53 protein-coding genes and 1 riboswitch (2 of these 54 only partly in view) are annotated in these 57,671 nt (G+C 52.1%); of the genes, 27 read left to right on the top strand and 26 right to left on the bottom strand.

Annotated features, from left to right (window positions below; translation table 11 throughout):
- Nucleotides 1–1,320, top strand: the 3' portion of a protein-coding gene (locus ICT70_RS05105) for a UbiD family decarboxylase (RefSeq protein WP_191154315.1). Its footprint begins 522 nt before the window's first position; only the last 1,320 of its 1,842 coding nucleotides appear in the window; its start codon lies beyond the left edge, outside the window; its stop codon occupies nt 1,318–1,320.
- Nucleotides 1,307–1,678: a DUF3024 domain-containing protein gene (locus tag ICT70_RS05100; RefSeq protein WP_191154314.1), complete on the top strand. Its 372-nt coding sequence runs from the start codon at nt 1,307–1,309 to the stop codon at nt 1,676–1,678. The genes ICT70_RS05105 and ICT70_RS05100 overlap by 14 nt, the downstream gene beginning before the upstream one ends.
- A 31-nt stretch (nt 1,679–1,709) precedes the next feature.
- On the opposite strand, the gene ICT70_RS05095 is transcribed toward ICT70_RS05100, so the two are convergent.
- The 6 genes from ICT70_RS05095 to ICT70_RS05070 all read right to left on the bottom strand — a co-directional run bounded on the left by ICT70_RS05095 (nt 1,710) and on the right by ICT70_RS05070 (nt 5,847).
- Nucleotides 1,710–2,147, bottom strand: a complete 438-nt coding sequence (locus ICT70_RS05095; RefSeq protein WP_191154313.1) for a DMT family transporter — start codon at nt 2,145–2,147, stop codon at nt 1,710–1,712.
- On the bottom strand, nt 2,148–2,501 hold the full coding sequence (locus ICT70_RS05090) for a TraR/DksA family transcriptional regulator (protein WP_191154312.1): 354 nt from the start codon (nt 2,499–2,501) through the stop codon (nt 2,148–2,150). It lies immediately after the preceding gene.
- Nucleotides 2,501–3,079: an isochorismatase family protein gene (locus ICT70_RS05085; RefSeq protein WP_191154311.1), complete on the bottom strand. Its 579-nt coding sequence runs from the start codon at nt 3,077–3,079 to the stop codon at nt 2,501–2,503. The genes ICT70_RS05090 and ICT70_RS05085 overlap by 1 nt, the downstream gene beginning before the upstream one ends.
- A gap of 211 nt (nt 3,080–3,290) precedes the next feature.
- The gene (nrfD, locus tag ICT70_RS05080; RefSeq protein ID WP_224746824.1) at nt 3,291–4,598 is read right to left on the bottom strand and encodes an NrfD/PsrC family molybdoenzyme membrane anchor subunit; all 1,308 of its coding nucleotides are present in this window, start codon (nt 4,596–4,598) and stop codon (nt 3,291–3,293) included.
- A 2-nt stretch (nt 4,599–4,600) separates the two neighbouring features.
- Complete coding sequence (locus ICT70_RS05075; protein WP_191154370.1) at nt 4,601–5,374, bottom strand: 4Fe-4S dicluster domain-containing protein; 774 nt, start codon at nt 5,372–5,374, stop codon at nt 4,601–4,603.
- 2 nt (nt 5,375–5,376) lie between these two features.
- A complete protein-coding gene (locus ICT70_RS05070; protein WP_191154310.1) occupies nt 5,377–5,847 on the bottom strand; it encodes a cytochrome c3 family protein in 471 nt (156 codons plus the stop codon).
- Between the two features lie 512 nt (nt 5,848–6,359).
- Here ICT70_RS05070 and ICT70_RS05065 point away from each other — a divergent pair.
- Nucleotides 6,360–8,144, top strand: a complete 1,785-nt coding sequence (locus ICT70_RS05065; protein ID WP_191154309.1) for a hypothetical protein — start codon at nt 6,360–6,362, stop codon at nt 8,142–8,144.
- Between the two features lie 117 nt (nt 8,145–8,261).
- Here the strand turns inward: ICT70_RS05065 and ICT70_RS05060 are convergent, their stop codons facing one another.
- The 8 genes from ICT70_RS05060 to hemL all read right to left on the bottom strand — a co-directional run bounded on the left by ICT70_RS05060 (nt 8,262) and on the right by hemL (nt 15,645).
- On the bottom strand, nt 8,262–9,746 hold the full coding sequence (locus ICT70_RS05060) for a NapC/NirT family cytochrome c (protein ID WP_191154308.1): 1,485 nt from the start codon (nt 9,744–9,746) through the stop codon (nt 8,262–8,264).
- Between the two features lie 264 nt (nt 9,747–10,010).
- Nucleotides 10,011–10,244 (bottom strand): hypothetical protein, encoded by a 234-nt coding sequence (locus ICT70_RS05055; protein WP_224746823.1) that lies wholly within the window; start codon nt 10,242–10,244, stop codon nt 10,011–10,013.
- 74 nt (nt 10,245–10,318) lie between these two features.
- Nucleotides 10,319–12,181 carry a cytochrome c3 family protein gene (locus tag ICT70_RS05050; RefSeq protein WP_191154306.1) on the bottom strand — a complete coding sequence of 621 codons (1,863 nt, stop codon included), beginning with the start codon at nt 12,179–12,181 and terminating at the stop codon, nt 10,319–10,321.
- A gap of 349 nt (nt 12,182–12,530) precedes the next feature.
- Nucleotides 12,531–12,809: an ATP synthase F0 subunit C gene (gene atpE, locus ICT70_RS05045; protein ID WP_191154305.1), complete on the bottom strand. Its 279-nt coding sequence runs from the start codon at nt 12,807–12,809 to the stop codon at nt 12,531–12,533.
- Nucleotides 12,810–12,906: 97 nt separating this feature from the next.
- Nucleotides 12,907–13,581, bottom strand: coding sequence for a F0F1 ATP synthase subunit A (gene atpB, locus ICT70_RS05040; protein ID WP_191154304.1), 675 nt, complete (start codon nt 13,579–13,581; stop codon nt 12,907–12,909).
- Between the two features lie 46 nt (nt 13,582–13,627).
- Nucleotides 13,628–13,999, bottom strand: coding sequence for an ATP synthase subunit I (locus ICT70_RS05035; protein WP_191154303.1), 372 nt, complete (start codon nt 13,997–13,999; stop codon nt 13,628–13,630).
- Complete coding sequence (locus tag ICT70_RS05030) at nt 13,996–14,256, bottom strand: AtpZ/AtpI family protein (RefSeq protein WP_191154302.1); 261 nt, start codon at nt 14,254–14,256, stop codon at nt 13,996–13,998. The genes ICT70_RS05035 and ICT70_RS05030 overlap by 4 nt, the downstream gene beginning before the upstream one ends.
- Before the next feature lie 99 nt (nt 14,257–14,355).
- A complete protein-coding gene (gene hemL, locus ICT70_RS05025; protein ID WP_191154301.1) occupies nt 14,356–15,645 on the bottom strand; it encodes a glutamate-1-semialdehyde 2,1-aminomutase in 1,290 nt (429 codons plus the stop codon).
- 745 nt (nt 15,646–16,390) lie between these two features.
- On the opposite strand from hemL, the gene ICT70_RS05020 reads away from it, so the two are divergent.
- The 14 genes from ICT70_RS05020 (at nt 16,391) to ICT70_RS04955 (ending at nt 35,598) form a co-directional block, all read left to right on the top strand.
- Entirely contained in the window at nt 16,391–18,346 is a 1,956-nt protein-coding gene (locus ICT70_RS05020) for a DUF1302 domain-containing protein (protein WP_191154300.1), read from the top strand.
- A gap of 158 nt (nt 18,347–18,504) precedes the next feature.
- Nucleotides 18,505–19,866 carry a DUF1329 domain-containing protein gene (locus ICT70_RS05015; RefSeq protein ID WP_191154299.1) on the top strand — a complete coding sequence of 454 codons (1,362 nt, stop codon included), beginning with the start codon at nt 18,505–18,507 and terminating at the stop codon, nt 19,864–19,866.
- Between the two features lie 133 nt (nt 19,867–19,999).
- Nucleotides 20,000–20,959 carry a YCF48-related protein gene (locus ICT70_RS05010; RefSeq protein ID WP_191154298.1) on the top strand — a complete coding sequence of 320 codons (960 nt, stop codon included), beginning with the start codon at nt 20,000–20,002 and terminating at the stop codon, nt 20,957–20,959.
- 24 nt (nt 20,960–20,983) lie between these two features.
- Nucleotides 20,984–23,320, top strand: a complete 2,337-nt coding sequence (locus tag ICT70_RS05005; RefSeq protein WP_191154297.1) for an efflux RND transporter permease subunit — start codon at nt 20,984–20,986, stop codon at nt 23,318–23,320.
- Nucleotides 23,321–23,469: 149 nt separating this feature from the next.
- Complete coding sequence (locus ICT70_RS05000) at nt 23,470–25,305, top strand: AMP-dependent synthetase/ligase (protein ID WP_191154296.1); 1,836 nt, start codon at nt 23,470–23,472, stop codon at nt 25,303–25,305.
- On the top strand, nt 25,302–27,689 hold the full coding sequence (locus ICT70_RS04995) for a 3-hydroxyacyl-CoA dehydrogenase/enoyl-CoA hydratase family protein (RefSeq protein ID WP_191154295.1): 2,388 nt from the start codon (nt 25,302–25,304) through the stop codon (nt 27,687–27,689). Before ICT70_RS05000 ends, ICT70_RS04995 begins: the two co-directional genes overlap by 4 nt.
- 65 nt (nt 27,690–27,754) lie before the next feature.
- Nucleotides 27,755–28,927, top strand: a complete 1,173-nt coding sequence (locus ICT70_RS04990; RefSeq protein ID WP_191154294.1) for an acetyl-CoA C-acyltransferase — start codon at nt 27,755–27,757, stop codon at nt 28,925–28,927.
- A gap of 88 nt (nt 28,928–29,015) precedes the next feature.
- The gene (locus ICT70_RS04985; RefSeq protein WP_337906678.1) at nt 29,016–30,797 is read left to right on the top strand and encodes an acyl-CoA dehydrogenase family protein; all 1,782 of its coding nucleotides are present in this window, start codon (nt 29,016–29,018) and stop codon (nt 30,795–30,797) included.
- Nucleotides 30,798–30,805: 8 nt separating this feature from the next.
- Nucleotides 30,806–31,750, top strand: a complete 945-nt coding sequence (locus ICT70_RS04980; RefSeq protein WP_191154293.1) for an MBL fold metallo-hydrolase — start codon at nt 30,806–30,808, stop codon at nt 31,748–31,750.
- Between the two features lie 106 nt (nt 31,751–31,856).
- A complete protein-coding gene (locus ICT70_RS04975; RefSeq protein WP_191154292.1) occupies nt 31,857–32,636 on the top strand; it encodes an enoyl-CoA hydratase in 780 nt (259 codons plus the stop codon).
- 31 nt (nt 32,637–32,667) lie between these two features.
- Complete coding sequence (locus ICT70_RS04970; protein WP_191154291.1) at nt 32,668–33,813, top strand: acyl-CoA dehydrogenase; 1,146 nt, start codon at nt 32,668–32,670, stop codon at nt 33,811–33,813.
- A 73-nt stretch (nt 33,814–33,886) separates the two neighbouring features.
- Nucleotides 33,887–34,126 carry a 4Fe-4S binding protein gene (locus ICT70_RS15235; protein ID WP_420488573.1) on the top strand — a complete coding sequence of 80 codons (240 nt, stop codon included), beginning with the start codon at nt 33,887–33,889 and terminating at the stop codon, nt 34,124–34,126.
- 30 nt (nt 34,127–34,156) lie between these two features.
- Nucleotides 34,157–35,152 carry an amidoligase family protein gene (locus ICT70_RS04960; RefSeq protein ID WP_191154289.1) on the top strand — a complete coding sequence of 332 codons (996 nt, stop codon included), beginning with the start codon at nt 34,157–34,159 and terminating at the stop codon, nt 35,150–35,152.
- Nucleotides 35,137–35,598, top strand: coding sequence for a gamma-glutamylcyclotransferase family protein (locus ICT70_RS04955; RefSeq protein ID WP_191154288.1), 462 nt, complete (start codon nt 35,137–35,139; stop codon nt 35,596–35,598). The genes ICT70_RS04960 and ICT70_RS04955 overlap by 16 nt, the downstream gene beginning before the upstream one ends.
- 69 nt (nt 35,599–35,667) lie before the next feature.
- Here ICT70_RS04955 and ICT70_RS04950 read toward each other — a convergent pair whose 3' ends face one another.
- Genes ICT70_RS04950 through ICT70_RS04940 form a run of 3 tightly spaced genes read right to left on the bottom strand, consistent with a single transcriptional unit; the run spans nt 35,668 to nt 37,747 of the window.
- A complete protein-coding gene (locus tag ICT70_RS04950) occupies nt 35,668–36,159 on the bottom strand; it encodes a peptide-methionine (S)-S-oxide reductase (protein ID WP_191154287.1) in 492 nt (163 codons plus the stop codon).
- A gap of 5 nt (nt 36,160–36,164) precedes the next feature.
- The gene (locus tag ICT70_RS04945; protein WP_224746822.1) at nt 36,165–37,196 is read right to left on the bottom strand and encodes an FAD:protein FMN transferase; all 1,032 of its coding nucleotides are present in this window, start codon (nt 37,194–37,196) and stop codon (nt 36,165–36,167) included.
- The gene (locus ICT70_RS04940; RefSeq protein ID WP_191154285.1) at nt 37,196–37,747 is read right to left on the bottom strand and encodes an NADPH-dependent FMN reductase; all 552 of its coding nucleotides are present in this window, start codon (nt 37,745–37,747) and stop codon (nt 37,196–37,198) included. The genes ICT70_RS04945 and ICT70_RS04940 overlap by 1 nt, the downstream gene beginning before the upstream one ends.
- A 320-nt stretch (nt 37,748–38,067) precedes the next feature.
- Between ICT70_RS04940 and ICT70_RS04935 the strand changes: the two genes are divergently transcribed.
- Nucleotides 38,068–39,858, top strand: a complete 1,791-nt coding sequence (locus ICT70_RS04935; protein WP_191154284.1) for a methyl-accepting chemotaxis protein — start codon at nt 38,068–38,070, stop codon at nt 39,856–39,858.
- Nucleotides 39,859–40,001: 143 nt separating this feature from the next.
- Here the strand turns inward: ICT70_RS04935 and ICT70_RS04930 are convergent, their stop codons facing one another.
- From ICT70_RS04930 to ICT70_RS04905, 6 genes are all read right to left on the bottom strand, one after another.
- Nucleotides 40,002–40,343 (bottom strand): type II toxin-antitoxin system RelE/ParE family toxin, encoded by a 342-nt coding sequence (locus tag ICT70_RS04930; protein ID WP_191154283.1) that lies wholly within the window; start codon nt 40,341–40,343, stop codon nt 40,002–40,004.
- Nucleotides 40,340–40,621: an antitoxin of toxin-antitoxin stability system gene (locus tag ICT70_RS04925; protein WP_191154282.1), complete on the bottom strand. Its 282-nt coding sequence runs from the start codon at nt 40,619–40,621 to the stop codon at nt 40,340–40,342. The genes ICT70_RS04930 and ICT70_RS04925 overlap by 4 nt, the downstream gene beginning before the upstream one ends.
- An 89-nt stretch (nt 40,622–40,710) precedes the next feature.
- Nucleotides 40,711–41,052, bottom strand: coding sequence for a hypothetical protein (locus tag ICT70_RS04920; protein WP_191154281.1), 342 nt, complete (start codon nt 41,050–41,052; stop codon nt 40,711–40,713).
- A gap of 49 nt (nt 41,053–41,101) precedes the next feature.
- Nucleotides 41,102–42,412 (bottom strand): universal stress protein, encoded by a 1,311-nt coding sequence (locus tag ICT70_RS15165; RefSeq protein ID WP_337906695.1) that lies wholly within the window; start codon nt 42,410–42,412, stop codon nt 41,102–41,104.
- A complete protein-coding gene (locus ICT70_RS04910) occupies nt 42,413–42,802 on the bottom strand; it encodes a type II toxin-antitoxin system death-on-curing family toxin (RefSeq protein ID WP_191154279.1) in 390 nt (129 codons plus the stop codon).
- A 4-nt stretch (nt 42,803–42,806) separates the two neighbouring features.
- Nucleotides 42,807–43,034 (bottom strand): AbrB/MazE/SpoVT family DNA-binding domain-containing protein, encoded by a 228-nt coding sequence (locus ICT70_RS04905; protein ID WP_191154278.1) that lies wholly within the window; start codon nt 43,032–43,034, stop codon nt 42,807–42,809.
- A gap of 339 nt (nt 43,035–43,373) precedes the next feature.
- A riboswitch (cyclic di-GMP riboswitch) is annotated at nt 43,374–43,448 on the top strand.
- Between the two features lie 229 nt (nt 43,449–43,677).
- Between ICT70_RS04905 and ICT70_RS04900 the strand changes: the two genes are divergently transcribed.
- The 8 genes from ICT70_RS04900 to ICT70_RS04865 all read left to right on the top strand — a co-directional run bounded on the left by ICT70_RS04900 (nt 43,678) and on the right by ICT70_RS04865 (nt 55,182).
- Entirely contained in the window at nt 43,678–44,172 is a 495-nt protein-coding gene (locus ICT70_RS04900; RefSeq protein WP_191154277.1) for a hypothetical protein, read from the top strand.
- A 60-nt stretch (nt 44,173–44,232) separates the two neighbouring features.
- A complete protein-coding gene (locus ICT70_RS04895; RefSeq protein ID WP_191154276.1) occupies nt 44,233–46,965 on the top strand; it encodes a PD-(D/E)XK nuclease family protein in 2,733 nt (910 codons plus the stop codon).
- A 1-nt stretch (nt 46,966) separates the two neighbouring features.
- Complete coding sequence (locus ICT70_RS04890; protein WP_191154275.1) at nt 46,967–50,131, top strand: UvrD-helicase domain-containing protein; 3,165 nt, start codon at nt 46,967–46,969, stop codon at nt 50,129–50,131.
- A gap of 107 nt (nt 50,132–50,238) precedes the next feature.
- Nucleotides 50,239–50,601, top strand: coding sequence for a glycine zipper family protein (locus ICT70_RS04885; RefSeq protein ID WP_191154274.1), 363 nt, complete (start codon nt 50,239–50,241; stop codon nt 50,599–50,601).
- A gap of 58 nt (nt 50,602–50,659) precedes the next feature.
- Complete coding sequence (locus ICT70_RS04880) at nt 50,660–51,043, top strand: hypothetical protein (RefSeq protein ID WP_191154273.1); 384 nt, start codon at nt 50,660–50,662, stop codon at nt 51,041–51,043.
- Nucleotides 51,044–51,089: 46 nt separating this feature from the next.
- Nucleotides 51,090–53,093, top strand: a complete 2,004-nt coding sequence (locus ICT70_RS04875) for an AAA family ATPase (protein WP_191154272.1) — start codon at nt 51,090–51,092, stop codon at nt 53,091–53,093.
- The gene (locus ICT70_RS04870; RefSeq protein ID WP_191154271.1) at nt 53,086–54,465 is read left to right on the top strand and encodes a hypothetical protein; all 1,380 of its coding nucleotides are present in this window, start codon (nt 53,086–53,088) and stop codon (nt 54,463–54,465) included. The genes ICT70_RS04875 and ICT70_RS04870 overlap by 8 nt, the downstream gene beginning before the upstream one ends.
- A 309-nt stretch (nt 54,466–54,774) precedes the next feature.
- Nucleotides 54,775–55,182 carry a virulence RhuM family protein gene (locus ICT70_RS04865; RefSeq protein ID WP_191154270.1) on the top strand — a complete coding sequence of 136 codons (408 nt, stop codon included), beginning with the start codon at nt 54,775–54,777 and terminating at the stop codon, nt 55,180–55,182.
- Here ICT70_RS04865 and ICT70_RS04860 read toward each other — a convergent pair.
- The 3 genes from ICT70_RS04860 to ICT70_RS04850 form a co-directional block, all read right to left on the bottom strand.
- The gene (locus ICT70_RS04860) at nt 55,168–55,467 is read right to left on the bottom strand and encodes a type II toxin-antitoxin system RelE/ParE family toxin (protein WP_191154269.1); all 300 of its coding nucleotides are present in this window, start codon (nt 55,465–55,467) and stop codon (nt 55,168–55,170) included. The genes ICT70_RS04865 and ICT70_RS04860 overlap by 15 nt on opposite strands.
- Nucleotides 55,460–55,705 carry a type II toxin-antitoxin system ParD family antitoxin gene (locus tag ICT70_RS04855; protein ID WP_191154268.1) on the bottom strand — a complete coding sequence of 82 codons (246 nt, stop codon included), beginning with the start codon at nt 55,703–55,705 and terminating at the stop codon, nt 55,460–55,462. Before ICT70_RS04855 ends, ICT70_RS04860 begins: the two co-directional genes overlap by 8 nt.
- A 108-nt stretch (nt 55,706–55,813) precedes the next feature.
- Nucleotides 55,814–56,287, bottom strand: coding sequence for a hypothetical protein (locus ICT70_RS04850; protein ID WP_191154267.1), 474 nt, complete (start codon nt 56,285–56,287; stop codon nt 55,814–55,816).
- 230 nt (nt 56,288–56,517) lie between these two features.
- Here ICT70_RS04850 and ICT70_RS04845 point away from each other — a divergent pair, with 230 nt between their 5' ends.
- A protein-coding gene (locus tag ICT70_RS04845; protein ID WP_191154266.1) for an ATP-binding protein crosses the window boundary here: on the top strand, nt 56,518–57,671 show its 5' portion. 904 nt of this gene lie beyond the right edge of the window; 1,154 of the gene's 2,058 nt are visible here — the first part of the coding sequence; the start codon lies at nt 56,518–56,520; its stop codon lies off the right edge, out of view.

The raw sequence follows: 57,671 nt of genomic DNA, 5'->3' as shown, positions 1-57,671 counted from the left end.
AATGACTATGAGGCGGATGGCGAAGCCGGTCTTCACTATCAGCTTCATCGCGGTATTGGTGTTCATCAGCGTGAAGCGATAGACAAAGGGGTCCCCTTCAAGGTAAATGTCTTTGTCGGTGGCCCGCCGAGTCTGACGGTCGCTGCGGTTATGCCATTACCCGAAGGGATGCCGGAGCTTTCCTTCGCCGGACTGCTCGGTGGTCATCGCCTCACCATGGTCCAACCGCAAGGGTTTCTGCCCATGCCGGCGGAAGCTGACTTCGTCATCTGCGGCATAGTAGATCCCGCTCAACTCAAACCGGAAGGACCTTTTGGTGACCACCTGGGTTACTACAGCCTTGCCCACGATTTTCCGGTCTTGAAGGTAGAGCGGGTCTATCATCGTCCTGATGCGATCTGGCCATTCACCACCGTCGGCCGACCACCGCAGGAAGATACCAGTTTTGGTGCCTTTATCCATGAACTGACCGGTGCGCTGATTCCTGATGTGCTTCCCGGCATTAAAGCAGTCCATGCGGTTGACGCTGCCGGGGTTCATCCGTTGCTGCTGGCCATTGGCAGCGAGCGTTACACCCCCTTCGACCAGACCGATCGCCCCCAGGAACTGCTGACCCAGGCCTGCGCCATCCTCGGACAGGGGCAACTGTCTCTGGCCAAGTATTTATTGATAACCGCCGAAAATGACAATCCCAACCTCGATATTCACGACATTCCAGCCTTCCTCCAGCATATGCTCGAGCGCATCGACTGGCGCCGCGACCTGCACTTCCATACCGCAACAACCATCGACACCCTCGACTACAGCGGCCACGGCCTGAATCAGGGGTCAAAAGTGGTGATGGCCGCGACGGGGGAAAAACGCCGTGATCTACCCACGCGGATTCCCGAAAATATTGATCTGCCGGTCGGTTTTAGCGCGCCGCGCCTGGCCGGTGCCGGCATTCTGCTGATCAAAGGGCCCGCCTGCAATACGCCATGCAGTGAAGGAGACCCTGATCTACTGCGTCTGTGCAGCTATTACAGCAGCGATCATCCGATCAACAGGTTTCCTTTGATTGTCGTTGTCAACGACAGTGATTTCTGCGCTGCAACCCTGAACAACTGGCTGTGGGTGACCTTTACCCGCTCCAATCCGGCTACCGATCTGTACGGTATTGCGGCCTGGAATCGCAACAAGCACTGGGGCTGTGATGGCTCTGTGGTAATCGATGCGCGCATCAAACCCCACCATGCGCCGCCCTTGATTGATGATCCTGATATCGAAAAGCAGGTCGACGAACTTGGAGCTGCGGGGGGACCACTTCATGGCATTATTTGACAAAGGGTCTACTATGAGCGAACTGCCGGAATTTTTACATAAAAGTGCGCTGCGCAAACTTGATGATTTTTGCCGAAGTGCAGGCCAACGCCCGATAAATCCGCGCCGACTGGATTATCGTATTGCCGGTTTACAGGTTCATCTATTTGAAGTCAGAATGGGAACAGGCAAGACGACAACAACCCACGAACGGCCTATGGCCCAACTGCGTTTCAACCCGGAGCTGAACCAGTGGAGCCTGCACCACCAGAACGGTTCACACTGGCAGCTCTATCTGGGCGTCGGTCCGACCCTGGAGCTGGACAAATTGCTGACCGCCATCAACCAGGATCCATTACGCTTCTTCCGGCACGACTAAATTGCCTATTTCCCCACTTCCCACTTCCCATCTACCTCTTGCACACCAGGAAGACCCCAATCAACAGCAGCGCAATCCCTAGTATGCGTTTGCCGTCAATCGGGATACCGCGCATGCCAAAAACCCCATAGTGATCCATCACCATACCAGCCATTAGTTGCGAGGCTATGGTCAGAGCCAGCACCGCCGTGGTGCCGATGCGCGGCACCCCGATAATCGTCATGGTCACAAAAAAAGCGCCAAATAAACCGCCGCTTAACTGCCACCAGGGGACCTCAATAATCCGCCGGAAACTGCCCTGACCGGACAATAGTGAAATCAGCAGCAACGCCAGGGTGCCGACGGCAAACGAGATAGTGGCCGCTTCGAGAAAGCCGGTTTTTTGGGCCAGCCTGGCATTAATCGAAGGCTGAATCGCAACAGCAATGCCGCCACAGGCAATCAATATCATCAATACCAGGTTCGACATTCAGTTACCTTCGCGCTCAGTCTGGCATTCAATACAGAAAGGGGTCTCCGGGCGGGCCTCGAGCCGCTTCAGGCTGATCGGCTCATCACAGCTGCGGCACAGTCCGTAACGCCCACTTTTCAGGGTTCGCAGAGCCGCATCAATCAGCACCAGACGGCGCTGGTGAGCTTCGCGGTTGGCCTTCGCCATGGCCTGCTGCTGCAGCGCATCGACCCGAGACAGTCGTCCAATCGATAGTCCGAGGTCAACCGGGCGGCTACTCTCGACGGAATCACCTAGCAGCTGCTCGATTTCCGCCTTCAACAGCAGCAGTTTTTTGCCAAGCTGCTGCTGTTCTGCGTCGCTAAGCTCCATTACTGTGTCCGCTGCCGAACCAGCTTGGAAATGGCCTTGAAATCATCATTACCAGCCACCTTAACCAGCTGAAAAAGCGCTGTTTCTGTTGTTGTTATAACCGCCCCGGCGGCGGCCGCAAGCGCTATCGCATTGGCATAATCGCCGGCAAAACGGGAACTGACAGCATCGCGTACCAGGTGGACACCATACCCCTGATCAAGCAGGTCGATCACTGTCTGCAACACACAGACATGGGTTTCCATCCCGACCACGACAATCTGACGAGCTTGGGTTTTCTTCAGGGCGTCAGCAAAACCATCATCACCACAACAGCTAAAGGTCAGTTTTTCAATACAGCATTGCTCGGTGGCACTTTGCAACTCAGCAATCGTGTGCCCGAGTCCTTTTGAATACTGCTCGGTAGCGATCATCGGCAAGCCAAGGGCCTTAAAGCCCGCTATCAGCAATGGTACATTCTGTAGCAACTGCTGATAAAGTTGCTGATCCATGGCCCCTACCAATTTGTCCTGAACATCAACAACCAATAGTGCCGCCTGAGAAGCTTCCAACCAATACTTCTTCTTAATCTCCGACATGTGCTCCTCCTTTGCAAAAGTTCACTGACAAACAAATTTTCACAATACCCTGAAACCTCGGTTAAGCACTACTTTTTTGCGGCATTCAACATAACATCGCCCGGAGAAATGTATTCCCCGGGCGATGTTGAATTGCTAGCAAGGATAAAAGTTATGCCTTTTACCCTGAGCCTCTTGGCGCTAAAAAATCAACCGCAAACATATTCCCTTTTTAGTGGGTTGCAGATTTATCCTCCATAAACGCCGGAAAAACCATGTTAAGAAAATAAAAAATGACAAAGGGAGAAATAACCACCAAAAGTGCCCCCATGAGCCCTTCCTTGAAGGTTTCAATACTGTTGGGAATAATCGGCAGACTATAATGCATGAACCCATTAAAGGTGAGTGAAAACGCCTGACCACCGATCACGACATTCCACCGCATCATGAACACCCCTAACAAGACCAACAAAGATGCGCTAACGGCACGACGAACGGTAATGCGCGGCAAGAGCAGCAGGATGAAAGGAATAACATTTCCAAGCAGCCCCTGCATAATAAAAATCTGTGTAAAATCATGGACGTAAATGACCTGACGCAAAGCATCCCAGGATTTTACCGCGGTGTATCCGCGGAAGATCATATCAAGCACTTCAAGAGTCAGTGCCAGCGTCATAAAAATAAGCAGGTATTTAGAAGTCATTTTAACTTCATGATCCTGCATGCTGTTCAGTTCCTCATAGCTAAATTCAGCGCGGTCATGACCAATGGTTTCAGGCAAAAAGAAGTTCCATCCGCCTTTGGCCGCCCGTTTCCGTATTTCCATAAAAACGTAATAGCTCACGATACAAAGAGCTATCCCCGAAACCACGGCGGAGAAGATGAAAATCACCGGCATCAGCGGCGTCATCCAGAGAGCGTTGGCCTTGACCGAACCGAAGATAAAACCGGCATAACCGTGCAGAAAGCACGCGACCGGGATTCCCAGTCCGGCAAGAAACTTGACTGCCTTGTGATCGGATTCAACCGCTTCCTTGGAGACATCCATCGCACCGAGTGAAATAACTCGATAGATTTGCAATAAAAGACGTTGATACACCGTTCGATTGTCTTTTGCTGAAAGGCGAACAACCGAAGCTACGATGAACGTGCGATAGACAAACCAGATCTCGGCGGCGACAATACAGGCATAGGTCATGAAAACAATGCCGAAGGCAGAAATGGCCGAGGTAAAATGTGGCGTCATCAGTACATGGATACCCCGTAACGGCTGGGTCAGATGCAACAACAACGGCAGCATGGCAACCGGTAACAATGCGAAAGAAAAAACCAGCGCAAAACGGGCAATCTGCTTCAGTTTCTCTACCCCGAAAACATGATACAGCGAAGACAGAACAAAGGCGCCGGCAACCAGACCGGTCATGTAGGGATACATGACAATTTGGATCGACCAGTAAACATACTCATTGGGCAGAACAAAAAGATCTTTTACGGTCCAGGCTTCGCCATGGACAACCATCGCCGCTATCTGCTCAACCATGACTAGTGTACCTCCTTGCTCAGCCCGAGGTAAAACACCTGTGGCTTGGTTCCATATTCATCGCGCAGCACCCCAACCCGATCACGTAACACAGTCTTTGCTACCGGATCGTTGGGATCACGCAGATTGCCTATTTTGCGCGCACCGAAGGGGCATGCCTGAGCGCAGGCAGTGTTACCACCCTGGGAGATTCGGTGATAACAGAAGTTGCATTTGTCCGCAACATGCTCCACAGGATGAAAAAAGCGAACGCCGTAAGGACATCCCATGACACAGTAGCCACAACCGATACACCATTTTCGATCAATTAAAACAATCCCGTCAGCAGTCTGATAGGTTGCTCCGACCGGGCAAACCTGAACACAGGCTGGGGTTTCGCACTGATTGCAGAGTTTAGGAACAAAAAACGCCTGAGCGATTTCATCTGCGTCAACCTCTTTTAAACCTGAAGCATTCTGATCGATCAGTTCACTGGTAAACCCGTTCAGCGCCGCTTTTGGGGAATCGGCCAGTACCTCGCCATTTTTTTTGAGCACATAACGTTCGACCCAGGTTCGGGTCACATTGGCTTCAATTGGAATATCGTTTTCTATTTTGCAGGCTTTGACACAGAACCCGCAGCCGACACATTTGTGCGTATCAACGAGAAAACCCCAGCGCAATTCCGGGCGTTGAGCCAGCAGCTCTTTTGGATCGAGCATCACTAGCGCCGATGACGACAGGGCTGCTCCGGTGACGAACACTGCGGTCTGTTTGATAAAGTCACGCCTCTTCATCATCACATCTCCTCGAGGCTGGGATTGTGGGGGTTATGACAGGCACTGCATTCAATTCCGACATTGTGCTCTGACGGGTTGATACCAGGAATATTGCTACGTCCGCTTGAAGGCGTATAGAGTTGGCTGTGACAACGCAGACACAGTTCGCGGGAACGATCTATAGGCAGTTTCTCAGGATTTTCAGGGTGATCAAAGGCGGCGCCATGACAACTCTCGCACTGAATCATCGCATGCTGAGACACCGTAAAAACCTCGGTCACATCATAATGGCAATCCTGGCAGTAACTGCTATCGCGGTATTTGGCCGGAAATTCCTTCCATTCCTGCTCATTGCCCAATCGATGAAAACCGAAAGTGTACCCACGCTCCTGAATCCCAAAATCTTCCGGCACGTAAAATATCCGAAACACGAGAATCAGAACAACAATGGCCGCCACAACGTAAAGTGGCCTCCAGATATGGTTTTTCACAACAATCCTCCTGATCTACGACAAGATAAAACAGCATTTTGCAATATTAACTCCTTGCTTTTTTTTGTCAAGATTTTCTTTTTTTTAAAAACATTGTCCTCATAAATTCGGTTAAATACTCTTGTTTTGCACTATCAAAACGACACTCGTTTTTTCCTATTTCTTTTTCTTTTTGAGAAGCTTTTTCAATTAAAAATAATTATGGATATCGGCAAAAAATTCATCTATAAATAACAATGTTCTATTTTTACGTATCTGGTCCCATTTCAATATTATCCGGAAGCGCCTACAGCCGTTGGAAAACGTGCGATGAGCAATAAATTTCAATAGGTTGAACAGAAAATCAGCACAGAGCACCACATCTGCAACAACGCGGATTGACGCAAATATTAGCGAAAAAATCGTATCTGTTCAGCACCGGGTCGGGGGTCCTGTGGCAAGGATCGTGCTGAATAGTTACAAAAAGTGCCTCCGTTCGGTAAGTACCTCCATATTGATGCAAGGATTCAGTTATGGCCCACAATCAAGCCAGTCTTAATGAACGTGTAGAAGAACTGATCCGCCAGGTGACTCTTCTTACCGACCGAGTCGACCGGTTGGAACATCAGACCCAGTCATATGAAAAGCCGATCCAACGCCCTACGGACCCTATCACAAAACCAGCCAAACAAGCAGAACGGCCCAAGCTAAATGAAGAAAGATCGCTGCTAGTCAGTGGCAGTTCGCTGCTCAAACATATTTCAGCGGCCTCATTTCTGCTGGTCATTGGTCTTGGCCTGCGGACCCTGGCCGACGGCGGCATGTTTGGTCAATTGGCGGGCACCATCCTGGGCCTGGGTTATGCTGCCGCACTCATTGCCTGCGGCTCTATCTTTTATCACCAAAAAAATACCATGGCGCCCCTGTTCACCGTCATTGGTGCCCTTTTAATGTTCAGCATCCTGCTGGAAACCCACACCCGCTTCTCTACCTTGCCGATAGAGGCTGTTTACCTGATGCTGGCCGTCACCGGCATTGCCCTGGCCATGGTCAGCCGCTACTACAAAGTCGCTCTACCCATCATTATCGGTACCCTTGGGATGTGCCTGACTGCGGTGGCCATTGATTATCCTAACCCGATTTTCCCCTATCTGGGACTGATGCTGTGGCTGTCCAACATCCTTGGTTTTTTTGCTTCCCGCATCAAGCGCTGCTCCTGGTTACGCTGGCTGCTCATGCTTACCACCCATTTCATGCTCCAGATTTGGGGACTCAAAATCAGTGGTGTACTCAGAGGCACAGCAACGCAGCAACATATCAACGAAGGCTGGTTTATTCCCATTGTCACCCTGATTGGTTTCACGTTTGTGCTGATTTCCCTGTTTGGCATTATACGCAGTGGTGACGAGAAAATCTCCACATTCGACTTCAGTCTGCCTGCCATCAATGCCGCCTGGTGTTACGTCGCCGGAATCTATGCTCTGAAGAGTCCAGAGTTGTTTGGAGTGCCCGCTGCCATTGCCGCCGGGTTTCACTTCGCTCTGGTGTTTTGGCTGGCCCAGCGCAAGCGCGTCAATGCGCCCGGCACCAATACCTTTACCGCCGGGGGGGTGATTCTGGCGGGGCTGTCCCTGCCGGCGCTGATGGGAGGGATGTTGTTACCTCTGCCGTTTTTGTCGCTCCTCGCCCTCGCCATCTGCATCTGCTCTAACATCTGGAGCAGTGGTGGCATGCGCATTACGTCCTATGTTTTACAGGGTTATATCCTTGCGATCATCGCCATGGAGGCGGTTGCCAGCCTCACCGCTGCGCCGGTACCCCTTATGATTATTGCGCTGATCAGCTCTTACCTGGCTATCCATCACTACAGCTATTGCCGCCAGAATCCGCCACCGCCTGAATCTATCGCCTTTTCACGCTACGATACCCACGACCGCAGTGCCACTTTGCCGCTGCTTTGCGGCCTGACCACCGCACTGATCGCCGCATCGGCGTTTGGTTTTTTCATTTTGAGTCGTAACTATAGTGGAGAACTCAACGTTGCCTTTACCGGACTGGTCTCTCTACTGATTAATGGAGCCGCGATTCTGCTTATGTCCGTTGCTGCCCACCGTAATAACCGTGAACTTCGCAACCTGTCTTGCTTCATCATGATCATGGGTGGGGTCAAGGTTTTCGTCTATGACATGCTGCAGATCAGTGGCCCCTGGTTGGTTATCGGGCTGCTTGCTTTTGGCATTGCTGCGGCCCTGCAGTCCTTGATTCTTGCCCGCTGGAAAGACCGCAAAGAGCCGGACAATGCGACGGAACCAGTCTAGCTCTGTGGTGTTAGCTGATTCGTCAGCAACTCTAAACAAAAAGCCCCGCAGCGTTGCGGGGCTTTTTGTTTGGAGCGTGACTTCTTATCTATTCAAGGGACTTTTCAAACCGGCTGTTCAGTTGACTCCAAGCAGTTGTTTAAGGATCGCAGGCTTATGCTCCTCTTCGGCCAGCACGGTATGACATGTGTCACAGTCCATGGAGATCAGCTCACCGGTTTCAGCCTCATGTTGATAATTATGGCAACGGAAACAACCATCATGGCTCAACCAGTTCTCATAGGTGCTCCACTGGATCTGCATCTCGGGGAATACGTTTTCGACAAAGGCGGCCTGTGTTCCGGCAATTGCCTGATCAACTAAATATTGTTTCTCGCGGTAAATCTCCGGATAGTTATTCCGGTAAAAGGTACGCAGTTCACTGGCAATGGCAGTTCGTGCGGCATCTTGAGATGGATACTCTTCGGTAACAACTGCCTTGGCTTGACGCTTAACATAGGGAAGCTCCTGGGGAATCTGGCGCGCGATAATCTTTTTGTCAAGAGCTTCATCAACATCAAGATACACATGGCTTGGCCGGTTGTGACAATCGATACAATCCATGACCCGTTCCTGCAGATGAGACGCATTGGCGATCTGTTCTTCAGCATCGCTGTCGCGATAAACAAGCACGCCGCTGTCTGCTGTCCTTTGCATGACTTCCGGTATGATACTGCGTTCCCAATCTGCAGCCACATAAGTAATTTCGTTGCCCGGATCCACATGCCAGTGAATTCCATGGGATTCAGCAGCCTGGTCACCGGCACTGCCAATCTTCATCAGCAACACGGTCTGGACATGGGTATTGTCTTCATCCTCCAAAAACTTGTCCTTGATGCGCAGTCGGTCGCCATGGAACATCTCCGGACGATGACATTGCATACAGGTACCACTGGCCGGACGCAATCCGTGAACCGGAGTTGCGATGGGACGGGCAAAGGTATCGGCAACCACAGCATAGAGCTGGCGCGCGCCGGAGATCTTCGATTTAGCAACCCACTTGGCGCCGCTGCCGATGTGACAATCGACACAGGCAACACGGGAATGAGCTGAATTCTGATAAGCCGTATATTCGGGCGTCATGGGCACATGACAGAACTCACCACAGAAGGCATTGGATTCCATATAGTGATAGCCACTATAAGCAAGGACACCAATGACAAATATATTAATACAGGTCAAAAAGACCCCGATAAAAATCATCTTGCGTAACCGATCGAAGCCTGAATCGTCAGCAAGTTTATCTCTGAAATAAGCCAGGGTAAAAAGACGAACCTCCTCTTTGCCCTTGGAAAAAAACAGACCGACAATAATCAGTACCAAGCCACCAATGAAGCCCGGGCCAAGAACCATATAAACGAGGCCGGCAAAATAAGTATTGGGGATCCCGAAGGCCAGGTCATAAAGAACCGCGCCGACCAGAAACGGAAAGATAACCGTTACCGCCATTGCGCCTAGCAGTGATATTCTACTTTTTGCAATTCCTTTGAAAAAAGTTTTGGGGATATCTGCCAAGCTGGTTGACGTGACATCCGTGTCATTATTCTTCTGATTTTCTTCCATCCTTTTCCTCCTGCGGTTGGGACATTATTGGTCGAACACTTTTGCTGCTCGAACGGCACGTTGAGATAGTGAATTTGCTCTTCTACCAGGATATGATCAAAAAAGTGCCGATTCACTAGCACTTTGCGTGTTATTTGTCAATGCCCACGACGGGCCTGATTCATAAGAAACAACCTGCAACCTGCTGGAAAAATTTAGAAATGAGCCCACAGGAATAAATGTTTCTAATTTTATCGACCAGGGTATCAAGGCGCCTAACACATGCTAGATCTTGAAACGGTTTCTCACAACCCGCATCACCAACACCCCCAGGATTGTCATTACCAAACCGACACAGATCATCAGGTAGCCGATGCCGTAGGCATCACCCCAGCCCCAGAGATCCTTCCCCTTCATCAGAATCACAATCCCGACGCCGGCAAAGGTCGTCAAACCGCCAACGATGTAAACACCGAGAGAGAAAATCGACAGAATTAAGTCTTTCTGCATATTGTTCATTGTTAATGATCTCTACAAACAATTCGGGGCCACCAGCCGGCAGCCCCGAATATTCAGCCAAAAACACCCGCCATTTAATGTGTATGGCCACCCAGGAGGAAGGCATAGATCATCAATACCAGCAACCCAAGACCAATAAACAAGGCGAGAAAACCAAAGGTTTTAATGATGAAATCATAAGTGATACCACTAGGTTTTTCTTTAATGTACTGATCGAGAATACCTGCTTCTTCATAACGCTTCCACTGGTCAGCACGTTCCTCGATGAACTCTTCTTTACTCAACTCGCCGTTAAAGATAACGAAGTCCATGGGGAACTTCTCCGGACGTCCATGAGTGTTGAAGAAGTGGACGGTAAAGATGAAGCCCGTTGCCAGCAACGCCTCATCTGAATGGATGATAGTGGCCACATTGAGCGACCAACCGGGCAGGAAGGCGGCAAAGAACTCCGGGAACCAGAGCATCAAACCGGAACCACCGATGGCAAACATCCCCCAGAAAACCGCAATAAAATCGAATTTCTCCCAGTAGGTCCAGCGCTCAAAGGTCGGCTTGGGACCCAGAAAAAGAAACCAGCGCACCATCGCCGTGACGTCACGAATATCCCGCAGGTTGGGGCACAGGGATTCGGGGCCGAACAGACGCTGGAAAAATTCAGCCGGATATTCCAGTTTGTAGAACAGGAACTTGGCACTCATAAAGAGAGCGGCACCAAAGTAGACAAAGGTAATCACCGCACCGAGACGATGTAAGTCAGCGGCCATCGGCGCACCACCCAGCAGGCCCATCAACACCTTGGCCCATTCCTGGTCGGCAAACTTCAGGGGGATCCCCGTCATGGACAACAGCAGAAAACTGATAATAACCAACAAATGCAAGAAAATATGGGTTTTGGTGAATCGCCGATAAATCTTATGGGCATCCGGGATCACATGATGGTGACCCGCTATCATGGCACGATGTTTCTGGCGGTTATCAACAAATCCACGGAACAACCAGAACAAAGAGTGCACCCAGAACACCGCAAAAGTGGATACCAGCAGGGTGGTCATGCTGACAAAAGTCCACCACAAAATCGGATAGCTTTCGCGATCCGTCATATCGCCGTGAGAATAAAATTTAACGAACTGCGCTGATGAGTTGGAGTGGCATGCGCCGCAGGTACCAATCAGATTCTCAGGATACAGGGTGGAACGCGGATCATTACTGGGAAAGATGGCATGAGAGGTATGGCAGTCGGCACAACCGGCGACCTCATCAGGATAACCAAGACGATAATTCTTGCCGTGATAACTGCTTAAATAGGAGCTTACCGCAACGGTCATGACGTTGTTGCGCTTCATCATCTGGCGATCTGCGTGGCACTTCATGCAGGCTTCGGTGTGAAACTCCCAGTGGCCCGGATCCCCCGGCTGCCCAACTTCGTTGATCGCATGCAGGTTGTGACAATCGAGACAAGCGGCTGAGTCCATGTTTCCGGCCATGACTGCCTGACCGTGGCTCGATTCCTGCCATACCTCATTGGTATCAAAGTGACATTCAGCACACTTGGCCGAAGCGATATTTTTGTCACCCGCCCACGGTTGGTGGGTGTGAATATCCCAATGGCAGCTTGAGCAATCGATTCCTGACAGCATATGGACACTGGCATAGTGCTCCGCTGTCTCGACCTTATGACAGCGCACGCACATGGGCGGTTGTGGCATCAAATCTCCGCTCATGTGCCTTTCAACATCAACCAGATCAACGTGGCAAGCGACACAACCATTGGGGCCATGGACGGATCCTGCAAAACCTTCAGCAGTAACAACATCCTCATGACACATCAGACAGCTTTCAGGTGAAGCCACCAGGTGAGTTTCATGGATTTCCGCCAGCACGTGAGAACTACACAACGTGATCAGCAGCAATACTGGAAAAAATACAAGTTTACGCATCGGTAACCTCCTTGAAAAAATTACCCAAACCAAAGTCAAGACATCAATAATGAATCTAAGGAAAAACAGGGGAAAAGGAACTATCCTTTTGCGACCCCCGGTGGCATTTTTATCCTTAGCAATACACATCTGGGATGTATATTTTTAACATACGGTGCAGAGGCTATCCTGAACCCATAAAAAAGACAACAAAAAACCCACCAAGTCCAGCAGCAAACCTACAAGCACATTGAAAGTATTAGGGAAATTTCTGAATCATGTCGAGCCGACTTGTATACAATATACAAAAAAAAGGCGCTCCCCCTGAAGGGCACGCCTTTTTTGATCCAGTAGTGGATAGTTTCGCTTTTTATGCACCCATGCCGGCACGGATCAGTTCAACCACGGTGTCGGTAAAGGGGTTGGCATACAGAGCAATAATACAGATAACGAAAACGTAAATTGCGAGGGACTCGATCAGGGCCAGACCGACCATCATGTTGGTCAGAATTTTACCGGATGCGCCGGGATTGCGGGCAACGCCTTCACAAGCCTTGCTGATCGCGATACCCATACCAATACCGGTACCGATAGAACCGATACCCATGCCAAATGCTGCTGCGATGATGCTCCAGGTGAAAAAATCCATGGTACTACTCCTTTGTTGTGCGGTTATGAATGTCTGATTGTTCCTAAATGTATAGGACTTGTGCTTTCACCCCTGTGAACGCACGGATAAATTTTATTTAGTGGGCTTCCTCAAGGGAACCGGCAATATAAATCATCGACAGAAGGACAAAAACAAACGCCTGAATCATACTGATCAGCACCCCGAGGAACATAATCGGGATCGGCAGGAACAGCGGCACCAGGGCAAAAAAGATCATCAGCACGATTTCCTTGCCATACATGTTGCCAAACAGACGTAACGACAGGGAGATGGGACGAACCAGGTGGCTGAGGATCTCGATGATAATCATCAGTGGTGCCAGCCAGATGATCGGCCCCATGAAGTGTTGAATGTAATGAAAGCCGTGCTTTTTGATACCGATATAGTGGGTCATGAAAAAGACCGTCAGCGCCAGGGCAGCATTGGTATTGAGGCTGGCGGTGGGCGGAAAGCAGGAAGGCACCAGACCGAGCAGGTTCCCCACCAGGACAAACATGCCGATGGTGGCGATCAACGGAAAATACGGCTTGCCGTCCTTGCCCATGACATTTTCGATCAGGCTGTCAAAGCCGGTCATCACCGCTTCCATAAAGTTCTGCATTTTGCCCGGCACCAGACTGATGGCACGGCTTGCCAACCAGGCTCCGGACAATAAAATGGCCATTGCCAGCCAGGTATAGAGAACGTGCGGGCCGACATGCAGACTGATCAGATCGGCGAACCATTCGAGAAACATAAAAGGATGAACCATAAGCTCTCTCTCCTGTTTTGTTACATATATTACAGCTAATTACTGACTAATAAATGCGCCTGATCGTGCTGTACATCAGGTTGACAACGTACAGCGATAAACCGACAGCCAGGCCAATTGGATGAACCTTGACCTGAACCAGTAGCAGGTAAATCACCAGACCCATCACCACCAGACGCAACAGATAGTTGATCCCGGTGAAGATTTTACGCCGTGGCGCCCGTTGTGGGTCAGCCAGCAGCTTAGTCAGTGAGCGTCCCATCCAGTGATAATTGAGGGCGATAACCAGCCCGCCACCAAGAACGCCAAGGGTTATCGGAGCGGAACGCCACCACAGACTGACAACAACCATCAGCGCCAGGATCACCCAGTTACGCCGTGCCAGGGCTTTCGCCAGACCGGCATCCTGATCAGTCATTGGGGATTCTCGTCCTGATCTTTCTGTTGCCGGCGCAGTTCCCATGAGGTCAGGACATACACGTTACGGAAACCGGCTGCGATACCGAACATCAGCATGATAATGGTAAAAATCGGGCGCGTATCGAGCCATTGATCAAGATAGTAACCAATCGCCAACCCCAGCAGCGTCGCCGCTACCATCGAAATCCCGATGGACGACAAAAACCCGAGACTGCGGTACAACCGGCGCTTCTGTTCGCGTTCCTGTTCGTTCATGTCAGGTTTTTCCAGCCGCAAAGTGGCCTCTAAAGCGACCCTTAACTAGCACAGTGCCCCTTTCAAGTCAACCGCTTTTCTGCCCTCGCTCAGGTCGGCTCAGCCCTTCAGGGAAGCAAAGGACTTATCGGCCGCGGCGATGGTTTTATCCAGATCTTCACGCGAATGAGCGACGCTCATGAAGCCCGCCTCGAACTGCGAGGGGGCCAGGTTGATTCCCTCATCCAGCATGCTGCGGAAAAAACGACCGAAGGCTTCAGTGTCGCTGGTGGCTGCATCGGCAAAGGAGAAAACCTCCCGGTCGGTAAAATAGGTACAGAACATGCCACCGACCCGTTGCCAGCGGGTTGCTACCGGCTGAGTGGCGCACACCTGCTGTAATCCCTTTTCAAGATAAGCACTCTTTTCTTCAATCTGCTGATAAAAACCCTCTGCCTGTAACAGCTTGAGGGTGGCGATGCCGGCACTCATGGCCAGCGGGTTCCCCGACAAGGTGCCAGCCTGGTATACCCCACCCAGCGGCGAAAGAACATCCATAATGTCACGCCGACCGCCGAACGCGCCGACCGGCAGACCGCCACCGATGATCTTGCCAAGACAGACCAGATCACCGCGCACACCGTAACGCTCCTGCGCACCACCAAAAGCGACGCGGAAACCGGTCATGACTTCGTCCATGATCAGCAGAATGCCTTCAGCATCACAGAGCTTGCGCAGCCCTTCAAGGAAGCCGGGACGGGGAGGAACACATCCCATATTGCCGGCAATCGGCTCGAGAATAATGCAAGCGATCTCCTCCTTATTGGCCGCCACCATCTGCTGGACTTCAGCCAGATCGTTATAGGTAGCGGTCAGGGTGTATTTGGCAAAATCTGCCGGAACGCCCGGAGAAGTCGGCACGCCAAAGGTCGCCGCACCGCTACCGGCCTTGACCAGCAGGGAATCGGCATGGCCGTGGTAGCAGCCGTCGAACTTGAGAATCTTGTCGCGCCCGGTAAAACCGCGCGCCAGACGGATAGCGCTCATGGTCGCTTCGGTACCGGAAGAAACCATCCGGACCTTTTCAATATTGGGGTAGGCCTGATTGACCAGCTCGGCCAGTTCCGTCTCCAGCGCTGTCGGCGCGCCGAAGGAAGCTCCTTTGGTTGCAGCCTGCTGAATCGCTTCGACCACCTTAGGATGGCAATGCCCCAGGATCATCGGGCCCCAGGAACCGACATAGTCGATGTATTCGTTGCCGTCAACGTCATAGATTTTGCTGCCGGCTGCCCGCTCGATAAAAATCGGCTGGGTGCCCACCGACTTAAATGCCCGTACCGGGCTGTTGACGCCACCGGGAATGATTTTTTGGGCCTGGGCGAAAAGTTCTTGAGATTTTTGATAGCGCATGAACAACTAGCTCCTTCGATAAAGACAGGGTAAAAAGATTTTTCTTCGTTATCTAACCGGCTCCGATAACGCTAGGCGCAACCTATCACCGGGAACATTCTTTGTCCAAATTTTTGTCGAAATCGCTATCGAAATCGACATCGGGATCGAAAAAAACAGCCCCCGATCACGAGTACCCTGTCCACTGTCGTCCGGCCATCGAATTTGTTGCCTGTGTACAGGGTTTAAAGCGAAGAGAAGATCGATTTCGATCCCGATCCCGATTTCGATTTCGATTTCGATTTCGATTTCGATTTCGATTTCGATAGAACAAGCTGCTTATATCTTTCAACAGGGCATTATAGAGGCTAGTTATCTGAGCGCCAAGGGAAATATCCTCCACCGACAAGCCCTCCGGGAACGACAAGCCCCATAAGCAGAACAGAACGGTGTTATTTTTTGTATTGACCTTAACGTAAAATGAAAGTACAACCTGAGGAACCAGCCTTATCACCACACGTCAGACGTTATTCCTTTATTCACCAGAGGATTGCTTACTCCCGGCAAAAAGAAATCTGATCCATGAATGTAACGGGTTTTTATCCTTGCACCGCTAGATCGTCAAGGCTAAAATTCGGCTTTATTTATATGAGCCCGATCAAAGTGCTCGTCCTGACACCATCTGCTGGATGGGGTCAGAGATGGGAACTTCTCAAGGGTTTTTCATGCGCCCCTGCCACGCACTATCGATTCAAGGAGGAACCGAATGAACAGCCGACCTGCGTCCAAGTCCCCTCTGGCTCACCGCATCAAAGTCCTACTGGTCTGCGCCCTGCTGGCGCTGCCGATCAGCATGGCCACTCCCGCCGCCGCCTTCCAGTTCAGCCTCGGCGATGAAGTCAGCGGCAACCTCGACACCACCCTCTCCTACGGCGCCGCCTGGCGCATGAAGGATCGCGATTCCGACCTGATCGGTGTTGCTAATCGGCAGTATAACTCCGGCAAAGGTAATGCCTATTCGGTCAACTTCGATGACGGCAACCTCAACTACGACAAAGGTGACCTGATCAACCATACCGCCAAAATCACCAGTGAGCTGGCCCTGAACTGGCGTAATTTCGGCCTGTTTGTGCGCGGCACCGCCTTTTACGACTTTGAAAACAACGACGGCAGCCGCCAACGCACGGAATTGAGCAGTGACGCCAAGGATATGGTCGGCAAGGACGCCACCCTGCTGGACGCCTACCTCAACTGGGATTTCGATATCGCCAGCGCTCCGGCCCAGCTGCGCGTCGGTCAGCAGGTGTTAAGTTGGGGGGAGAGCACCTTCATTCAGAACGGCATCAACATCATCAACCCCGTCGACGTCAGTAAACTGCGGGTCGCCGGGGCTGAACTGCGTGAGGGCCTGGTTCCCGTCGGCATGATTTCCGGCTCCATCAGCCCCACACAAAATATCAGCTTCGAGGGTTTCTATCAGTACCAGTGGGAAGAAACCAAGATCGATCCCACCGGCAGCTACTGGAGCACTAATGATTTTGCCGGTGAGGGGGGCAATAAAGTTATGTTGGGGTGGGGGGATATTTCGGATCTTGGAACAACCTTACCCCTTCCACCAGCATTACTGGGTGCAGTGGGCTTAAACTCATTCGAACCCGATTTTTTATCTGTCCCCCGTATGCGTGACAACAAACCAAAAGACGATGGTCAGTATGGGCTTGCCATGCGTCTTTTTGCACCGGAATTGAACGATACAGAGTTTGGTTTTTATTATATAAACTACCATAGTCGGCTACCGGTAATCAGCGCTAAAACCGGCACCACTGCAGGAATTGTTGACGCAGGTAATACGCTGGATACGCTCGTAGGAAATAGTGTGCCCTTTAGCTCAGCACTTCCACTTGCTATTCACCAATACGCCAAAACAGCAAATTACTTTATTGAGTATCCGGAAGACATCAAACTGTACGGTATTAGTTTCAACACCCTAGTAAATTCGACCGGTACAGCCCTTCAGGGTGAATATTCCTATCGCCAGGACGTCCCTCTCCAGATGGATGATATTGAGTTGATATTGGCAGCTCTTTCACCTCTTCAGGCGGTCAACCCTGGACTACCATACGCCAACAATCAAGTTGGAACGTTCGGCACAGACACCATTATCCATGGCTACAAGCGCCTCGACGTCAGCCAAATCCAAATGACCGCAACCCAGTTGTTCGGTCCAACCCTCGGCGCCAGCCAGTTCACGCTGGTGGGTGAGGTGGGCCTCACCCATGTCCACGGCATGCCGAGCAAGAGCACATTGCGTTTCGATGGCCCCGGCACCCCGGTTTCCGGCAACCCCGATCAAGCACTGCCGGGTGGAGCACACGGACCGACAGCAACAAATCCAGAACCGAAAGACGCCGAACCCTCCTCCGCCTTCGCCGACGCCACCTCCTGGGGCTACCGCATGGTGGCCAAGCTCGATTTCAACAACGCCATCGGTGCCGTCACCCTGTCGCCCCGAGTCGCCTGGGCCCATGATGTCAACGGCACCACCCCCGGCCCTGGCGGTAACTTTGTTGAGGGACGTAAAGCCATCACCCTGGGTCTCGGTGCCAACTACCAGAACAAGTGGTCTGCGGATATCAGCTACACCGACTTTTTTGGCGCCGGGCGCTACAATCTGATCAACGACCGTGACTTTCTGGCCGCTGAGATCAAGTACTTTTTCTGATAACGAGCAGGGTAATCGGGGGATCGCAGGTCCCATGACAAGGGTGTTTGTCGTCATGGACGGCGACAGCAAGCGGTCATGGACGACGAAAAGCGTCCCTTGACATGGGATCTGTGATCACCCCAGTCAAAACAACTTAATTTGAAGGAGCAACCATCATGCTGAAAAAAGCATTCGTCTTGATAGCCGCCGTGCTGCTGGTCACAGCGACCGCCGGACTTTCCCTTGCCGCCATCACTGCTGAACAGGCCGCCCGCCTCGGGCAGGATCTGACCCCCTTAGGCGCTGAACGCGCCGGCAACGCCGACGGTACCATTCCCGCCTGGGAAGGGGGAATCACTACGCCACCTGCCGGTTATGTCAAAGGCCAACACCATATTGACCCCTTTGCCAACGACCAGATTCAATTTACCATCACCGCCGCCAATATTGATCAGTATCGCGACAAGCTGACTGTCGGCCATCAGGCGCTGCTGGAAAACTACGATACCTTCAAGATGAATGTGTATCCGACCCGCCGTAGCGCTTCGGTGCCGCAGCGCATCTATGATGCCACCAAACAGGTTGCCCGGACCGCCGAGCTGGTCAACAATGGCGACGGCGTCAAGGGTACCGTCATCGGCATTCCTTTCCCGCTTCCCACCAGCGGCATTGAAGTGTTGTGGAACCACATGCTGCGCTACCGTGGGGACTTTGCCACCCGCAGTATCGCGCAAGCGGCCATGACCCGCGGCGGTGCCTACACCCTGGTCCAGTTTGAGGACATGTTCAGCCTGGTCTATTCCCAGGAAGGGATGACCGAAGAAAAAATGAACAACCGCATCCTCATGTTCCGCCAGGAGGTCACTGCTCCGGCCCGCCTGGCCGGTGAGGTGCTGCTGGTTCATGAAACCCTCGACCAGGTGGCCGAACCACGCAGTGCCTGGGTCTACAACCCCGGTCAGCGTCGCGTCCGCCGCGCCCCCAATGTCGCCTACGACAACCCCGGCACCGCCTCCGACAGCCTGCGCACCACCGACCAGTTCGACATGTTCAACGGCGCCCCCGACCGCTACGACTGGAAACTTGTCGGCAAAAAAGAGCTGTACGTTCCCTACAACAGCTATAAGCTTCACAGCAATCAACTTAAATATGCCGACGTGCTGACCCCGCTGCACCTGAACCCGGAACATCTGCGCTACGAACTGCATCGGGTCTGGGTGATTGAAGCAACCCTGCGTGAAGGGTCGCGTCATCTGTATAAACAACGTACCTTCTATATTGATGAAGATTCCTGGCAGATTGTCGCCGCCGACCTCTACGACAACCGCGACCAACTCTGGCGGGTATCGGAAGGACACGGCATCAACTATTATGATGTCCCCACCTACTGGACCACGGTGGAAGCTCACTATGATCTGCAGTCGGGGCGCTACCTCGCCATCGGCATGGACAATGAGTCGACGACCTATAACTTTGACGTGACCTTGAGCGAGCAGGACTTTTCTCAGGGGGCCTTGCGCCGCGCCGGACGGCGTTGATCATTAGCGTGACAGGGGCGACGCGAGCGTCGCCCCTGTCACGGCAACACCAGGGCGGGGCGACCCCGCCCCTATGGCCCACCTTCGGGCAATTCATGTAATCTCCCATCGTCCTCGACATAGCAGGTATCTTATGTGTCCCCGCAGCAAAACATCACATCACATTGTCGCCCTGACTTGTCTGCTGATCCTTATCATGGTGCCGATCACTGCCGGTGCCGACAATAATTCCGTCGCTGCCCGCCTGGCACCGGAAGCCCTGCTGCTGGGTGCGGCAAGAGCGGGTGAGGATCTGATCGTTGTTGGTGAGCGCGGCCACCTGTTACGCAGTACCGACCTTGGCAAGAGCTGGCAGCAAATAATCGTCCCGACTCAAGCCACCCTGACCGCAATCACCTTCATTGATCCACAGCATGGCTGGGCAGTCGGTCACGACCTGACTATTTTGAAAACCACTGATGGTGGCCAGAACTGGCACCTGGTACATCAGGACATCGATGAACAACCACCACTGCTGTCGGTGTTTTTTCTCGACATCAACAGAGGCTTTGCCCTGGGCGCCTACGGCACTTTTCTTGAGACTGATGATGGTGGGAGGACCTGGGAGCAACGCTGGATCAGCGAGGATGATTTTCATCTTAATGCTATAGCCGCTGTGGGGGACCATCTTTTCATCGCAGCTGAAGCAGGCATCGTCTATCGCTCTGACGATCAGGGTGAAACCTTTATTGAACTGACCCCGGACTATTCAGGTTCATTTTTCGGCATCCTTCCTTTAAAGGATACCAGCCTCCTGCTGTTTGGTCTGCGCGGCCATCTGTTCCGTTCTGACAACCTTGGCGAAAACTGGCGGCAGCTGCCGACCGACACCGAAGCGGGTCTGACCACCGGGCTGCAGCTTAAGGACGGCACCTCACTGATTGCAGGATTAAGCGGAACGCTGCTGGTCAGTAAGGATCATGGGCAAAGCTACAGTGTACGTCAGGATCCGGATCGCAAAGGATTCAGCAAACTGCTGGAAACAGCTGATGGCGGGGTTCTTGCTGTTGGCGACTTTGGTGTGACCCTGCTGCCACAATCCCTGCTCCGCTAACTGTCGCTACGACGAGAGAAAATCATGAAACGCGATCGGATCACCAACCTGCTGGAAGGTTTGATTTTCGGCAATCGCCCTCTGCTCCTGGGCTTCTTCCTCATTATGACCATCCTGATGGGGATATCCTTAAGCCAACTACGCATTGATGCCGGATTTGCCAAACTGCTCCCCCTTGAACATGAGTACATGCAGACCTACATTGAGCATGGTCAGGAATTTGGCGGTGCCAACCGGGTCATGATCGCCCTGATGGCTAAAGAAGGGGATATCTTTACCGCCGACTTTTTTGAAACCCTTGAGCAGGCTACTGATGACGTTTTTTTCATTCCCGGCGTCGACCGTTCCCAGGTCAGCTCCCTGTTTACCCCCAACGTCCGCTATACCGAAGTGGTTGAAGACGGCATTGCCGGTGGCAATGTGGTTCCTGCTGACTTTACCCCGACAGCGGAAGGGTTGGAACGGGTTCGAGAAAACATTCTGAAAGCCGGCATCGTCGGTCGCCTGGTCGCCAATGATTTCAGCGGCGCCATGATCAGCGCTGAACTGCTGGAAATTGATCCCGGCAGCGGCGAACGGCTTGACTTTATCCACGCCTCTGCCCTGCTCGAAGAGAAGATCCGCGAGACATACCAGAGCGACCGGATCGATGTCCACATCATCGGCTTTGCCAAAGTAGTCGGCGATATTGCTGATGGCGCTCAACGGGTCGTCCTGTTTTTTCTGATCGCCTTTATCATCACCACGGTTCTGGTGTTTCTCTATACCCGTTCAGTGATCCTCACCCTGATTCCTCTGGCCTGCTCCCTAACCGCAGTGATCTGGCAACTTGGCATGCTGCCGGTTCTCGGCTACGGTATCGACCCGATGGGGCTGCTGGTCCCATTCCTGATTTTTGCCATCGGGGTCAGCCATGCGGTGCAGATGATTACCGCCAACACCGCCGAAGTTCGGGCCGGAGCCCAGCGGATCGATGCCGCCAAAGCCAGCTTTCGACAACTGCTGCTGCCCGGTTTTGTTGCCCTGGCCAGCGACACCATCGGCTTTATCACTATCCGTCTGATCGAAATCCAGGTGATCCAGGAGATGGCAGTCACCGCCAGCCTGGGCGTTGCTGCCATTATTCTGACCAATCTGGTCCTGCTGCCGATCCTGCTTTCCTATGTCCGAACCGGTAATCGCTATCACCGCCGGGTCAATCAGCAGGTCCAGGTTCTCAAGCCGGTATGGCGATTTTTTGAGCAAGCCGCTGAACCGCGCCCGGCGCGCATCATCATTGGCGTAGCGCTGGTTCTTTTCGCTTTCGGAGCCTGGAAGGGCGCTGATGTCAAGATCGGAGATATGCATCGCGGGGTGCCTGAGCTGCGTACCGATTCGCGCTATAATATGGACAGTGACGTTATCACCACCCATTTTTCCATCGGCGTTGATCTGCTGTCGGTGATTGTCGAAACCGAGGCGGACGGCTGCATCGACTATGACATTATGTCCGCCGTCGACCGTTTTGCCTGGCACATGAACAATGTTCCCGGAGTGCAGTCGGTGGTCGGGCTGCCGGGAATCGCCAAAACCATCTATTCCGGCTGGAACGAAGGCAGCCTGAAATGGCGGGTGCTGCCCCGCAATCAGTCGAGCATGGTGCAGGCGGTGGGTTATGTGCCGACCAGCAGCCGCCTGCTTAACTCTGATTGCAGCGTGATGCCGATCATGATCTTCACTGAAGACCATAAGGCCGAAACCATTGACCGGATCGTCGCAGAGGTTAAAAGCTACCGCAACCAGCACCCTTACGAAAACATCTCATTTCGTCTGGCCACCGGCAATGTCGGCGTCATGGCAGCGACCAATGAAGAGGTCTCAGCTGCCCAGTTTCCCATTCTGCTCTATGTCTTTGGTGCCGTCATCCTCCTTTGCTATATCCAGTTCCGCTCGATCAGAGCGGTTCTCTGTATTGTCCTGCCCCTCGGGCTGGTCTCACTGCTCGCTTACGCCCTGATGAGTCTCCTCGAAATCGGCCTGAAGGTTTCTACCTTGCCGGTGGTGGCCTTAGGGGTCGGCGTCGGCGTGGATTACGGTATCTACATTTTCAGTCGACTGCGCAGCAACTTAAGCAAGGGAATGCCCCTGCAACAGGCGTATCTGCACACCCTGGCAGTGACCGGAAACGGTGTTGTATTTACTGGTGCCACTCTCGCTATCGGCGTCGCCACCTGGATCTTTTCGCCTCTTAAATTTCAGGCTGACATGGGCATTCTTTTGACCTTCATGTTCCTGGTCAATATGCTTGGCGCGATTCTACTGCTGCCGGCACTAGCCTGCTTGCTGCTACCCAAAAACAAACCCGAACAACCGCAACCCTGACGACAGGACCACAACGACTAATAGATAACGATAGAAAATCGTTTTATTTTTAATTTGACGTGAACGTTAAGGTTAGATATAACTGAGTCATACGACACTAACTGATTGGTATCTGCGCAGCGGTACAGCGCCAGGGAGAAGCTCAGATCATGCCCAGCACACCACATCCGAACTGTCCCTATCAATCGTTGCCGCAGATGTTGCGCCGAACCGCTGAGCAACACGCCGACCGACCGGCCCTCAGCTATAAACGTAGCGGCAGCTATATCACGCTGAACTACCAGCAATTCTACCTCAGGGTGCTGATGACAGCTCGCGGACTGCGCAAAGCCGGGATGCAGTTGGGCGACAATGTCGTAATTTTCTCCGAAAATCGCATTGGTTGGGCCATCGCCGATTTCGGTATTCAAACCGCCGGGGGCGCCAGCGTGCCGATCTACGCCACCAATACCGGCGCCCAAGCTGCTTACATCATTAACCACTGCGCCGCAAAAATCGTCTTTGTCTCAGGACGCCAGCAGTACGAAAAGCTGCTGGGTGTCCGCGATCAACTGCCCCAGGTCGAACTGGTTGTTTCTTTCGAACGTTTTCTCGGTGATCTCAAACTGCCGGTCTATACCCTCAATCAACTTTCCGAAGTTTCCCACCCCCTGACCTCTGACGAGAAAGCACAGATCGAAAAAAATATAGAATCGATTGCTCCCGATCATCTGGCCACAGTAATCTACACGTCGGGCACCACCGGCGAACCCAAAGGGGTGATGCTGAGTCAGTATAATTTGCTCATCAATGCCACCATCGGTCATGAGCATCTTGGTGGAATCAACCCGGACGATATCTTTCTCAGTTTCCTCCCCTTAAGTCATGTTCTTGAGCGTACAGCCGGCTACCACAGCGCCTTGCTGCTCGGTAGCCACATCGCCTTTGCCGAGAGCGTCAACACCGTCCTTGAAAATATCATTGAAATCAAACCAACCTTCATCGTCAGCGTGCCGCGCTTATTTGAAAAGATTCATTCACGGATCTACGAAAGCGTCCATCAGAGTTCATCTCTAAAACGACAGTTATTCCACCGCGCCGTTGACATCGGGCGCGAATATGTACGCAGACGCTACCTTGACAATCAGCCGGTGGGGCTGCTGGGGCTGAAGTACCGGATCTATGACAAACTGGTGTTCAGCAAAATCCGCGCAAAATTCGGCGGGAACCTGCGCTCGTTCATCTGCGGCGGCGCACCTCTGGACAAAACCGTTAATGAATTTATGTGGGTTATCGGCCTGCCGGTCTTTGAGGGCTACGGGTTGACCGAAACCAGTCCGGCGGTCACCCTGAATAATCGCCGGCATCTGCGCTTCGGTTCGGTCGGAATCCCGTTGGAAGGGACACAGCTGAAACTGGCTGAGGATGGCGAGCTGCTGATCAAGGGGCCACAGGTGATGCAGGGCTACTATAAAGATGACAAGACGACGGCTGCAGCCATGGATGACGGCTGGTTTAAAAGTGGTGATATTGCCACCATTGATGAACAGGGGTTCGTCACCATCGTCGACCGAAAAAAAGAGATCATCATAACCGCTGCCGGCAAGAACATCCCTCCTCAGCCGCTGGAAAATGCCCTGAAGTTGGATAAATATATTTCCCAGGCTTTTGTTTACGGCGACGCCAAGCCTTATCTGGTGGCACTGCTGACACCGAGCCTGGAGCGGCTGATCGAACTGGCACAGCGGGAGAAACTTGACTATCTGGCCGTTGACGAACTGGTCACCAACCGACGGGTTCTGGAACTGTTCAAGGAGCGGGTTGAGCTGTTCAACCAGTCCCAACCCTCCTATCAAACGATTAAAAAATTTGCCCTGCTACCGCGGGAGTTTTCCATTGAAGGCGGCGAGCTGACCCCGACCATGAAACAGAAACGTAAGGAAATCTACGCCATACACAAAGATCAGATAGACCAACTCTATCTGACCAACGGAGGTGAAAAATGAGACAGATCAAACGCGTCGCCGTGTTAGGCGCCGGAGTCATGGGAGCCACCATTGCTGCGCATCTGGCCAACGCCGGACTCGATGTGCTGCTCCTTGACATCATTCCCAAAGAACCGAATGCTGATGAACAGGCCCAGGGCCTGACTCTGGAAAGTCCACAGGTGCGCAACCGGATCACCCGTGACGGCCTGGCGGGATTAACGAAAATGAAACCGGCCCCCTTCTACCTGTCGACCTACGCCGACCGGATCAGCATTGGTAATCTGGAGGATGATCTGTCACAGCTCAACCATTGCGATTGGGTGATTGAGGTTGTCATCGAGCATCTGCCGATCAAAAAACAGTTGTTCGAAAAACTGATCCCGCATCTGGCACCGGGAGCGATCCTCTCCTCCAACACCAGCGGCTTGTCGATCAACGAGATGGCGCAGGTGTTGCCCCCCGAGGTCCGTAAAAACTTTCTGATTACCCATTTTTTCAACCCGCCCCGTTACATGCGCCTGCTGGAAATTGTCCCCTGCCGGGAAACCGACCCCGCGGTCGTGGCCGGCATGGCAGACTTCATCAGCCGCCGCCTCGGTAAAGGGATCGTCTACGCCAAAGACACACCCAACTTTATTGCCAACCGGATCGGTGTGTACGCCATCTTCAAAGGAATCGAGCACATGTTGGCCATGGGGATGACCGTCGAAGAGGTTGATGCCATTGCCGGACCGGCTACAGCGCGCCCTAAGTCCGCTGCTTTTCGGACCGTTGACCTGGTCGGCATCGACACCCTGGCGCACATCTGTAAAAACTCCTACGAACTGCTCAAAGACGACGAACAGCGGGACACCTTCGTTGTCCCTGAGTTCATGCAGCAGATGATCGACAAGGGCCTGCTCGGCAACAAGAGCAAGGCGGGATTCTACAAAAAACAGCAGGTCGAAGGACAGCGTCAGATCCTCTACTACGACTACACCAGTGGTGAATTCAAGCCGGCGCAGAAACCGAAATTTGCTTCGATTACAGCGGTCAACATGGTCGATGATCCGGCGCAGAAGATCAAGATGGTGGTGACCGGACAGGACAAGGCGGCCGAATACGCCTGGAAGACCCTGCGCGACACCCTGATCTACACGGTCAACCGGATTCCGGAAATTGCTGACGACGTACTCAACATCGATAACGCCATGAAATGGGGCTTCAACTGGGAGATCGGCCCCTTTGAAATGCTTGACGCCATTGGCGTTGCCGCGTTTGTCAAGCGGGCTGAGCAGGAAGGCATGGCGGTGCCCGCAGTGTTGAAGAACGTTGCCTCCTTTTACCGGTTCAACGACGCAGGGCAGAAAGAGTATTTTGATCTGACCAGCGGAGAATATCGCCCCGTCCCCTTAAAACCGGGCGAGATCAACCTGCAGATTCTGAAAAAAAGCAGTGGTGTGGTTGAGAAAAATGCCAATTGCTCGTTGCTCGACCTGGGCGACGGGGTCTTCGGGTTTGAATTTCACTCCAAGATGAACGCCATCAGCGGCGATATCCTGGCGATGACCCACAAAGCGATCAAGCGCGCAGAAACAGAGGGTATCGGGCTGGTCATCGGCAATCAGGGGGCCAACTTTTCTGTCGGCGCCAACCTGATGCTGCTGGCCGTGGCGATGGCGGAAGGCGCCTATGAGGACATCGACATGATGATTCGCGCCTTCCAGAAGGCCACCATGGCGGTCAAATATTCCGAGGTGCCGGTGGTCGCCGCACCTTTCGGTATGACCCTCGGCGGCGGTTGTGAATTCAGCCTCCACGCCGATGCCATCAATGCCTATGCGGAAACCTACATGGGACTAGTGGAGATCGGCGTTGGTCTGATCCCGGCGGGGGGCGGGACCAAGGAAATGTGCCTGCGTGCGGTTGAGCTGGCGCAAGCCTACGAGATTGACCCGACCCCCTTTATCTTCAAGCACTTCAAGCAGATCGGCATGGCCACCGTATCAATGGGCGCGGCTGAAATGTATGGACTGAACTACATGCGCCGGGGTGACAGCATCAGCATGGATATCGACCGCCTGATTACTGATGCCAAACAGAAGGTGCTCGGCCTGGCCGTTAACTACCGGCCACAGAAGTCGCTGGAAAATATTCCGGCACCGGGGCGCAATATCGCGGCCAGCATCAAAACCAGCCTCTGGAATATGGAACAGGGAGGCTATGTCACCCCCTACGAAAAAGAGATCGGCGGCATCATCGCAGATGTCATCTGTGGCGGTGATGTTGCCGCCGGCACCTTGATTTCCGAGGACTACCTGCTGCAACTGGAACGTCAGGCGTTCCTCAAACTCTGCGGCAACAAGAAAACCGCCGAGCGGATACAGCACATGCTGAAAAAAGGGAAGCCGCTGCGTAATTAATCAGAACCCGCTGGCAGGGGCACGATACACCACGCCCTTACGGATCTATATGGAGGAAAATCATCATGAAAACAGCATATATACTCGCTGCCTACCGGACTCCAGGCTGCCGGGCGAAAAAGGGTGGTTTCAAGGATATGCGCCCGGACGATCTGGCCGCCGCCGCCATCAAGGGGCTGATCGAACACACCGGGATCGACCCCATGAGCATTGACGATGTCCTGATCGGTTGCGCCTTCCCGGAAGCGGAACAGGGGATGAACTTTGCCCGCATCGCAGCGTTGAAAGCCGGTCTCCCCTACCAGGTGCCGGCCCAGACCATCAACCGCTTCTGTTCCTCCGGACTGCAGACCATCGCCACTGCGGCCGAACGGATTATCGCCGGTTTTGCTGACTGCATTGTTGCCGGCGGCGCCGAATCGATGACCGTAGTTCCGATGGGGGGCAATAAATACAGTGCCAACCCCGGACTGGCTGCCACCTGGCCGGAAAGCTACGCCTCCATGGGGATCACCGCCGAACTGGTGGCCGACAAATATGCCATCAACCGTGAGCAACAGGATCTTTTTGCCGTCGGCAGCCACCAGAAAGCGGCTGCAGCAATTGCTGCCGACCGATTCAAGGATGAAATCATCCCGGTCGAAGTGGAAGAAACCCTTATTATCAACAACAACCTCCAGAAACATCGAAAACTGATCAGCATTGATGATGGTGTGCGCGCCGACACCAGCCTTGAGGGCCTTGCCAAACTGACCCCCGCCTTCAAACTGAATGGCACGGTCACTGCCGGAAACAGCTCACAGATGACCGATGGCGCGGCGGCGGTGCTGGTTGTGTCGGAAGAATTCCTTCACAGTATCAGCGCCAAGCCACTGGCACGCTTTGTCAGCTTTGCGGTCAAAGGGGTCCCCCCGGAGATCATGGGGATCGGTCCGGTCGAGGCGATCCCGGCCGCACTCAAGATGGCCGGGCTGAAACACAGCGACATTGGTCTGATCGAACTCAACGAGGCCTTCGCCGCCCAGTCCCTGGCCGTCATCCAGGAACTCGATCTGAATCCGGCGCTGATCAACGTCAATGGCGGCGCCATCGCTCTGGGACACCCCTTAGGTTGCACCGGCGCCAAACTGACCGCCACCTTGCTGCATGAGATGCAACGCCGCGACAGCCATTATGGCATGGTCTCCATGTGCATCGGGGGCGGCATGGGGGCGGCAGGAATCTTCGAGAAAATCTAGATTCTGCTGCTAAGTTTGCGTCCGGCCGGAACCTCCGGAAACTTAAGGTTAATCAACATCACTTTATAATTATATTTGCGAGGTACTTATGATGGCTGGAAAGATCAGGAAGGGCGGAGATTTTCTCATTGAGGAGACAATATGCCAGGATGTTTTTACCCCGGAGGATTTTAGTGACGAGCAACGCGCTTTCGCGGAAACGACGGAGAAGTTTGTCACCGAGGAAATTCTGCCTCACCATGAAGAGATTGAAAATCAGGATTTTTCCCATGTTGTCGCGGGCATGCGCAAGTGTGGTGAACTCGGTCTGCTGATGATGGATGCCGCCGAGGAGGATGGCGGCCTGGAACTGGACAAAGCGTCAAGTATGCTGGTCGGTGAAAAGATCTCCACCAGCGGTTCCTTCTCCGTCGCTTTTGCTGCCCACACCGGCATCGGCACTCTGCCGTTAATCTATTACGGTACGGCCCAGCAAAAAGAGAAATACCTGGAAAAGATCATCAGCGGAGAATGGTGTTCTGCCTATTGCCTGACCGAACCCGGGTCCGGCAGCGATGCCTTGAGCGCCCAGACCAGCGCCACCTTAAGCGCAGACGGCAGCCATTACCTGCTCAACGGCACCAAGCAATACATCACCAATGGGGGGTTTGCCGAACTGTTCACCGTCTTTGCAAAAATCGACAAAGAGCATTTTACCGCTTTTCTGGTGGAAAAAAGCTTCCCCGGTCTGATCGTCGGCAATGAAGAGAAAAAAATGGGGATCAAGGGCAGCTCAACCACCCAGATCATTCTCGACAACTGCCGGGTGCCGGTGGAGAACGTCCTGGGTGACATCGGCAAAGGCCATAAAATTGCCTTCAACGTCCTGAATGTCGGCCGCTTCAAGCTCGGCGCCTGTGTGACTGGTGCGGCCAAAATGGCCCTTGGAGAAGGACTCCGCTATGCCAACGAACGCAAGCAGTTCGGCCGGCCGATTTCCGCCTTTGGTGCTATTCAGGAGAAGATTGCCGATCTCAGTGCAGCCATCTATGCCTCCGAGTCACTGGTTTACCGTCTGGCCGGATTGCTTGACGACAAGCTGGCCACCATCGAAAAAGGGATTCCCGATTATTACGAACAGTATCAGAAAGCCATCGAAGAATACGCCGCCGAGTGTGGTATTTCGAAGGTGTTCTGCAGCGATGTTCTGGCTAAAACTGTCGATGAAGTGGTGCAGATCCATGGCGGTTACGGTTTCTGCAGCGAGTATCCAGCCGAGCGCTACTACCGCGATGAGCGGATCAACCGGATTTTTGAAGGCACCAACGAGATCAATCGTCTGCTGATTACCGGGATGATTCTGCGCCGCTCCATGAAAGGGGAATTGCCCCTGCAGAGTGAAGCAATGAAAGCCTTCGAAGCACTGATGACACCCTCCTTCGAAGAGATCGACACCAGCATTCCCTTCGCCACAGAAAAAGTCACCATCCAGAATCTGAAGACTTTATTCCTTATTTTAGCAGGTGCCGCCGTTCAGAAATTTATGGAAAAAATTTCCGATGAACAGGAAATCCTGATCGCGGCCGCGGATATCATCATTCAGATTTTTGCCATCGAAAGTGCCGTTCTGCGTGCCGAAAAGATCAGCGCGGGCTTAAGTCAAGCACGCCGGGAACAGCTGGCTGCAGCGGTTAAAGTTTTCACCTTCAATGCCACTGAGGAGGCGGCCAGCGCCGCCCGTAAAGCGGCCTATTTTGTCGAAGAGGGGGACACCCTGACCATGATCCTGTCCGGCGTGCGGCGTTTTACCAAATACGATGCCGGTGGCCTGCTCAGTGCCAAACGGACTCTTGCAAAGGCCGCTATTGACGCTGAAAAATATCTGTTTTGAGTCAGCAGATGGTGCCGCAACAGCATACCCTGAAAACCCCCTATCTGGTTGGCCCGGTTCATTGTTATACAGCAACCATCGGAGATGATCCGGTGCTGTTTGATACCGGGCCGCCAACACCGGAAGCCCGGAACTATCTGCAGCGGCACCTCGATCTGAAGCACCTGCGCCATGTCATTATCAGCCACTGTCATATTGATCATTACGGGCTGGCCCACTGGCTGGAGCAGAAGACCGATGCAACCATCTATCTGCCGTTTCGTGACAGCCTGAAAATCGAGCGGCACGAACAACGACTGCAATTAATGTACGAGCTGCTGCAGTTTTTTGGCTTCAGCAACGAATTCCTCAGCCGTTTTGCGGCCAGCATGGAAGACGGTTCGGTATTTCCCACTCTGCCGACCCGCTACCGCATCATTGAGGACGACCTGCCCCCCCATCTTGGCATTGAGGTGACCTCCTGTCCGGGGCATTCCCAGAGCGATCTGGTTCTGGCCGGCGCCACCTGGGCCGTCACCGGTGATGTGCTGCTGCGCGGAATATTTCAGTCACCACTGCTCGATGTCGATCTGCTCAGCGGTGAACGTTTCCGCAATTACGACGCCTATTGTGCCACCTTGCTTAAACTGGCCGGACTGCGCGACAAGACCATTCTGCCTGGCCATCGTTATTCCATCGAAAGTGTCGATACCAATATCATTTTTTACGTTACCAAACTGCTGGAGCGCGGCGCGAAGGTCAAGCAGATCGACCCGGCGCGTTCCGTCGCCGAAGTCGCTCAGGAACTCCTTGCCGGCAAACCATGTCCACCATTCGCCGTTTACCTGAAAGCCTCGGAGCTGGTTTTTATCCGTGACTTTCTTGCTCAACCCGATGCGCTGCGCCGGGCACTGGAGACCATCGGTCTGTTTTCGACGGTTTCGGATCTCTACCACGCGGCACTGGCACCCTGACGTTAAAAAACCGCAGCAGGTCCTGGTTGTCGGTGGCGGCCGCAGTATCACGTAGCTGCCTTTCAAATCAGAAGCTTACTTGAATTTTTATCGGAACGGATGACCCATGACAAACGACAGTTCTCTTATCACCACCGAAGTCAGTGATAAAATTCTGCGGATCGGGATTGCGCGCCCGGAGAAACGTAACGCCCTGACTATGGCAATGTATGACGCCATGAGTACTGCGCTGGAGGCCACCGAACAGGATCGACAGGTACGGGTCATTCTGCTGCACGGCACGGCCAGTTGCTTCACCAGCGGCAATGACCTGTCTGATTTTGCTAAACACCCGCCGCAGGGGGAAAACAGTCCGGTGTTTCGTTTCCTGCGGACGATCAGCCAGACAACCAAACCCTTGCTGGCCATGGTCAGTGGTCCAGCGGTCGGCATCGGCACCACCATGCTGCTGCATTGTGATCTGGTTTACGCCGACGAGACGGCGCGCTTTCAATTACCCTTCGTCAACCTGGGCCTGTGCCCGGAGGCGGCTTCCAGCTATCTGCTGCCACGCCGGATCGGCCCGCAGCGGGCGGCAGACATGTTGCTGCTGGGTGAAATGGTCGATGCAGCAACAGCCCTGGAATACGGCTTGATCAATCAGCTCTTCGACTCTGCGACCCTGGAAGATCAGGTTCTCGCCAAAGCAACACGGCTGGCAGCCCAGCCTCCAGAGGCTGTGCGACTGACTAAATCCTTGCTCAAGGAGCAGCAGCAGGAACCGATTGCCAACGTCATGCGCAAAGAAGGAGCGCTGTTTCTGCAGCAGCTCGCCAAACCGGAAGCACAGGAAGCCATCAGCGCCTTTCTCCAGAGGCGTAAGGCGGATTTTTCGCAATTCTCATAAATATCCATGCGAATAACGACAGGAGACGACCATGATCTTTGAGCTGACCGACGAACATAAATTGATGCGCCAGATGGTACGGGACTTCTCCGAAGCGGAACTGGCTCCTTCTGCCGCTGAGCGGGATGAACAGGAGCGCTTTGATCGGGCGTTGATGTTTAATCGATTGGCCGAGCTTGGTTTGACCGGGATTATTTTTCCGGAAGAGTATGGTGGGGCTGGTGCCGACTACATCAGCTACGCCATTGCGGTGGAGGAACTGTCGCGGGTCTGCGCGTCAACCGGCGTCACCTTGTCAGCGCACCTTTCCCTCGGCGCCAATCCCCTCTTTCTGTTCGGCACCGAAGAGCAGAAACAGTGCTTTCTCAAACCCCTGGCCGAAGGGCGCACCCTCGGTGCTTTTGGTCTGACCGAGAGCGGTGCCGGCTCTGATGCCGGAGGCACCAAAACCACCGCTGTCAAAGACGGCGATACCTGGGTACTGAACGGCAGCAAGAACTTCATTACCAATGGTGGTGACGCCGAGACCTACATTGTTCTGGCGCGCAGCGATAAAACCGCCGAGAAACATCGGGGAATCAGCGCCTTTATCGTCGAGAAAAATACCCCCGGGTTTTCCTTCGGCAAAAAAGAAAGAAAAATGGGGATTTGTTCTTCCCCCACCATGGAACTGGTATTTGACAGCTGCCGGATTCCGACCGGCAACCTGCTGGGCGAAGAAGGACAAGGGTTCAAGATTGCGATGAAGACCCTCGACGGCGGGCGAATCGGCATCGCCGCCCAGGCATTGGGCATTGCCCAGGGAGCCTTCGAAGCAGCGACCAGCTACGCCAAAGAGCGCAAGCAATTCGATCAGGCCATCCATCATTTTCAGGGGGTTTTATTCAAGCTTGCTGACATGGCAACGGAGATTGAAGCGGCGCGGCTACTGGTCTATCAAGCCGCCTGGCGCGCCGGCAGTGGCCTGGCCTATGGGCAACAGGCAGCGATGGCCAAGATGTTTGCCGCCGATGTCGCCATGCGCGTCACGACCGAAGCGGTTCAGGTGCTTGGTGGCTACGGCTATACCCGGGACTTTCCGCTAGAACGGATGATGCGCGACGCCAAAATCACCCAGATCTACGAAGGCACCAATGAAATCCACCGCCTGGTCATCGGTTCAGCGCTGATGCGCTAAGGGTTCTCAGAGGGACATTGCCCCTGCAATCTCCCCGACCTCCCCCTTTTCCTTTGGCCGGCTTTTCTGCATAATGTCTCGCAGAAGGAGTGCCGTAACAGGAGCCCTTGCCATGGCCGTTATCATCAGTGAGCGCTGCAGCGGCTGCGGTGCGTGCGTTAGCGCGTGCCCTTTTGCTGCCCTGACCCTGCTTACCGACCAGCCCCGGGGACGGGGTAAAAAACGAGCTGTTGTAGACCCCTGTCTCTGCTGCAATTGCGGGGGCTGCATCGATCAGTGCCCCTTGAATGCCATCAATCTCACTCTGAAGTAACAAAGCTTGTCATCGCTGGAGAAGCCAAAAATGGAGTATCCACAGGTTCTAAGAATGCCCCCATGGCATAAAAATCCTGAGGGCAAACCGCGCCGGGTGGGCATCGAGCTGGAGATGAGTGGTCTCACCCTCGAGCAGTTGGCGACAACGGTCGCCGACTTTTTACACCTGGAGATCGAAACTGATGGCCGCTATGCTCGCATCCTGCGTGGTGACGCTGCCGGCGACTGGGTGGTTGAACTTGATTTTAATCTGCTCAAAAAAATGGGGCGTGAAACCCGCGATTCCAGCACCCTGGAAGGAGGCCTTGAAAAATCGGTTGAAGAGGCCATTGCCTGGGCCGCCGAGAGCATTGTACCGATGGAAATTGTTTCCCCACCGCTGCCCTTTGACCGGCTACCGCAGGTAGAAGATCTCATTGCTGAACTGCGCGCGACAGGAGCCAAGGGCACCTCCGATCATATTGTTAATGCCTTCGGCATGCAGTTAAACCCGGAGATACCTGCCGCTGATCCAGCGATCATCGGAGCGATTTTCAAAGCCTTTCTCTGCTGTTACGACTGGATTGTCGAGCGGGTTGCCGTTGACCTCACCCGCCGCATCACCAGCTACGTTGACCCTTTTCCCAACCAATACATTCTCAAAGTGGTCGATCCTATGTACCAGCCTGACATGGACACCCTGATCGACGACTACCTGCATCATAATCCGACCCGCAATCGCGCTCTGGACATGCTTCCCCTGTTTCTCCATCTTGATGAACAACGGGTGCGTCATGTCACCGCTGATGAGCTGATCAAACCACGGCCGACCTTTCACTATCGCCTGCCCAATTGCGATATCCATAAAGCTGACTGGGGCCTTCATCTTTCCTGGAACGACTGGGTCAGAATAGAAGAATTAGCAGCGGATACACAGCGACTCACTGCCTGCTGTGAACGCTTTCAACAGTTACAACGCAATCCATTACGGCGCTGGTTCGGCGATTGGCGCAGCGAATTGGAAAATAAATGGCTGGCCCCCTAAGTAGAACCGCTCCTCGCTCATCGAGCCGGCGCAGATTGCTGACGCGCCTTGGCATGATACTCCTGCTCCTGCTCCTGGCCATCGGCACCTGGGGGTGGTGGACCTTCGTCAGCCCGTTCAATTATTCTCCGCCCAACTCCACTGTTGTTGAAATAGACGCCGGTGAACAGCGAGTTTTTGCCTACGGTACCCTGCGTAATCCGCTGGTGCGCCTGCTCATTACCCGCGAACTGACGGACTCAACCCCGGCACATCTGCCCGGTTACCGCAAACTGGGACTTGATATTACTGAAGTTGGATCGGCGAAAACCAAAGGAGTGGTCTTTAGCGTAACCCCACAAGGGCTGCGACGTCTCGATCGCTATGAACGGCTGGGAGAACGCTACCATCGCCTCCAATTAACCCTGGCGGACGGCCAACCCGCATGGGTTTATCAACGGCTATAAGGGAGCAGACCTGGGACCGCAGATAGCGCTCAGATTTCCTGCCGCTTTCGGGTTAACATAACCTCTGAACTACTGTTCCCTTCGATGTTTATATTTATTCAACATTTCCAGCGGGATGTGACAGTAATCAGAAGGGCATCGCGCCAGACGATCCTGATGCTCCTCTGCACTTTTTACATAGTGAGCAAGGGGAAGCACTTCAACAACAATGTTTTCCGCATCGGCTCTGGTATCAATAAACCGCCGAGCTATTTCTAAGTGTTGCGGAGCCCTACTGTAGATCCCTGTTCGGTATTTCAACCCCACATCTTCTCCCTGTCGGTTGACACTATAGGGATCAATAATTTCAAAAAAACATCTCAACAGGTGCTCCAGCGTCGTGCGATCAGCGTCAAAGAGGGTTTTCACGCACTCGGCGTAACCATCGTACTCACCATCAAGGGAATTGGTCCTGCCATTGGCCCGCCCGGCCTCGGTCAGGATTACCCCTGGCAGGGTTTTAACAAAGGCCTGAACGCCCCACAAACAGCCACCGGCAAAATAGATGGTCTCAAGTCTCATGGCGCTTATCTCTGCTCCAGCAACCCTTGCAAAGCCGGGCTGGAATAGCTGGTCATCTCCGTGTTGTGGTGAATAATAAAGTACGCGGCAATCTGGTGTTCTTCGCAGAACTGCCTGCCGCGATGCTCTCCCATCACCATCAATGCCGTCGCCAGAGCATCCGCCCGGGCAGCAAGAGGGTCAAGAACCGTTGCTGAGGCAAGTTGATGTTGGATTGGCTTGCCGCTGACCGGATCGATGGTATGAACATAGCGGCGGCCGTTTTCCTCGTAATAATTTCGATAATTCCCTGAGGTTGCCAATGCGATATCGGTCAAGGGAAAAATTGCTGCTACCTTGCGGCTGCTGTCCAACGGCTGCTCAATGGCAACGCGCCAGGGACTGCCATCGTTGCGCACCCCCCTCATTTTCAGCTCACCACCAATTTCTACCAGGTAATGTTCGATCTGCTGCTGGTCAAGGTAGTGGGCCAGCAGATCAACGGCGTATCCTTTGGCTATAGCTGCGAAATCGATCCGCAGCTGCGGAATTTTTTTACGGATCGCCGCAGGATCGCGGCGCAGCTCCAGATTTTCGTAACCGACGGCAGCGAGAACCGCCGCTATCTGTTCAGAGGTAGGGGGTGAAGATTGCCGCGGTCGTGCACCGAAGCCCCAGAGTTCAACCAGGGGCCCAACACTGACATCAAAGGCCCCATCCGTCAGGCGGCTGATCTCCAGCGCCAACGCAACCACCCGAGCGGTATCTTCACTGACTGGAAACCAGTCGTTGCCGGAGTCCTGATTAAAACGGGAAATCTCTGATGAAGAATCATACGTCGACATCAGCGCGTTGAGGCCGTCAAGGCGCTGATGCAATCCAGCCTTGATCCCGGCTAAATCTGAGGTGTTGGTAGAACGCAATGCAACGGACCAGGTCGTGCCCATGGTCTGCCCTGACAACTGCAAATAGGGGTCCGTTGCCGGCTGCTGCTGACAGCCTGTTACTGACAGCAAAACAACACAAGCAATCAACAACAAACGCAAAATAGCCCTCATCAACGCCTGATCCTGCCGTGCCAATCAGCAAGCGCCGCGAGCAGCTCGCGTATCTGCTTCTGTATCTTGTCATCAACCAGATTCCCCTGCGGGTCAAAGCTGCTCCCGAAAGCATGGCAGAAGATTTCCGGCTTGTTAAGGGGATGCAGATTGAGGTAAACGCAAACCTGGCGCAGGTGATACTGGGCCCTGGCACCCCCCTGGCCACCACCTGAACTCATGATCGCCACTGGCTTGCCCGCCAACAGATGATTGTCCGGAGCCCGCGACAACCAGTCGAGAGCATTTTTAAGCGCCGGGGCCAGGGAATAATTGTATTCCGGACAGGCCAGCAACAGAGCATCGGCCCCTTCAGCCTGGTGCATCAAGGTCAACACCGCTTCAGCTTGATCGTGCTGATGATCGGCATTAAAAAAAGGGATTTCACTCAGATCCGCTGTTTCTATCTGCATTCCCTCCGGGGCGCAATTCTGAGCCCAGCGCAGTAGTCCCCGGTTGGTCGAGGCTTTGCGCAGGCTGCCACTGATCCCTAATACGTTGATCGCTTCCATAGGCGAATATCCTCAACTGTTGGTGTTTGTCGTTTGCCACATTGTGACCCACGAGTTCCCTGCTAAAGAACAAATTAACCCTTTATTATTGTCCTGGGACAATGAGTAAGTATTTATTTTTATGTTGACTTTCTTCTGTTTCTGTAAGAATCTGGGCATCCGAAGAGAAAACATAACTTCGTTCTATTTTTTCGATGCACGTCCTGATAAACCATGAATTATTGAAAAACAGTCTCTAAAGGTAGCACAGAATGATCCTGAAAAGGATCAATAAGCCGATGGCCTTTACGCCTCGAACCATACATAAATGAGGTTTCTCCATGAGTTTTTTTCGTAATCTTTACGCCTGGCTGGAAAAACGCTTCTTTTTCAATCTGACCCTTAAGCTTTCCGGCAACATCGGACTGTTGCTGATACTGCAACTACTTCTACTGGGGATTCTTTTCTTCAATATCAACGGACTGCGCGAACTGGCGGGCAGTACCGGCATGACGAATCCCGATCAGATTGCAGCGCTTGCCGACCGCACTCTCTGGCAAGCGGTCGTGATTATCGGTATCTCGGTAGCAGCGATGATCGGTTCATTATTATTTATGATCTATCTGATCGTGCACCCGGTCCATAAACTGAATCAGCAACTGGCAGCGATGACTTCCGGTGACATGAATCTTACGGGTCAGCTTACGGTCGAAACCCACGATGAATTTCGTGACCTGGCTAAAAACTACAACGATTTTGTAATCCGCCTTAAACAGACGGTTCTGACGTTGCGACGGATGGGCATCAATACGGCGGTGGGTGCTGCCACCGTGGTGACCCAGGCCCGGGAGGCATCAACCAGGGCCTGTGAACAGGGCGAGCTGTCGCGCCTGGTATTCGGTAACAGTCAGGTTGCCACCCAAACCCTGAATACGATTTCCGATAGCACCCAGAAGATTGCTTCCTCTACCTCAGACAATCTCGATTCCGCGCGCCAATCGATGAACGAACTGAAGGCGGTTAACCAGAACATGGGAACCATGTTGGCACAGATCCACCAGCATGACCTGTCGATTAAAGAGATGGGGGTCAAATCCCGCGACATTCGCAAGATCATCTCCACCATTCAGGGGATATCGTTCCAGACCGGGTTGCTCTCCCTTAATGCAGCGGTAGAAGCGGCCCGCGCCGGCCAGGCGGGCAAGGGCTTTTCTGTAGTTGCCAGTGAGGTAAAAAAACTGGCCGAACAGGCCAACCAGGCCAGTGAACAGATTGCCGGTCAAATCACTGATATGTTGGCCAGTATTGACCGCGCCCTAAGTGAGTCCAAAGCAATTAATGAGGCTGCCGGCAACACCATGAACGCTTCACAAACCGCCTATGACAGCTACGAAGGGATGATCAGGGACTTTGAAGCAAACCACAACCTGCTGACCCATATCACCGCTTCGGTTGAAGAGATCTCGGCGGCCACCATGCAGACCCATGAGCAGGTCGAGAACATCAATGAATTAAGCATGATCGTTGCGGAAAAAACCGATTCATCAGAAGAAGTCGCTACCGATTTGCAAAAAACCAGCGAAGATTTGCAGGAGCTGGTATCCCGCTTTATTACCGGCGAAGGACCTTTTGAACAGATTCTAAGCGCCGGGCGGCAATTCCGTGATCAAGCCGCCGAACAAATCACGACCCTGGTGAAATCCGGCAGCAATGTATTCGATACCTCCTACCAGCAGCTTCCCGGCACCCAACCGACCAAATATCGCACCAGCTACGACCAAATCTTTGCCCAGCGCCTGCAACCCCTGTGCGACCAGGTATTGAAACAGGTTGCCTCCGGCATCTATGCCATCTGTGTTGACACCAACGGTTATGCCCCTACCCATAACAGCCAGTACACCAGGCCGCTGAGCGGGGACCCCGATGTGGACACCTTAAATAGCCGCGACAAGCGATTATTTAACGATAAAACTGGCTTACGCAGCGCCCGTAACAGTGAAAACTTTCTACTCCAGACCTATATGCGCGACACCGGGGAAATTCTGAGCGACCTGTCCCTCCCAGTGCAGATCAACAGCAAACATTGGGGAGCGGTGAGAATCGGTTTTGATCCAAAGACTTTGTTGAAATAGACGATCTGTTGGGGCGCAATTTATTGCGCCCTTTTTATACCCTCTAGCGCGTTGAATCACACCCTTAGCTTAAAATTCAACATACCTTGCTCGGTTGGACCGATGTTTCCATGCTTTGACAGGAAAGAATCCGAAACTTATTGTCAAGGGTCAGCGTAATGGAGCAGTGAGGCCGAAAGACTAGCGACCCGCTTTTGTTCCCGCGCTTGTGGCCATTGCCGGGCGGTATGCACCAAAGCCAACACCCACACCGTGTGTCCGTCAATCTCGTATACCAAACAATAGTTTTCATGCGGTATCAGTTCACGGGTGCCTGGAACCCTTCCTGCTTTGCCCATCTTAGGATGCGCGGCTAGTGTTAGTCGCTCAGCAGCACCGCTAAAAAGCTCATCCATATGGACAGCCGCTCCGGGGTTGTCGACCACGATGTAGTCCCAAATATCAGCGCGGTCTTGTTCTGCTTCTGGCGTCCAGACAACGATCATGCCTGATCTGCCGCTACCTGGTTACGCCTGGCAGCGAACACAGCCTCAACTTCATCATTTGATCGACCACGATTGTCGCGCATCGAGGCACGACCGGCTTCGACCTTGCGATGGAGATAGTCGTCATATTCGCGTGCCAAACGGCGTTGTTCGATATAGTCGCGCATCAACTCGCGCATGACCTGAGATGCTGGTCGATCTTCACCGGCCGCCTCGGCCATGAATTCTGCGCGCAGTTCCGGCTCCAGCTTCATCGTGAAAACAGCTTCTTTTGACATAATGCGCTCCCTTGCAAAGGTACTAACATAGTATATACGATCTTAGTACCTAGCGCACGATAAATCGTTGGTACCGACAAACAGGACGGCTATTGACTGGTAGGGACAGACGACCATAAAAAAATGACCCGAGGAGGACAACCTAAATAGGCGGTTGCTGCAGCGATTCCTTCCGTTCCGGTAAGGATGCCTTTTGCCGGAAAAACGAAATAGCGCAACGAGATGGTATAGAGAATACCGGTCAGAACCGCCAGCACCAACGGCACAATCTGATCGCGGAAAAATATTTTTACACCCCTTTTTTTCTCACGCCATGCTTCCTTGTTGGTGAATCCGCTGGACGCGCCGCCCGCCCCGGAGAGAATTTCATCACGTTGATGATTGGGGTGAGGGCGGTTATGTTGAGACCGTTCGGTTGCAACCCAAACCATGTCGAAGAATGATAGACGGATTAATACACTTTCTCCAGAGGGGTTTGTCTCAGATCAACTCGAAATGAAAATTTGTCGGGCGTAAGGTGAGCAGATCGCACCTGCTTTGTTTTAGGGTGTGCTCGGTAACGTTGCCGAGAAGAGCGTAGGCTAGTGAAGACTGTCCTCTGGTGCTCATGATGATCAGGTCATTGTTCAATTCCTCGGCGAGCTTTGGAATGATAGTTCCAGGGCGGCCCGGGCGAAGATGATAGCGGTAGTTATGGTCGCGTCCGACGCCGGCGTCAAGCCATTCCCGCATCTGATTTTCAGCCTTTGCTCGAATATTGTCGTGCATCAGCTGATGCTGTTCATCCATGGCAGTGGTAGGGGTTAGTTTTCCGTCACCCCACAAAGAATAAATATGCACATAATCAAATTTTGCTTCCGGGGCGATAACTTGGGCGTATAGCGCGGCCTCCGTAGCTGCAGTGGAAAAGTCTGTAGGAACCAGAATGCGCCGGCACAATGGGGTCGAAGGAGGCTGTTTGACAATCAATACCGGAAGTTCACTTTTCCGTGCGACACGCTCTGCCGTTGTGCCGACGAAAAGCTCCTCGAAAAAATCACTGCCGTGGGCACCGATCAGAATCAGGTCAGCACCTATGTCGCGGGATGTTTTAATGATTTCAACAAAGGGCTTGCCACTGTTCACCAGTGGTTGCCAGTTAACTCCGTTTAAATCAAGCATTTCCAGATGCTGACTAAAATGTGTCAAAGAGTGAGCAGACGGTCTGTACCCCATGATGATCATGACAATAATCGGGTTGCCAACCAGAACAAACACGGAAAAAATCAGCGCCGGAAAGATCTGCGCCCCAAGTAACGACAGGTCGAGTTGCGCGCCGAGACCGATAAAGAAAAACAGCAGCAGAAAGTCGCGCAGGCTGGTCAGGCGCACGGCGATCATCTCGCGAAAATGGGTCGACGCCAGAGACACCCCGGCCAGGAAAGCACCTACCTCTTTGCTGAAACCGAGCATGTCGCCACCGGCGGCAAAGAGTACCGCCCAGGCGATGGAAAAAAGCACCAGCAGTTCCTGGGTGCGTGCCATGGCTGGCAGCAGCTTCGGCAGAATAAATCGCATCAGCAGGGCAACCCCTGCCAGCAGGGCAACCCCCTTGCCTAGAACGATCAGGCCATCTTTAAGCAGGTGGCCGGAGTCCTGTTCGGCCCCCAGAGCAGTGAGGCCGATCATGGCGAGGATGACGGCGATATCCTGAACAATCAGAAAACCGATGGCAATGCGACCATGGAGGGAATCGATTTCCCGTTTGTCGGACAGCAGTGGGTCTGTCTTGGCACGGGAGGTAGTTGTGATTCAAATTTCCTTTGAGTATGGCTTCAAAAAGACAGCCACCTGAGCCTTGTCGATTTTTCCTTGTGCAACACCCAAGACAAGATCGGCAAAGTCGTCTTCAGGTGCATCAAGTTCAAAACCGTTCAGGACGAGAAAAACGAGAGCGGATACAGCTCCGACACGTTTGTTGCCATCTACAAATGGGTGATTTTTGACGAGGTGAAATAGATATGCCGCCGCCATTTCAAAGATATCGGTATGCAGGAATTCTCCACCATACGTAGCGGAAGACATCCCGATAGCGGATTTTAGCAAACCCATATCTCTGATCCCCGGATCACCTCCATATAGATTTGTCTGGTTTTGGTGAATCTCCAAAACTTCCGGCAATGTAAGAAAATTTGGGTCCAATGCCCTACTCCGACAATTTCTTCAGCGCTTTTGGATACCGGGCATTGACTTTATCTAAAGCTGCCCTGAATGAATCTTGACGGTTGATATCCCTGACTGGCGCAAGAATGAGAACCTGTCCATCGGTGGAAATATCGAAGGGTGTTTCCGCATTGACCCCTAACAATTCCAAAACAGGCTTTTCAATCACCAGTGCCATACTGTTTCCATGCTTGGTCAACGTTTTGATCATGAGTCCGCACCTCCCTGTCTAGTAATGACTATGTAGCCACAATGTTAATACATTGATTTGTCATAGTCAAGCAGCTGTTATTGCACATAAGTGATAATTGCGCAGCAGGGGCAACATGAATGTCCAACAAGTCAGGGTTTGCAGGACATTTCAAAATTGAGAACCTTGATCAGCAAAAATGCTGTAAGATAACTTATCGGACAATCGACCTGACTAACTTCCGTCACCCTCTTCCGAAAAAAAAGTTAAAAAAATGGTCATCATGTTTTCCCATTCAGATATTTGTCAGAAATCGTATGTAGAATAGCGTCAAGCACGCAGCGCAGCAGTTCAGCAAAAATCATAAAAAGGCAAAACCAGAGTAATCTGGCGACGCAAAGCTACCAGACCTAAAGGGTCAGTGGGGTTGTTATGATTATAAAAATTGAGAAAAAAAATATATCCCGCCATGTTGTTCGGTCTCTCCGAAATGGCGGGTTTTTGTTGCTAGGGACGCCAGGCTCTTTACTGAGATTTTACGGGCAATTTTTTCCTGTATCGGCAAGGACTTTGTAAGCGACACCATTTGTCGTGTGCAAGAGCTAGTCTTACTCCAATCATTCGTTGGCAACAACAATCACCCTAATGTGGTTTCGGAGTTCTTATGACCAGGCAGCTCAGTGAAAAACTCTTGTATCAAGGAACAGAACATCAACTCCATAATGAGCCCCTCTCTAGTTTTTTGAATAAAAACTACCGGAAATTGCGCCTGCGCCATATGCATACTGGTTGTTATCGAGGCTACATAGCATCGTGGGAAATTGTTGAGGGGCGCCTTTATTTGATGGACATTGTCACCAAAGAAATAAACCTGGAGATAGCCAGAGAATATGTGGCGCAAAAGTATCCCGACAGAAAGATATCAAGACCAGATTGCCTGTTAAATATTTTATTTCCTGATGACCAAAGCCCGGTGTTTGCAGGTTGGTACACAGGTTCACTGGTGTGTCCTGCTGGAAAAGTCATTGGCTACCCTTCGGGACTGCACAGAAATTATTTCACTCACTATCTCCATCTTTTCGTCAACGCAGGATCTGTGGAATCGGAAGAGTTGCTGACAATCGATGAAATGAAGGAAAGAGGCATTTCAGAGATATAGCGCTTGAAGCGTCTGGTGCATCCTGCTCCATGTGGCTGACTTCTATTAACAAGGCTTGGTATGGGTACTTTACTTCCAGATTGCAGAATTTTTATCCTGTGCCGGGATCGTGCCGAAGCACGCGCTTATCGCCGGCGCATCGCTGAGGCGGGGATTGGTTTCAATCTGCAGGTGGGGACCTGGCTTGAACTGTTGCAGGCAGCGGCTGATGCGTATCTGATACCTCCTGCTGAGCCACAGTGGCAACCGGTTCTGACTGAAACTCTTCCCCGGCTTACTGATGTCTTCTGGTCCGGCAGCTATGCCGTTGCTCCTGAACAGACCAGAGCGATCATCTCCCGTGAACTCGATATTCTGATTCGCAGCTCTGCTCCCGAAAGTTTATTCTCACAGCGATCGATCTCCTCCTTGTCGCAACGAGCGCAGCAGCATCTGGATGATTTGACCCTGTTGCAGCAAGCAATGGATTACTGTCTCCCGGATGATTTGGCTATCGTCCAGCGGGTATTGCAAGCCGATAAGAATCGCAGCTTGCGCCGGATCAAGGTGTATGCTGTTGAGCCACGGGAATCCCTCGACCCCTGGATCAGAGCTTTGATCCACCGACTTAACAATGACAGTGCCGACGGCAATGAACCCGTCAACGGCGCGGACTTCCTTCAGCGACCCGTTCCCCCCGTTTCTGCTACCTCCCTTGGTCTGCTGCATCATCATCTGTACACAACAACGACTGTCACAGGTCAATTGGATGATTCCTTGCAGTGGCTGGCGGTTCGCGATCCCCTGGAAGAAGTTGAAATTGCCGCCGGCATGATTCAGACCGCACTGCGTACCGGGCGGGATTCAGGTACAAACACCATCGGGCTGTTGTTGCCGAACAATGCCTATTATTCCAGTGCGGTAAACGAAGTATTTCGCGCTGCCGGCTTGCCGCTGTCCGGTTTGGTTCAGCAGCAAACAGAACGCGATCTGGGCAAAGAGGTGGTGTTTTATCTGCTGCAGTCCGCGAAAAAGCCCGCTCCAACGATGGCGATGGCCGCCTTTGCGACATCAGCGTTGCTTCCCTGGTCGCGATCCTTCGGCTTTGAGGTCGCCAACACCCTGATGGCAGGGGACTACACCCTCAAAGACGTTGAACCTCCAACTCCTCTGGGCCGATCACTGTTGACCCTGATCCGTGATGGTATCGCTACCTCTGCCGATTTACGCGCAGTGCTGACGGCATTGCCAGCCCAATTAAACGCTGATCCGGAATATGAACTTCACCGCCAGCGAGCAACGGGGCTCTGTGCCGACCTGCTTGATCTGTTGCGGGAATCTGAGCAGATACCGTGGGAAGAGATGCTACGCCAGGCAGCACCTGAATCACTGACACGAGAGGTAGCTGCCGAACCGACCCGCGAAGGGATTGCTGTTTTTTACGAACATCAGGAACCCTGGCGTGAGGTAACAGAGCTTTTTGTCCTTGGGTTCAATGATGGCCATTACCCTCAATCTCCACCTGCATCAGCGGTTTTTTCTGCCGCTGACCGGGAAGTGCTAAAGCAGCAGGGTTTTAACCTGGATACTGTTGTTGCTGGTGATGAGCGGTTGCGCAGCTTGTTCGTCAGGCAGTTGCAGGCAACAACATCCCGTGTTCATTTTCTGTCAAGCCGCCTTGATCTCGCCGGCAACGCCCTCTACCCCTCCTCCAGCCTGGCCTTTATGGCACAACTGTTTCCGCAGGTGCAGGAACCCGAAGACCTGATCCTCGACCTTGATACGGAGGCTGGCCGCAGCCGAGCCTTTGGCCTGGCCATAGCGGATACGGAGTGTTCCACAGCACCACGTGGGCTTGAAATTTCCGATCCCGCGTTGCAAATCGATCTGCTTGCCATCCTGAAGAATCGCGACGGTAGTATTCGCGCTCAGTCCCCCAGTAGTCTGGAAACCCTGATGACCTCACCTCTGGCCTGGCTGCTGGATCGGGCGCGCCTGATTCCGCCGGACTGGGAACCCGAGTCCCTGGATGTCATGGCCAAGGGAACCCTGGCCCACGCGGTGTTTGAACGGCTGTTTGCCCCGGGCATCCCGGTGTCCTCTCTTGTCGATATCGAACAGCTGGTGCCGCAATTGCTCAAACAAACCATCATTAACATCAAGCCTTTCTTAAACCGACCGGAATGGCAGGTTGAGCGCTTCCATCTGGAAAAGGAAATCACAACCGCCGCAATGCGCTTCCGGGAGATTCTTGACACCCTGGGGGCGACCATCCTGGGGGTTGAGGTATGGCTGAAAGGGACGTTTGACACGCAGGCAATCCATGGCAGCGCCGATCTGCTGCTGCAGCTGCCCGACGGCAAGATCTACGTTGTTGATTACAAAAAAAGTTCCAGTAAAAAGCGTAAGGAGCGGATGCACAAAGGTTACGACAGTCAGGCTTCCCTCTATCGGATCATGCTGCAGTCTGGTAGCGGCACCTTCCGCTCATCCGACGGCACCAAAGTCACGGTTGCGCAGGATCGCCCCATCGGCGCCATGTACTACCTGATGAATGACCAGGTGGCTTTGGCCGACACCGATGGCTGGACCGCAGGTCGTATCCGGAACATCGAAGAACTGGGTGCGGATGTGTCGGTTAACGCTCTGCCGTTGCTTAAAGAACGTCTGGCTCAAGTAAAAAGAGGCCAGGTGCTGCTTAATAGCGCCTCTGATGAAAAATGGTTCGACAAAAACGCCGGCATTCCTTTGTACGCCCTCGACAGAAGCCCCTTGATTCGCCTGTTCATGCACCCGGCGCGGCAGGAGGATTAACATGACCTTACCCCTGTTAACCATCATTCCCGCCGGTGCCGGTTCCGGAAAAACCTACAGTATCCAGACCACCCTGGCGCAATGGGTGGTGGATGGGCAGGTTCGCCCCGACAGCATCATTGCCGTGACCTTTACCGAAGCGGCCGCCGCCGAACTGCGTGGTCGCATCCGGACGGAGCTGATCGGCAAAAAACGTCCCCTTGATGCCCTGCAACTGCAGCAGTCCTACATCTCCACGATCCACGGCTTTGGTTTGCGCCTGCTCAGCGAATTTGCCTTTGATGCCGGACTCAACCCATCACCGCGCCTGCTCACGGAAGACGAAGAAAATGTTCTGATCCGCCTTGCCCTCTCCGGGACCAATCACTCCGTCCCGATCATGAAGGATCTGCAGCGTTTCGGATATCGCTATGACTTCAATAGCAACAGCAGCCCGGAGGATGCGTTTCGCGGTGCGGTACTTGAGTTGATGAACAAGCTGCGTTCCATCGGGCGCTTGGAAAAAGACGACCACTTGGCAGCACAAGCTATTGCACGAATCCAGAACGTATACGGCCCCACCGGTGACGCCACCCTGTTACAGCAGAGACTGCACCACGCGGTTCAGTGTGTGCTCAAGCAATTCCCCGAAGATGTGTCAGCCTATTGCAAAACCAAAGGGGTCGCGAAAAAGCTCAAGGACGACTTCAACCTGCTGCGTCAAGCTGCCAATGTATTCAATCTCAATAACGACTGGAAACTCTGGCAGCAGTTGCGTGGGCTGCAGACCTCTACTCCGCGGAATCCTTTACCTGAAGGCTACGATCGGTTGATCCAGGAGGTGATTTCAGCCGCTGATAGCTTGCTCGATCATCCCGGCCCTCTCACCGATGCCAGCGACCATGCCGGCGCCATGCTTCAAACCGCCCAGGATTCCCTTGATCTGTATGCCCAGCGCAAAATGGAACGCGGCCTGCTCGACTACACCGACATGCTGGCTCAGGCGCTGAAGATGCTCATGGATAAACCGGCGGTGTTGAGTTTACTCAAAGAGCGGATTGATTGTCTGGTGATTGATGAATTTCAGGATACCAACCCGTTGCAGTTTGCCCTGTTGTGGATGTTTCATCGTGCCGGGATCCCCACTCTGATTGTCGGGGATCTCAAACAGGCGATCATGGGCTTTCAGAATGCCGACGCCCGCCTGCTGGAGGAACTGCAAAAGAACAATCCGTCTGCCTGTCGCCCCCTAACCGGAAACTGGCGCACCCATCCAAACCTCATGCCCTGGGTCAACGCTATCGGCAGGGGACTGTTCGGCAGCGACTATACCGCTCTTGAACCTAAGGCGGATTTTCCAAGTTCACTGTCATCCCTGGAGGTGATCGATTTCACTGCCCGTGCGACCCAACAGACCAGAGCAGAACACACGGTTGCCCGCATCAAGGCTCTGCTCGATGAAGGCGGTGAGGTCTTTGACCGGATAACAAAGAAGATGCGCCCCGTGCGCGGTGGCGATATTGCGGTAATCTGCCCTCGCAACAGCCGCCTGACAACCTACGCTGAGATCTTAAGATCCGTGGGCTTGCGCACCCGAACCCGGGAAGAAGGCTGGTTTGAATCACGCATTATTCAGTTGGCGTACCACGCCTTGTCCCTGGTGGCCGACCCGACGGACCGGCATGCCGCCCTGTATCTGGCCGTAACGGAGCTGGGTACAGATACGCTGGAAAGCGCCCTGACCACCATGATCAAGGGGGAATGGCCCGCCAGTCCCGCCATCACAGCATTGCTGCAGGTCCGTGATGGTGCAACGGGTCGGTCGGTCTCCACCGTGATGGCAGAAACCCTGGCTGCCCTTGATCTGTTGACGACCGTTTCTATCTGGCCTGAAGCACCCCAGGCACGCGCCAACCTGCTGCGCTTGCAGGCTGAAGCTCTGGAATTTGAAAACGGCAACCGTGATGCCCTGGCCAGCGGCGGCTACTATGGCACGGAGCTGAAAAGCTTTTTGTCCTGGCTGCGCACCCGCGCCGAACGCGACAATACCCAGCCCCCCTACCGCGTTCAGGATGAGGACGCCATTGAGCTTGTCACCTGGCATCGCTCCAAAGGCAGAGAATGGCCCATTGTGGTTGTTGCTGCTACTGACAGCGAAATCCTCAACCCTTTGCCCAGCCTTGATATCAATTACGAAGATTTCAGTGATCTTGATCAGATCCTGCAAAAGGCACGGATCGATATCTCCCCCCAGTATGTGGCACCGGAAAAGAACGAACCCCTGCTGGAGACCCTTTGGCCCGTCGCCAAGGATTCCGCCACCCGCCTGTTGTATGTGGCTCTGACCCGATCCCGCGAGAAAATAATCCTTGAGTGGCCAAGCTATCTCGATAACGGCAAGGACAGAACCTCTCTGACCTACTGGGAACTGCTGGTCGAAAAAACCGGCATGGTCCAGGCAGCGAATCAACTGAGCCTGCAGGGGCAGAGCTACCCCTGCCGAGCCATCCGCGCCGGTAAGGATCGCCACGAGCTCTTTGAATCGGAACTAGCCCCTAGTCGCGATACGCTGCCGGTCATTGGTCGCCGGGCACTGATAAAGTCCGACTTGCCAAGCCATCTGACCCCGGAGACTATTCGCCCATCGCTCATCGAGGCTGAAGAGAAAGTCGCTGATGTTCCGGTATCGGTACAGACCTACGCGCCACCACTGCAATTCAATCTCGATCTGCCCGCCAACACTGCCGGTACCCTGCTGCACCGCTGTTTTGAGCTTCAGGGGCATATAACTGATGCCGACCAACTCCGGCAGGTGACCGGATATGCCTGGACGGACGATCAATTCCTGGCAATCTGTTCCCAGGTGGAGCAATTCCATAAATACCTGATGACCACCTTTACGCCGGACGCCCTGCGTCATGAAGTTGCCGTGTTATCAACCGATATCAACGGCAGCGTCATTAACGGCTTAATCGATCTGCTGGTGGAAACACCCGATGGGTTGTGGATTATCGATCACAAGTCCGATACCACCGATGATCGCCAGACCCGGCTTTATCACCACCTGCCGCAACTGCGGCTTTATCAGCAGGTGTTGGCAAAGCTCCGACCGGATAAGCCCGTTGCCGGTGTCGCGATTAACTGGATTCGCTATGGGGAGGTGATGCTTGTTGACGACATCTTTTGATCAATAAGCCAGAGACTAAGCGACGTCTACTGTCGCTAGGTCATGGGATGTTGGCAGCCTGAGGGGCGCATCCAGTATTCCAAGTTCATTAAAAGAGGAGGTCAACGATGAGACATACATTCATTCTGCTGTTTACTGGGGTTTTGCTTACTGGCTGTGCTGGACATGGCCATCTGCCAACCACGCAACAACAGGCAATATTTGGCGCTGCAACAGGCGCACTGATCGGCAATGCGGTTCAAAATACGACCAGGGGAACCCTGCTTGGCGCCGGCATTGGTACGATGATCGGTATTGCCAGCGGTTACGCAGAAGATCAGCAAAAAGAACGGAATCTGGTAGCGTATCAAACCAAACGCAATGGTTACACCAATTGCAGGAAAGTTACCCGAACAACGGTGACAAATGGTGTCGAGTCTCAGGTGGTCGAAGAGGTATGTGAGGGCACTCAGTATCGACCGTTTTATTGATCTGAACTATCATGGGAACCGTCATAACGGTTGGATATTTTTTTAACGGGACAATTCTATGCCGGAGCAACACAGCTCTATGGATTATGAGCAACTAAAACTTTGGATCCTCACCCAGGCAGAAAAGCACCGGGTCTGCCCAGATGAGGATTTTTGGCTCGTGGAAATTATCGAAATGGAGGTTATGAACGCTCTTTTTGATTATGCCATCGATGAAGGAATGCAGGCCCCGCCTTTTGATCTGAAAAAAATTCTGGATGCAGAAGATGACGATGATCCACATGTGCCCCCTGAAGGGCGTGACGCATTCCTGCTGAACCTCTTGGAGATGATCAGCAGTGATGACAGCACCGACGCAATGCAAGTTCCTGCGCCGGTCAAGGAGCTGTTTCAGTTCTTTAGAGAAAGTTTCTGGCCAAGTGAATCTGAAACTGATGAATAGCGATGTATACAGATCGTTACCTATATAGACCTAAGGGAGGAACATTGTGAACCATAATAAGGACAACCAACCTGCAACGACAAAACCGGAAGTAGATGATTCGATTGACAGGATTGCCAGCATAGTCAAAAGTAGAATTTCAAATTCATTTGAAAGCTTAAATGAAATAGAAAAGGAAATAGCCTTAGTTAAATATAAAGATAAAGATAAAAAAAAAGATTATAAGATAAATCTTAAGACAATAAAGCCGTCAAGGGGCAACAATTGGAGTAAATTCAAAATTTATTTTAACAATTGCCATGAAAAATTCTATGATTGCAAAATAAGTTTTGTATCTCCAGATTCTGATGATAAAAATACTATAGTATTGAGAATGAAAATAAATGAAAAATATACAACAATAAGAATAGACAAGATAGAAGACGATGAAGATTATTTAAATGAAGATAAATCGCTATTGTCAACTAGGTGTCGCTTGCCAAGACTAAACAACTTCCCTGACATAGCATTTATCGCCTCAAGGCTGTTCCCTGAGAAGGTCCAAGGCAGTGAAGAGATCGATGTTTATGGTAAATATTGGCCTGTGTTTTCAAGCACAGATATCGAGTGGTCTATCACCGTACCAGATTTGATTGTCAATGATAAACTGAATGACGATAACGAGTGGGGTTTATTCTGTGCTGCTTTAGCTGCACGCGAGATGATTATCAGCGAAGCATATGAAGAAGATAACAACGGCTTCCCCTCCTACAAAGATTTCATTCCAAAACGACCTGTTAATTTGGAAACCAGTGATGTCCAGAGAAGACTAAAGGAGCGCAACATTCTGCTCCCCTGGCAAATACTGGAAACAGCCTGCGCTTCGCTTAACGCTGGAAAGCACGTGATTTTTACCGGTCCGCCGGGGTGTGGGAAGACAACCTTGGCGAAGGAGTTGGCAAGGGCTGCCGGCATTCAGGAGCCTATTATTGCAACAGCTTCACCTACCTGGAGTACGGATGAACTCATCGGCAGGTACATGCCGGCAATAGAAGGTTCTGCCATCAGGTTTTCTGAGGGCTTTTTCTTAAGGGCTATCAGTGATGACAAATGGTTGATTATTGATGAACTCAATCGAGCAGATATTGATAGCTGCTTTGGTGAACTGTTCACCGTTCTGGCTGGGCAACCTGCTATTTTGCCATTCGAAAAACCAGTAGAGAATGAAGAGGAAAGCTCTGAAAAAAAATTATTACCTATCGTTGTTCTTCCTGAATCCTATGGAAAAACCAATAATGCATACAAGGATCACCCCAAATATTCGATTCAGTCAAAATTCAGAATTATCGGCACCATGAACGATGCTGACGCATCCAGGCTTAATCAGCTATCATACGCCTTCCAAAGAAGATTCAACATTATCAGAGTAGAGGCACCATCACATGAAGAAACAAAAGAAATTGTCATCGGTCACACTAAAAATAAGATTAAATCAGTAGAAGAATCTGGAAATAGATCAGTTTATCAAATAACAAAAAATAAAAATGAAAAAATAATCAGACATAATATTTTTAATAAAGACAATTTGATAAAAAGTCTTTTCTATAATGATAGGCTTGATGGTTTTGATTTAGTAAAAGAAAGAGTTATAGGAATTGCTCAAGTTCTTGATGTAATAGATTTTATTATAGAAGGTCTAACAGGGCCAAATGATGCAAATTTAAGCCTTATGGAAGAAGACTCATGGAATTCAGTAAAACAAAGTTGCGTTGTTTATTCCTATATGGCATTGGGTCTTACTATATCTGTTTTTCCTCAGTTAATTGCATTAACCGGCTTTCAGGATAAGAAAAAATTAAAAGACGCAATTGAGCTCATACTTGAATCTTTTAAGGATTACAAATTCTACCGTATAGAGGGTCCGGAAAAGCAGGAGGCTCCTTACCGCGCAATTTGCGATGGTCGTAAAATCAGCAAGTTTCTGCAAATCGAACTAGAACGTCTTTTTCGAAACACTCAACTTGACGAAGAAGTTAAAAAATTAATTATTGACCAGGCTAGTCATGAGTAATCTGGATCAAACTGAAGAAAAAATAATTCTCTTATCCATAAAATGGCTTGCAGTGAAATTCTTCGAAGGTCATCGCCAGCTTCTGCTGGCGTGGGTTGCAGATTACCTGAATGACAATGCTGTAGACATTCTTCGCCAGCAGATGTTGCTGGACCATCCGGATCGGATCAAAGCCGAAGAGCTGATTCAAAAATTTCTTGATCGTGACCTGACGCGCCCGTTGACTCGTCGCACAACTGAGTCGCGAATGCACCGCAATACAGACTGGGGTCGAACGCAGATTTCCAAGCTAGTCGGCCCGGCCCAATGCTATGTAAACCGCAGGGTAGAACATGTGCCGGACATCCCACTGTTGTCGGGACTTTTTGGTATTGCTTTACTTTGGTGCCAGCAGCTTGCCGGTCTGAGCCATAAACACGAACGCTATATTGCACGATCGAAGGCGATGGATCACGCCTGCTCAACCATTCGCTTTTCACCATTGGCAATTACCTACGATGCCAATATGTCGTCATTGCTTCGTCGATGTGATGGGGGGAAAGAACTTGCTGATTTGCTAGATAAGGTGCAGACAATATTATGGCAACAGTTTGATCCTGAAAAAGATGGTAAATTACTGGTTCAGCTTTTTGAAAAAGAATCCGCTGCATCAAGTGACCAGCCAAACTCAGAGAGATGCTATATCGATAGGACTAATGCCGACAACATGCTAGAAATGATAGCAACTCTTGCTTTGGCAAAAGCATTCGTTGACCAAGGTTGGCGTCCAGAAAAAAATATATTCAAGGTGGGTTTGAAGTTGAGTGAGGGTTTGACCTTAAAGAAGAATGGTCTGACACTCCATATCCGCAAAGGTTTTCCCGAGGAAGTCAAAGCAACTGATCGATCAATTGAGTTATTGAAAGCCGTTGAATACAACAATGCATCTGGCAAACAGCCGGACATTGTCCTTTGTTTTCGATGCGATCTACAAAAACTTGATCCGATTTATCTGATCGCTGACGCCAAACGTAATCAGAAAAATGATGGCGCACAATATCGTCGTATGGCACTTTTCTCCATACTGACTGACCTGGTGGCTTTCGGACACAAAATTGGTTTTACCGTATCGGATAAGCAGAAGGGGTGCTTCGATGCGAAAGTAAAACCTTGCGGGTTGCTGTTTTTCAAGCAAATGAAAACCCAACAGGACTTTGATAATGAATCGGTCGTCACTGCATTCGGCTTTGATGAATATGTCAGCCTGTTTCATGAAGAGCAAAATCAAGAGTCAACACGACTGATACAAACTGTTGAAGCTATTGAAAAATCTGTGGCAGAGAAATTTCGTCAAGAGGCAGAGGGTCACAACTCTTCAGAACGACAACCCTAGATGTATCAGCATGTTGCGATTGAGCAGGACATTTAATTGTCCGGGCACTGTAGGAAGGGATTTGACACTGAACATCCACTCTTTCTCAAAAAGACACTCGGTAATACCGTTTTTGTCGTCCAAACCCCCAACGCCCTTGTCGCTTGCTTTGACAAAGACATCGACTTCAAAATCGTGGGCACCATCTCCCCCCGAACTCCAACCCTTAAAAGTAGTCTTCAAAGATGCCAGTTTTAATGACGACAAAGATCGTATCAATGTGGAAGAACGCTTCAAACGGCTTTCACCAAAAACTAAAGTGACGGTGATATGAGTAAGGAAAAAAATGAAAAACAGCTTTCCACACGGGACGAATTAACCGAATTCCTGTTGTATGCCGCGCGTAATGGGGATGTAAAAGTAGAAATCATCTTTCATAACGAAACCGTCTGGCTTACCCAGAAAAGAATGGCGGAACTCTTTGGGGTCGATGTTTCCACCATCAATGAACACCTCAAAAACATCTATAAAACCGGGGAACTGGAAGAATCGGCAACTATTGGGAAATTCCCAATAGTTCAAACCGAGGGGAATCGGGAAGTTAGCCGGGAAGTAGAACATTATAATTTGCAAGGAATTATTGCCGCTGGTTTTCGGGTCAATTCTGAAAAAGAAACACATTTTAGAAAATGGGCGGCGCCAGTTTTCTTGAATAAAAAAGGGTCAGACCCCTTTTAATGCTCGCAAAGCCTCCATGCGGCCGTGCAATACCCGAACAATGGCGATTCCGTAGTCGGTTATTCGGAAGTAGATCATATGTCTCTCAACGCCCCACCGGCGATAGCCTGTCCGGATGTGCTTGCAGCTTGGCGCTGTTTCGGGTGATTCAGCCAATTCGGCAAACGCCGCCGTCAGGAAATCGATGTAACGATCTGCCTGCTCGATACCCCATTGTCTAACCGTATAGGTCCAGATCGATTCCAGATCACGCTCTGCCGCCGGAGCCAGGCGATATTCAGCCATGGGCGGCCAGCATCCTTTGTTTAAACTCAGCAGGGTTGAAACGGCGGGGTTCGCCACTGGCCTCACCCTCGATCAGAGCGGCGCGAATCGCTTCGATCTCAGCGCTGCGTTCCTGTTCGCGTCGGATCAGGTCGCGGATGTACTCGCTATCGTTGGTGTAGTGTCCAGCGTTGATCTGAGCTTTGACCCAGTTGTCTTGCTGATCAGTCAGGGTGATGGTTTTGCGCACAGTTTTCATGCTGTAGCCTCCTCTGTTGGCATCACGACGAATCAAAAACCATACTATCCGTGCAATATAGCGCAAAATCGTGCAGCTGGCGAGAGCGGCACCGGCACGAATGAAACCTTAACCCTGTCGCTCATTCCCCTCATCATCACACCAAATCACCTGCCCATGTTTTCCCGGCTCCAGGGTATCCCATAGCAGCTCCTGATCTGGAATACTGCCTTTTTCGATAGAACTGACTACCTCCAGTTTCCCGAGTTTCGGGCAGTGAATATGAATCCGCGCCTGGAAGAGATAATCAAGGTCATAATAGCCGTCAAACTCTTTGACCTTGACGCCTTCCCCCGGCGGCACCTCCCGATACACCGGATCACGACCCTGTTGCAGGGTAAAAACATCGTCATCAGCGGTGGTAAATCCGCCCGTTGCTGTGGTGACGCTAATCAGTGTCTGATCGCTGTCATTGACAAAATAGAGGTCGCTCCCCGAATCCTGCCCACTGAGATTGACCAACCGAAACAGAGGTTTGCGGTATTCGTATGATGCTAATGACAGATGGACGCCCGATCGCTTGGTATGTTCCTGAATCGGCATCCATGTTTCGAATCCTGATATTCTTTTTGGCTCCATGACTCCTCCTTTTTATGCAGGTTATTTGTGTTGGGTGATGATTAATGTTTACAACTATTTTGCGACAAATAGTGTCGCATGGGTAGGCTCTTTTTTTTCTGTCTCTCACGTTACAAAAGCGACACCTTCTGACGCATCCATGGGGTTAGATAGACTCCAGTTCAATAAATACTGAACAGCGACAAGGAGTCTCCATGGATCATTTTGAAAAACAATTACTGCAGCTGTTTCTTGCCAATATTCTCAACGATCCCCGTATCAACAGAAAAGGGTGGATCGATCTTCTGGAGTGGCTGGAAGGCCATTTCGAGCAGATAACAGACAGGGACGTCCCTGATGGGTTTTGGGATAAGGTCGGTGGCTTTCTTGAAGTTGCCAGAGAGCGTGGCAGTATTAAAAGTCAAAAGGAAGAACTCAGGGACCTGGTCTGTGATCTGATGGATCAGCCGGTAGCTACGTTGTTGCCTGAAAAAAACATTGATCTGATATCAGAGGTCCTGAACCTCGACGCCAAAGCAAAAACCATATTCACGCTTTTAGCCTTTTATCAGTTACTTGATTCCCTCGAATCCCTTGCCGATGCGCTTTCGCGGAACGGTATTTCCCCCCATTTAGCGGTGGCCATGATGACCGGTTTGCCACAGCGCACCGTTGCCGAGTATCTGAGCTTGAATAGTCCTTTGACCTCTAGCGGATTGATTGCCCTCAGCAATAGACAGGGGAATTTTTTACTGGATCGCTTTAGTCCGAACAAAAAGGTCATCGATGCGCTGTCCAAAGCAAAGGATAATGCTGATGATATTCGCCACCATATTATCGGTCAGCCGGTTTGCACTGATTTGAACTGGAGCGACTTTGCCTATATGGGTTCCAGTCTGGATCGTCTGTATGGTTTTATGCGCGAAGCGTTGAGTCAACGAGAGTCCGGTATCAATATTCTGTTGTGGGGTGCTCCCGGCACCGGAAAGACGGAATTTTGTAAAGTTTTGGCCCAGCGGTTGGGCGCGGACCTTTATGCCGTTGGAGAAACGTGCGATGAAGGTGATGAGCCATCGCGCAGGGAGCGTTTGGGTTCACTCAATATCTCGCAAAAATTACTGCAATATCAAAATAACAGCCTCCTGATGTTCGATGAGATGGACGACCTGTTCGAGCGTCCGGGGATGTTTTCCTTATCCAGTGCAAAAATGGGTTTCACATCGAAGGTCTTTACCAATCGACTGTTCGAGCAGAATCCGGTTCCCACCCTGTGGGTCATCAATAATGTCAGGTCTCTTGATGAATCGGTGATCCGTCGTATGTCGTTGGTCATTGAAATGAAACGACCGACCGTGTCAGCGCGACAGGA

Source organism: Pelovirga terrestris, from assembly GCF_014773365.1.
Taxonomy (GTDB): domain Bacteria; phylum Desulfobacterota; class Desulfuromonadia; order Desulfuromonadales; family Geopsychrobacteraceae; genus Pelovirga; species Pelovirga terrestris.
Note: the sequence above shows the minus strand (reverse complement) of the source record. Positions and strands in the feature narration are given on the sequence as shown.

Excerpts from the sequence above, each read along its gene's own strand:
- ICT70_RS05100 (WP_191154314.1), top strand. The coding sequence starts at position 1,307 with ATGGCATTATTTGACAAAGGGTCTACTATGAGCGAACTGCCGGAATTT.
- ICT70_RS05095 (WP_191154313.1), bottom strand. The coding sequence starts at position 2,147 with ATGTCGAACCTGGTATTGATGATATTGATTGCCTGTGGCGGCATTGCT.
- ICT70_RS05090 (WP_191154312.1), bottom strand. The coding sequence starts at position 2,501 with ATGGAGCTTAGCGACGCAGAACAGCAGCAGCTTGGCAAAAAACTGCTG.
- ICT70_RS05085 (WP_191154311.1), bottom strand. The coding sequence starts at position 3,079 with ATGTCGGAGATTAAGAAGAAGTATTGGTTGGAAGCTTCTCAGGCGGCA.
- nrfD (WP_224746824.1), bottom strand. The coding sequence starts at position 4,598 with ATGGTTGAGCAGATAGCGGCGATGGTTGTCCATGGCGAAGCCTGGACC.
- ICT70_RS05075 (WP_191154370.1), bottom strand. The coding sequence starts at position 5,374 with ATGAAGAGGCGTGACTTTATCAAACAGACCGCAGTGTTCGTCACCGGA.
- ICT70_RS05065 (WP_191154309.1), top strand. The coding sequence starts at position 6,360 with ATGGCCCACAATCAAGCCAGTCTTAATGAACGTGTAGAAGAACTGATC.
- ICT70_RS05060 (WP_191154308.1), bottom strand. The coding sequence starts at position 9,746 with ATGGAAGAAAATCAGAAGAATAATGACACGGATGTCACGTCAACCAGC.
- ICT70_RS05055 (WP_224746823.1), bottom strand. The coding sequence starts at position 10,244 with ATGAACAATATGCAGAAAGACTTAATTCTGTCGATTTTCTCTCTCGGT.
- ICT70_RS05050 (WP_191154306.1), bottom strand. The coding sequence starts at position 12,181 with ATGCGTAAACTTGTATTTTTTCCAGTATTGCTGCTGATCACGTTGTGT.
- atpE (WP_191154305.1), bottom strand. The coding sequence starts at position 12,809 with ATGGATTTTTTCACCTGGAGCATCATCGCAGCAGCATTTGGCATGGGT.
- atpB (WP_191154304.1), bottom strand. The coding sequence starts at position 13,581 with ATGGTTCATCCTTTTATGTTTCTCGAATGGTTCGCCGATCTGATCAGT.
- ICT70_RS05035 (WP_191154303.1), bottom strand. The coding sequence starts at position 13,999 with ATGACTGATCAGGATGCCGGTCTGGCGAAAGCCCTGGCACGGCGTAAC.
- ICT70_RS05030 (WP_191154302.1), bottom strand. The coding sequence starts at position 14,256 with ATGAACGAACAGGAACGCGAACAGAAGCGCCGGTTGTACCGCAGTCTC.
- hemL (WP_191154301.1), bottom strand. The coding sequence starts at position 15,645 with ATGCGCTATCAAAAATCTCAAGAACTTTTCGCCCAGGCCCAAAAAATC.
- ICT70_RS05020 (WP_191154300.1), top strand. The coding sequence starts at position 16,391 with ATGAACAGCCGACCTGCGTCCAAGTCCCCTCTGGCTCACCGCATCAAA.
- ICT70_RS05015 (WP_191154299.1), top strand. The coding sequence starts at position 18,505 with ATGCTGAAAAAAGCATTCGTCTTGATAGCCGCCGTGCTGCTGGTCACA.
- ICT70_RS05010 (WP_191154298.1), top strand. The coding sequence starts at position 20,000 with ATGTGTCCCCGCAGCAAAACATCACATCACATTGTCGCCCTGACTTGT.
- ICT70_RS05005 (WP_191154297.1), top strand. The coding sequence starts at position 20,984 with ATGAAACGCGATCGGATCACCAACCTGCTGGAAGGTTTGATTTTCGGC.
- ICT70_RS05000 (WP_191154296.1), top strand. The coding sequence starts at position 23,470 with ATGCCCAGCACACCACATCCGAACTGTCCCTATCAATCGTTGCCGCAG.
- ICT70_RS04995 (WP_191154295.1), top strand. The coding sequence starts at position 25,302 with ATGAGACAGATCAAACGCGTCGCCGTGTTAGGCGCCGGAGTCATGGGA.
- ICT70_RS04990 (WP_191154294.1), top strand. The coding sequence starts at position 27,755 with ATGAAAACAGCATATATACTCGCTGCCTACCGGACTCCAGGCTGCCGG.
- ICT70_RS04985 (WP_337906678.1), top strand. The coding sequence starts at position 29,016 with ATGATGGCTGGAAAGATCAGGAAGGGCGGAGATTTTCTCATTGAGGAG.
- ICT70_RS04980 (WP_191154293.1), top strand. The coding sequence starts at position 30,806 with ATGGTGCCGCAACAGCATACCCTGAAAACCCCCTATCTGGTTGGCCCG.
- ICT70_RS04975 (WP_191154292.1), top strand. The coding sequence starts at position 31,857 with ATGACAAACGACAGTTCTCTTATCACCACCGAAGTCAGTGATAAAATT.
- ICT70_RS04970 (WP_191154291.1), top strand. The coding sequence starts at position 32,668 with ATGATCTTTGAGCTGACCGACGAACATAAATTGATGCGCCAGATGGTA.
- ICT70_RS15235 (WP_420488573.1), top strand. The coding sequence starts at position 33,887 with ATGTCTCGCAGAAGGAGTGCCGTAACAGGAGCCCTTGCCATGGCCGTT.
- ICT70_RS04960 (WP_191154289.1), top strand. The coding sequence starts at position 34,157 with ATGGAGTATCCACAGGTTCTAAGAATGCCCCCATGGCATAAAAATCCT.
- ICT70_RS04955 (WP_191154288.1), top strand. The coding sequence starts at position 35,137 with ATGGCTGGCCCCCTAAGTAGAACCGCTCCTCGCTCATCGAGCCGGCGC.
- ICT70_RS04950 (WP_191154287.1), bottom strand. The coding sequence starts at position 36,159 with ATGAGACTTGAGACCATCTATTTTGCCGGTGGCTGTTTGTGGGGCGTT.
- ICT70_RS04945 (WP_224746822.1), bottom strand. The coding sequence starts at position 37,196 with ATGAGGGCTATTTTGCGTTTGTTGTTGATTGCTTGTGTTGTTTTGCTG.
- ICT70_RS04940 (WP_191154285.1), bottom strand. The coding sequence starts at position 37,747 with ATGGAAGCGATCAACGTATTAGGGATCAGTGGCAGCCTGCGCAAAGCC.
- ICT70_RS04935 (WP_191154284.1), top strand. The coding sequence starts at position 38,068 with ATGAGTTTTTTTCGTAATCTTTACGCCTGGCTGGAAAAACGCTTCTTT.
- ICT70_RS04930 (WP_191154283.1), bottom strand. The coding sequence starts at position 40,343 with ATGATCGTTGTCTGGACGCCAGAAGCAGAACAAGACCGCGCTGATATT.
- ICT70_RS04925 (WP_191154282.1), bottom strand. The coding sequence starts at position 40,621 with ATGTCAAAAGAAGCTGTTTTCACGATGAAGCTGGAGCCGGAACTGCGC.
- ICT70_RS04920 (WP_191154281.1), bottom strand. The coding sequence starts at position 41,052 with ATGGTTTGGGTTGCAACCGAACGGTCTCAACATAACCGCCCTCACCCC.
- ICT70_RS04905 (WP_191154278.1), bottom strand. The coding sequence starts at position 43,034 with ATGATCAAAACGTTGACCAAGCATGGAAACAGTATGGCACTGGTGATT.
- ICT70_RS04900 (WP_191154277.1), top strand. The coding sequence starts at position 43,678 with ATGACCAGGCAGCTCAGTGAAAAACTCTTGTATCAAGGAACAGAACAT.
- ICT70_RS04895 (WP_191154276.1), top strand. The coding sequence starts at position 44,233 with ATGGGTACTTTACTTCCAGATTGCAGAATTTTTATCCTGTGCCGGGAT.
- ICT70_RS04890 (WP_191154275.1), top strand. The coding sequence starts at position 46,967 with ATGACCTTACCCCTGTTAACCATCATTCCCGCCGGTGCCGGTTCCGGA.
- ICT70_RS04885 (WP_191154274.1), top strand. The coding sequence starts at position 50,239 with ATGAGACATACATTCATTCTGCTGTTTACTGGGGTTTTGCTTACTGGC.
- ICT70_RS04880 (WP_191154273.1), top strand. The coding sequence starts at position 50,660 with ATGCCGGAGCAACACAGCTCTATGGATTATGAGCAACTAAAACTTTGG.
- ICT70_RS04870 (WP_191154271.1), top strand. The coding sequence starts at position 53,086 with ATGAGTAATCTGGATCAAACTGAAGAAAAAATAATTCTCTTATCCATA.
- ICT70_RS04865 (WP_191154270.1), top strand. The coding sequence starts at position 54,775 with ATGAGTAAGGAAAAAAATGAAAAACAGCTTTCCACACGGGACGAATTA.
- ICT70_RS04860 (WP_191154269.1), bottom strand. The coding sequence starts at position 55,467 with ATGGCTGAATATCGCCTGGCTCCGGCGGCAGAGCGTGATCTGGAATCG.
- ICT70_RS04855 (WP_191154268.1), bottom strand. The coding sequence starts at position 55,705 with ATGAAAACTGTGCGCAAAACCATCACCCTGACTGATCAGCAAGACAAC.
- ICT70_RS04850 (WP_191154267.1), bottom strand. The coding sequence starts at position 56,287 with ATGCCGATTCAGGAACATACCAAGCGATCGGGCGTCCATCTGTCATTA.